The organism is Jeotgalibacillus sp. R-1-5s-1 (assembly GCF_004405105.1).
GTDB lineage: Bacteria > Bacillota > Bacilli > Bacillales > Jeotgalibacillaceae > Jeotgalibacillus.
This window is the reverse complement of the sequence record NZ_SORW01000044.1, coordinates 57,672-113,206: the sequence shown is the minus strand read 5'-3', so window position 1 is coordinate 113,206 and position 55,535 is coordinate 57,672. Positions and strand designations below refer to the sequence as shown.

Genomic DNA, 55,535 nt, shown 5'->3' with positions numbered 1-55,535 from the left:
ACCATTTTCCAAACGATCCGGTTAAAGGGCATGAGTTCGCCCTCCGAAAGCCCTTTGCGCGTCAAGAATTTGTCTTAAGAATGTTTCCCTGTCTCCGCTTCTTTGAATGGTGGAGTGGATGGAGCCATCTTTTAGAAAGACCACTTCCCGGGCATAGCTGGCGGCAAAGACATCGTGTGTCACAAGAATAACTGTCGTCTCCATTTCCCGGACCACCTTTTCAAAACATTCCATAATGGATTCAGAGGACATTGAATCCAGGTTGCCTGTCGGCTCATCAGCCAAAATGATGCCCGGCTCATTCACCATCGCACGGCTCACCGCCGTACGCTGCTGCTGGCCTCCTGAAACTTGATAAGGATAACTGTTTAAAATCGATCCAATACCAAACAGACCGCCAAGCTCCTGAACCTTTTCTTCCATCTCGCCAAGTTCCTTTTTCTCCAGAATCATGGGAAGGATGATATTTTCCTTCACGGTTAAGCTGTCCAGCAGATTAAAATCCTGAAAAACAAATCCAAGCTTTCTTCGGCGAAACAGCGCCAGGTCATCCCCCTTAAGATTTTCAAGTGGTTCACCTGCGATGGTTACTTTGCCGGATGTTGGCTGATCGAGACCTGAAAGTATATTCAGCAATGTCGACTTCCCGCTCCCCGACGGACCCATAATCGCAATAAAATCACCTTTTTCTACTGACAAATTAACCCCATTTAAAGCCGGCGTGGCCGTTTCCTCATTCCCGTATACCTTTGTTAGCTGACTCGCTTCCAGCATCACCATACCAACCTGCCCCCTTTTCAGCCTCTATATGGTTAGAATATCCATAAGGCAGAGAGGAAGCAATTGGAATTGGTAGAATAGTTTGTATTCTTTGTGTACAGTTTCAGACGTTTTTATGTACCTTTAAACGCATAATTTTTTTAAGGTTAAGCCGTATGTGTTGCGACCTAAATGAATCTATTTTTCATCACTGTGACCATTCGTATTGCTTACTTTCAGATAGAAAAAAGCACATTAGCGCTATCCAATGAAAGGATAGCGCTAGTATACATACGTTTTATTTAAAAATTAAAAAAGCCGCAATGATTACAACCACAATAACCCCACCAATTGTCGGTGTGCCGTACAACGCTCTGTTCCAGCCATCATCCGTCTCAATCTTACTTTTCTTCTCCTCGTTCATGAAAACACTTCCTTCCATGAGCTTTCCTGACTTTATTTTACCATTTATTGTTTTAATATGTTTAGTCGAGTTTTCCATTATTTGCATCAGTTATACAAATACGTTACCATTTTGAGAAAGGTTCGGCGTAATCTTAGGAGGGACTTTAAATATGGTGAACCGCTTACTAATGGTTGCGGCTATTTTTTTCGCAATAGTTGCAGCAGGATCAATTTATTATGGTGTTACATCTAATCAAAATGCTAACGAAAAAACAGACCGGATTTTGCAGCGATATGGTGATGAAATTAGTTTTTTAGTGGACCAGGAGGTTACGAATGAACGTGATCGTCTTGTCTTTGAACAAAAAATCAGCACCTATATACGTGCAATGGATGTAGCTTCCAACGAACCAGTGACTGATTTTGCATTAGACGTTCAGGGAAGCGTAGTTGATTTTGAAAATTACCTGATTCAGCCGAATTCGATTTATGATCTGCCGAAAAGCGAAAGAGCTGAAATTGCAGATCTGATTCGTGAACGCTTTATTAAAAAAGACCAGATTGAAACACTGCCAGCTGAAATCAGCAAAATGATGTCAGGTTGAGCAGGAATATGTTTTGCACATCTAAATGGCTCAGAGCTTTTCCGCTCTGAGCCTTATTGTTTTATATAACTGTTACACTTAATCCTCAAGATCCATTTCAAGGATTTCACCTGTTACTGCATCAATTTCAAATTCTGCATCGTCGTCATCGCCGTTACCTGTGTTAATTTCAATCTCGTAGATCATACGGCCGTCATCGTCATCGAATTCAACGCTTTCAAGTGTGCCTGACACTTCTGCCATTGCGATGCTGACTGCTTCTTCCTGAGTGATATATTCTTCGGCCGATGTTCCATTTGAAGCCGTCGCTGAAGCTGTTCCGTTGTCGTCGCCTGACGTGTTATTCGTCTGGTTGTTTTGGCTGTTGTCATCATCACGGTCATCGTCGTCCCCATCATCGTCACGCTCTTCTTTTGCCTTCAGAATTTCTCCCGTTGAAGCGTCCATATCCAAGTCATAATCGATTTCTCCATTATCAATATCAATTTCGTAAATATACCCTCTGAACTGCTTCTCCAGCTCAACACTTTCCACGACACCCTCATACTCTGCCAGCGCTTTTTCCTTCGCCTCATCCACACTGATCAAATCAGACTGCTCTGCCGGCTCCGGATTCACAATCCCCACAGTTCTAAACTGATCCGTCATCGCACCTGCACCTAACGCTCCACCTAAAATGACTGCACTCGCCACTGTTCCGATAATCACTTTCTTATTCATATTTAACGCCTCCTGAAATTTGTTTTTGTTTGTTGTTCTGATTACATCTTACCCAGCCAAGATGAGAAGAAAAGATGAAGAAGATTAGAATTTGATGAGAAAGCAGAGTGTAGAGTTTGGGGTCTGTCCCTGATTCTACAAAACGCAAAAAAACAGGCCCGGTAGCAGGCCTGTTTTTTATGCGTTCATCCGTTTGACAGGGATCCAGATTTCACTTTTAAATGTGGGTGAGGTTGTGTCGCTCTGTTCGTTCCAGAGGATTTCGGGTCCTTCTGTTTGTTCGTACTGGCTGGTCGGGAACCATTCAGCATATATTCTACCCCAGATATTTTGCAGCGTTTGAGGGAATGGACCGACTGCTTCGAACACTGCCCAGGTGGAAGGCGCGACTTCAAGCTGATCAAAACCATCCGGGCTTTCGTGTCCTGAAGCAACGCCAATGTAATGATCAAGTTCTCCCTTCTCTTCCATTCTTCCTTCTGAGAAGTTGGCAGAGGCGCTGATCATCCCTGCAGGCTCCACATTGGATAATGCCTTCAGTCTTGTAATGTGATCTTCAGTTAAGCTCTTCCACATCTTTTCAATCTCAGGATTTACCCCTTCAAAAACGATCGGTACTCTCTTTTTTAGTCCGATTACACGAAAAGCATCTTTCTCTACAATCCGATAGTTCATTTCTGTTCCTCCTCTTACTGTTAACTGAAAGGTCATTGGAGGAAATGCCTTTAGCGTTTTTCCTGTATCTCTCGCATCAGCAGGCGACATGCCATGAAAGCTCTGAAAGGCCCGTGCAAATGAATCTGCAGATTGATACCCGTATTTAACCGCAACATCTACAATTCGCTGATCCTTCAGGTCAAATACAGCAAGCGTAAGTCTTCTGAGCCGGATATACTCCGATAATGGAATACCCGCCAGAAAAGAAAACATCCTTCTAAAATGATATTCCGAACAATACGCCCGCCTCGCCACCTCCTGCATCTCAACCTCATCTGTCAAATGCTCCTCAATATAAGTCACGGCCTCATTAAAACGCTTAAGCATATCCATCTCATAACCTCCTTGCAAACAGCATAACAGGGGAAAACTAAACCGGTCCGACAATCTGTGCACATTACTGTAGACTTCAGGGACAGACCCCAACTCTCCCAAACTTTACTCTCTTAAGACTTTCTCAAGATCTTCTCCATCGCCTTTCCTTTAGCGAGTTCATCTATCATCTTATCCATATAGCGGATTTCCTGCATGACTGGCTCCTCGATGTCTTCAACCCGGACACCACAGACTACTCCCTTGATCAGCTTCCGTGAGGGATTGAGCTCCGGTGCTTGAGCTAAAAAGGTTTCAAAATCTGTCTTTGCTTCGAGCTGTTCAGTCAGCTGCGCCTGACTGTACCCTGTCTGCCACCGGATGATTCCATCAACCTCTTCTTTTGTCCGTCCCTTTCTTTCAGCCTTCGCGACGTAATGAGGGTAGACACTGGAAAAGCTCATTGTGTAGATTTTGTGTTTGGTCATGTGTCATACTCCTTTTTTGAAATGACATCAGATTTATGTCAAAAATGATTTTCTATCTTTCATATACCGCAAACTGATCGTTTTTTCCTTCTCACTTTTCATTTTTGTTTTCCGTCATATGATATAGTTGATTTTAAAATCAGACCATAAGAGGCGGAGTGTTGTTCATGCAGAATCAGCTGGAGATTCACCAGTGCGATACGATCAAAAACGAAATCAATTCACTGTCTGAGCTTTTACTGAGGGTTGTTGAGGATGGCGCGTCTATTGGATTTCTGCCGGGTATCACGTTGGATGAGGCTCATGAATATTGGAAGAGTGTGTTGAACCCCGACGTTTTTCTATTTATAGCAAGGGTCGATCATCATCTGGCTGGAAGCATCCAGCTTCATTTGTGCACAAAACCAAACGGTCTGCACCGGGTTGAAATCGCCAAGCTGATGACGCATCCGGACTACCGGCGGCAGGGAGTTGCAAAGCATTTAATGAAGAAAGCAGAGGAACAGGCGCAAGCGTTGAACAAATCACTGATCGTGCTCGATACACGTGAAGGAGATCCATCAAACCTTCTCTACACATCCATGAATTATCAGCAGGCCGGTAAAATCCCAGGCTATGCCCAATCAGCCTCAGGTGAACTGCACGCAACTGTTTTTTATTACAAAGAATTAAGGTAGACAGAGGCGTCCTCTCCGTCTACCTTAAACACTGAAGGCACATGATTCCTTTTTCAACAGAGGTTTCAATGTAGCCGATAATTTGCTCAAAGGTGAACACGGACAAATCTAGTTCAATGTCCTGTTTATTGATCTCCATATCTTCAAGCATGTAGGGGATAAAATTTAGCAAATCTTTCTTTGTTACTTCTTCCGTTTCAATCATAGAGAAAGATTTTTTCAGATAGCACGTTATTTCCGCTGAAGCATCGTAATGTTCCAGTAATTTGCTGTTCAGCAATCGAAAATCATGATGATAGCGCTGAAATACTTCTTCATCCTTTTCCATCCGGTTGCGCAGCCACGGCAGGTAAAACCCTTTTAACCACAGATCATCTGCAATCAAATGGGTATAATACCCCTGAATAAATGGATCATCCTTTTTCATCGCATACTTCTTCAAAAACTCATCATAGGCAATATTTCTTGAATAATCTTTTAAATCTCCACGATAAAAATGTGACAACTCCTTAGATGAAGCCGCATCAGCTGCAATTCCACCTAAAAGAAAAGCAGACCGATCCTCAATCCGTATTGCTTCCGCTATTTGATTCGCAATGATGATATGCATCACTCTTGAACCCATCAACAAACACTGCCTTTAATTTGTATTTTCATCTGTTGTTCTGCATGCTGCGCCAGAATCGCAACAGCCGATCCTCTACCACAAAGGTTCATCCCTATCACTCAGCTTAATCCGGAAAAATAAAAAAGGAACAACAATCAAACTGATCCAGCCCAGGGTAAAAAGATTCTTAGTTTCTTGTGAAATGTATTGTGTCGTGCCGCAGTTCGAACATTTCTTACCGCTCTTTGAAAAACCTAATGACCACACCTCACTGATTTTCCATTTAGACTGGCAATGCGTACAGCGAGCCATAAATTGACCTCCTTTTCATTATAATATTAGTACGTTGCAGATAAATAAGAGGTTTCACGTTCACATTGACTTAAATGCTATGATTACACTATGACATAGCATTTTCCAGGAGGTCACGATGAATAAGGCAGCACAAAAATATTGGAATAAATACTGGGAATCACAGACCGGTGACAAGCCACAAAAAGTGAGCGCCTGGCAATTTGGAGAATCACCGGATTATTTGGCTCAATTAGTGATCGATGGGATCAAGACAGCCACGTGTTCAGGTCACGTCTTTTACGAGCTTGAAAACGAGCCGCTCCCTGCCGTGAATGATTACAACATTATCCTAAATGGAGCAGACGAACCGGTTGTCATGACGAGAACAGTGAGTGTTCAAATCATGCCAATGAACGAGGTTCCTGAGGAGTTTGCGGTAGCTGAGGGCGAAGGCGATCGGACTTATCAATACTGGTGGGACACGCATGTCAGGTTCTTTAAAGAAGATTTAGGCAGAGTCGGACTTTCCTGGTCAGAGGATATGATGGTGGTGTGCGAGCGGTTTGAAGTGGTGGATGTGATACGGTGAAAAAACGCAGCGGAGATGTCAGATCTCTCCGCTGCGTTTTTAGTTCGATTATTTGGTAGCCTCATAGGTGATCACCTGATTGGCACTGACCGGATAGGTGCCGTATTCGTAATCAGCTGAAATGACAACCTCTTTAAATCCAATCTGCTTCAGAATAAGCACCATTTCCTCTACTCCGTACCATCTCAGAGGAAAAACTTCGAGTTCGGTATCAACTAATTTGTCATTTTTCCATTTTTCATATTTATGATGGCTGTATTTTACCTGATTTACAAAATCCACATTCACCAATGTCCCTTCTATGGTGATGGATTCATTTTCCCCACACTTTATCAGTCTTTTGAAAATGCTGCCTGTCTGAAAGTCACCAGGCAAATCTAAATCTATGATTAGCCTGCCCCCAGCTTCTAAATGACGATAAAAGCATTTTAAAGCGGAGATCGATTGTTCCCTGTCATGCAAAAGCAGGAATGAGCCTGCAGGGAGGATAATTGCCTCAAACTGTTCATCCAGCTCAAAGGTAGACATATCCATTTTAGACACGTCTGCCTTCAACTTTCTTTCTTCTAAATGCGCCCTGCAAAACGCAAGCATGTCATCAGACAAATCAAATCCACTGATATCGATTCCTTTCTCAAGCAAAGGAATCAGCACACGCCCATTCCCAACCGCAGGCTCCAGCACTTTTCCCCTTACATCCTTCAACCTGTTCTCATAATACTCCACATCTCCAAACGACTTCCCGATGTATTTATCAAGATCATAAAACGCTGAAGATAACTTGCCGTAATAACTCAAAATGTTGGCCTCCTTTTATGTAGACAAGGGTCAATATAGAGTTCAGGCATGTCCCTGAGGGCTACAATGAAAAACTCCACACAACCAGTCCCATGCTGATGATCCCCCATAATGCAGCTGCAGCGATCCACTGAATGACCGATTGGGAATGCGCTTTTGCATCAGGATGCTCACTATTTTCCTTAATAAATGCAACCTTCCATTCCATCTTTCTTTTCATTGAAAACAGAAAAACAAAACCGGCTGTAATTATCGTGATGTTTAACAAAATTAGTGCACTCAAATTGATCACTCCGTTTCTTTAAAAGTCGGGCGTGCCTTCAGTTTTTTCTGATGATCACTGAGAGGCACACGGTACCAAATAAAAGGATATGTGCTAATGGACGATCAAGGACTCCATTTGAAGTGTAAACTGCAAACAATAGCTCCTCCCATGAAAGGCGAAGTAAAAAAGAAATTGATATTAATATAATAAAATACCTATTTATAGAAGTAAATGGAATTGTATTGTTTATGGTAGTTTTTAAATCGTTTGGATTATTATTTGTCGCGTTCCAGAAAATATATGTATCGTTTCAGATTTTTATAGTATCGTTACCCTTTCAAACCAACGTTTTTGTATCGATCCACCGCGGAATTGTTATGATTCAAAATAGAAATGTACTGTTCCAACATTTAATTGTATCGTTCCAAAACCACCCACCAAAGGCAGAAAAAAGGCCTGCCCCTGAAGTCTACAATAGACTCTAGGGACAGACCCCCATTCACTACGCTCTGATCGCACGCGTTATTTCGCTGCGGGAGTTGGTGATGCTTAGGATATAAAACGCTAGATAGATCAGAGTAAAGATGCTGATTGAGATGATGACAGGTACTGTGATGTTAGTTCTAAATAGAAAGGCAATGGATTTCAAGGCAAAGTAGGTGTGGCCAAGTCCAATCATAAGCGGAATCGCGAAGAATAGGAGTTGTTTTCGCCCAACACCGCTCATCATGTTGCCAACGGTAAAGCCGAGCTGCCGAAGTGTGCGGTAGCTTCCTTTCTCTTCCTCGACCTCTGTCATCTGCTTAAAATAAAGAATGCTGCCCGTTGCACTTAAGAACACAATACCTAAAAATCCTGCGATAAAAATGAGAACACCAGACATCTCCATTCGCTTCAGCGTTTCATCTACATTGGTGCTATACAGTACGCCTTCTTCAGGATCCGGTGAAATATCATGATACAATTCATTAGCACGTTCCCGTTCAGCCTGATCCTCCAAGTTAAATGTGAAATAATTAGAATTGTAATCAGGTTTTACTGCGCGGTAATCCTCATCATTTAAAGCAAATACATTGAATTGAACGCCATAATTCAATGCTGCTTTATTTTTTATTTCCACTAGTTCAAATGATTTCCCCTCTAATTTCACAGTCGTATCTTCAGGCATTGATGGCACGACCATGCCGCCAAAGTATACGGCTTCTCCTGGTTTGACTGATACCTCAACCCCTGCTTCACTCAAATCGCTCGCCGAAACAATAGTCGGATGATTTGATTCAATAGGAATGCCAAGACCCTGATCAAAGTTCTGATAGGTCACATCATGAGAAAATGTTTCAATCACATGATGATCATACGAGAGATTTTCTTCTTTCATTTTTTGTTCAAAGTCAGCAGGAGCGCCAAGTTCATTTGCCATATCATCAAAAATAAAATCATGCGGATATAAAATATCTGCTTCCTCTTCAGCAGAGTAATATAGAGAATATGCGCCCGTTACCAGCGTAAGTGTAATCGCAGAAAGCGTAGCGATTAACGTCAGCATTCTCGCATTGCTCTTCAGGCGGTGGATCAGTGGAGCCAGCGACAGCGCATGCTTGAACTGTAAGTGACCGTCCATCTGTTTCCGGTAAAGGGTCAGCAGCCAGCCGATCGAGACGCGGAACACAAGATAGGTACCTAATACAGTTGAGAATAACACGACAAGCATATTGATCAATAACATGGCATTGAGCATTCTTCCTGAAAGCCAATAGCCAAAGGCCACAAGCAAAATCCCGGCAAGTCCCATCATCAGCTGACGGACTGGTTTTATTTCACGGATCTGTTCTGTTTCAGCTTTAGACTGAAACAGCTGGACCAGCGTGTGCTTTCGCACGAATTTGATCGTCTGCCAGGATGTCACCACGAGCAACAACAGAAGCAGTACACCAGTTTGCAACAGCGCTGCAGTAGAAAATTGAAAGCCAACGCTCATGTCAAAACGCATGATTTCGAAAAATAATAGCAGGAACAGTCTAGAAAAAAGGAGCCCTAATAGCGTACCCACGAGTGCTGCTAATGTCATCATGATCATGTTTTCAATCAGCAGCATCCGTATAACCGCTCCCCGCGACAGACCAATCAGCTGATACAGCCCAATCTCTCTGCCGCGCCTTTTGAAGAACAGACTTTTCGCATAAGTGACGAAAACAAGCATGATCGCTGCAAGGAAAAAGACACCAGTCCGGAACGACGCACCAATGCCTTGTGCGAATGAAACCGCCTGCGTGATCACCTCACTGTATTGCATCGTACTAAAAATAAAATAAAGCATCACACTGAAAATCAGTGAGAAAAAGTACAGGTAATATTGACGGATGTTGGCGAGCATATTGCGCCGGACGAGCTCACTTAACTTCATGGATCGTCCCTCCAAGCACACCCTGCACGTTTAAAATATCGTTAAAAAATGCCTGGCGGCTGCGACCGCCGCGATGAAGTTCTGTATAAAGCCGGCCATCCTGCAAAAACAGCACACGGCTGCAGTAGCTTGATGCCAGCGGATCGTGCGACACCATCATAATTGTAACGCCATTTTGACGATTCAGCTCTTCCATTTTACCTAACAGGACAGCTGCTGATTTGGAATCCAGCGCGCCGGTCGGCTCATCTGCAAAAAGAATTTTCGGCTCATGAATTAACGCGCGTGCTGCAGACGTCCGCTGTTTTTGACCACCTGACAGCTCGTGTGGATACTGGTTCGCTACGTGGGCAATGTCAAACGCATTGGCCAAACGTGCATAAGTGGCTTCCACATCTTTTTTAGCATGACCGCCCAATGACATTGGTAGCAGAATGTTTTCTTTAGCCGTGAGCGTTTCAAGTAGATTATAGTCCTGAAAAATAAAGCCAAGCTCTTTTCGCCGGAATTCAGACAAACGCTTATCACGCATCGCTGTCACATCCGAGCCATCAATGACGATACTTCCGGAAGTGGCCGTATCAATGGTGGCAAGGACATTCATAAAAGTCGTTTTCCCTGCTCCTGAAGGACCCATAATCCCGACGAATTCTCCCGCCTCTACATTTAGATCAAGCCCTTTTAATACTTCAATGGGCTGTTTTTTCGTTCCGAAGGTTTTTCGTATGTTTCGTGCCGTTAAAAGTGATTTTGATTGAGACATTGTTAACGCTCCTTCCCTGTTCTGTCTCCATCATAAGCAACCCGCAGTTGACAATCGTTCGATTTACATGACAATGCAGGTGACATTTTTGTCACGTTGTGTGATAGGGTTTTTGAAACGCATCAGGTGACGGGAAAATCAGCCGTGCGCATGTTCCCGTTTGATCTGATCGTATATCTATTTTGATGCCAAACGAATCTGCAGCCTGTTTCGCTAAATACAGGCCGAGCCCCGTCGCATTGCTCTGTCGCCTGCCTGCTTCGCCTGTATACCCCTTTTCAAAAATGCGGGGCAGATGCTCTGGTTTAATCCCAGAGCCCTGATCGCGTATCAGAATTTCTTCAAAACGATCATTTTTCTCAGCCGAAATGGTAATTTCGCTCTGGTCCGGACTGTATTTAACAGCATTGGAGAGCAGCTGACGAAAGACAAACCGGCTCCATTTTAAATCAGTCAGTACGATGAGTTCCTCCCCCTCTATATCAAAACCGATTCCCCTCGCCCGGCAGATGGCAGACTGTGCCTTGATTTCAGGAAAGATGATTTGCCCGGCTTCTGCGTGCTCCATGACTGTGTCATGCTCAATCGACGAAAGCCTTGCCTGATAAAGCTGCTGCTCTAAAAGAAAATGCAGGCGGCTCCATTCAAGCTCCACCTTTTGCATCGCGGGATGATCCTTCTCAGCATCAATCTGCAGCTTTAATGAAGTCAGCGGCGCCTTCATTTCATGCACCCACGCTTCAATATCAGCTGCCTTCAGTGATTGGGTTTCTTCACTTCCCTCCGCCTGACTTCGCGCAAGACGCGATGCTTCCGAAATCACGGTTTGTAAACGTTTCTCTGAGTGACTCCTTGCTTCCGGCAGGAGCGTTTCCCAATCCTTGAGGTCATTTTCTAATGTGATTTCTTCCATTTCTTTTAAATACCTCGTTTCCCGTTTATCCCGCCAAACGAGAAAAGGAATAAAGCAGATAATCAGCACACCATTAAAGTACAGGACGCTCATCGTACTTAGCGCAAGACCCTGGTCTAGCCAAAAAAGAAGATTGGCGAAAACGAGTATTAATACAAAGGCCGCGATCCAGCTTTTCTTATCAGCAAGATAATGGATCATCGGCTCACCGCCATATAACCAATCCCTTTTTTCGTAATGATGACATCCTCCATCCCAAGTTCAGCAACCTTTTGACGCAGCCGGCCAATGTTGACCGTCAGCGTGTTGTCATTGACAAAGCGCTCATCATCCCAAAGCTTCCGGATCAGCGTGTCACGCGGCACAATTTCGTTTGGATGCTCAAGTAGAATCGCCAGGATATAGAGCTCATTTTTCGTTAAATCCATCGTCTGATTATGTAAGGAAAGGGTGCCTTTTTTCAAATCAAGTTGAGCTCCGTTCCACGTTTGGACGGGGCTTTCCGCCGGAGTATCCTGATATTCATAGGTGCGGCGGGCAATCGCCTGAATTTTAGCCACGAGCACCTCCATGTTATACGGCTTCTGCACATAATCATCCGCACCAAGCTGCATCGCCATCACCTGATCCATCGGATGATCACGCGAGGAGAGGAAAATAATCGGCACCTTCGACTCGCTCCGGATCTCACGGCACCAGTAAAACCCGTCAAACGCCGGCAGCTGAATATCCATCAGCACAATATGAGGAGCCTCCTCCCGAAAGCTGTTCATCACATCCTGAAAATCTGTTGGGACCGACACCTCGAATCCCCACTGCACAAGGTGCCGCTCCATCTGCTCTACAATCTGTCTGTCATCCTCCACCAGAAAAATATTCATCTTCAAGAACCACCTGTTTTTGTTATGTTATAGGGATAGAATACCATATTTTGAGGGGTGGGGTTCGGCGAGTTGGGATCTGTTCAGCGGGGGGAATGCTGAGTGGAATTGTAACGTTCGTTCGGGTTATTCAATCGATTCGATTTATATTTGTCGCGTTCCAGGAAATATATGTATCGTTTCAGATTTTTATTGTATCGTTAGCCTTTCAAAACAGCGCTTTTGTATCGATTCACCACAAAATTGTTATGCTTCACAGAAGAAATGTACGGTTTCAGCATTTAATTGTATCGTTCCAAAATCACCTGCACTACACTAAAAAAGATGAAGCACCCATGGCGCTTCATCCTTCACATCAGTTATTAAATCGTGCTTGTATCAATCACAAAACGGTATTTGACGTCTGATTTGAGTACGCGGTCGTAGGCTTTGTCGATGTCGTCTGCTGAGATGACTTCGATTTGCGGAGCGATGTCGTGTTCGGCACAGAAGTCCAGCATTTCCTGTGTCTCACGAATGCCTCCAATTAGTGAACCTGCGAATGAGCGTCGGTGCGGAATAAGTGAGAACACGTTGATATCAAGCGGTTCTGCTGGTGCACCTACGTTTACAAGTGTTCCGTTCAGGTCAAGCAGTGACAAATACTGATTCATATCAATCTTTGCGCTGACCGTATTGATGATCAGATCAAATTTACCGGCAAGCTTTTCGAATGTTTCTTTTTCACTCGTTGCATAATACTCACTTGCACCAAATTTCATGCCGTCTTCCTGTTTGTTAAGCGTCTGCGAAAGAACAGTCACTTCAGATCCCATGGCGTGTGCAATTTTAACCGCCATATGACCAAGTCCGCCCATTCCGATGACAGCCACTTTTTTATCAGGGCCTGCATTCCAGTGGTTTAAAGGTGAGTACGTTGTAATACCTGCGCAAAGCAGTGGAGCAGCTTTATCAAGTGGAATGTTGTCAGGAATTTTCAGGACGAAATCCTCTGTGACAACGATGTGCGTAGAGTAGCCACCCTGCGTATAATCACCGTATTTATCAACGCCGGCGTAGGTTGGGATATTGCCTTTTAAGCAATATTGCTCCTCACCTTCCTGGCAGTTCTTGCATTTACCGCACGAATCGACCATACAGCCGACCCCTACACGATCGCCTACCTTGTACTTCTTCACGTCTTTTCCTACCTCAGTGACAATCCCGGCGATTTCATGTCCGGGAACGAGCGGATACTGAACCTCGCCCCATTCACCATGCGCTGTATGAATGTCCGAGTGGCAAATGCCCGCAAACTTAATCTCAATCAATACATCCGTTGCATCCAACGCCCGGCGTTCAATCTCAGCAGCACGAAACGAATCCTTCGGACCATCCACCGCTCTCGCTTTCGCTGTTACCATCATAAAACCTCCTGCTCACTTTTATGTAACGTGAAAAAACACGTCGATAAGTGTTTTCCCTTTGTGCAGGAGGTTAATCATGAGAGAGCGCATTGGGAGTGTGGAGTTGGGGTCTGTTCCTGAAGTCTTCGGTAGAGTTTAGTATATACTCTTTTTACCAAATTAAAAAAAGCGGCTGCTCCCGTAATCAGGAACAACCACTCTTTTATTATATTGCGATATCACTTGCAGCACCGGACTTAGGATTTGGTCCGTATTGATTGTCTGGTACACTATCTAAACATTCGAAAACTAATAGAATAATTGCACCTACAAAAGGTACCAGAGAAATCAAAATCCACCAGCCGCTTTTTCCGATATCATGCAAACGACGAACCGTTACAGCCAAAGATGGTAAAATAATGGCTAACGAGTAGATACCAGATAGGAAAGCCGGAATTTCCAGAACCAATTCAATAACTGAAAGAGCAAGGACAATAAGGAAATTGATTAAATTAAACATCCAAAACTCTTTTCTTCTAGCTCTCCCACTGAAAGTAACATAGTTTTTTAATACTTTTAAATACCACTGCATAAAAACACTCCTCTCTTTTGAATTCTTAGACATAATTAGATAAATAAAATAATGTCGATTTAGTTTAGCACATATTCAACATCATTTATATTATCTCGAAAAAATTTTATTGTGAAAAAATGTTATCTATTCCGCTAACATTTAAATCACTTACCCTTTTATTTTCTATTTAAAACCATTTGTGTAAATATCCTTACAAACCTTTTTATAGATCCTATAAAATAACTTTTTCAACGCGTTTACAATCTTCACTACACATCTTCTATATCCTTTAATGCACCGACACTCAATGATCAAAACACTTTTGCGCATCAATCATCCTGAGTTTTCTTAGTATGAGCCTTTCTGTTTCTATTTTAGGTGTACCTGAATAGTTGATCCTGGATTAATCTCCTAGCCCTGTTTCACTGAACTGCTTTCTGATGTTCATAACAATAGATTTTCCCTTTGAATTTTTGGTTCGTTAAACAAAAGTTCTTAACTTTATCTGAAACTGTCTTATTGCATACATTGCACTTTGAATCAGAGGGAGTATTTTCTTTTTTCAACAGCTCATTGTGTTCTTTTCGTGCATGAGGGTCTGAAATATTTGCTGTTGAAAATGCTTGGTAAATACCTTGAAGGTCTCCAGATGACAATAACGGTTCTTTATGTTGAATTTTAGTTACAGATATTTTCCGATTAATAAATTCGGACAGTTCAATGTCATACATAATCAATTCGTTTGATGCGATTTTACGGTAATCTGCATCCACCTTAAATGTAGAACGTTTCGTAAAAGAAACCATAGACACGAAGGAGTCGTGATATTTATGGTCGAGCAATAATTTCAGTGATTGAATATGTCCATAATTTTGCACAAACGGGTTCATCATCTTAAACTTTCCATTAACCAGCCATGTTTTTCGATCCTTCCCTCCATAGATGGTTCCTTGATAATTTTTAGTCTCGATAACAAAGATGCCATAAGGCGTCAAAACAACATGGTCGATCTGTGAATACCCGGATTTTGATTTCGGATTTTTCAGCATCAGATCACTTAAATATGTACAATCTTTTGGAAGCTGGTCTAATTGAATGTTAATCTTATATTCTCCAATCTCCCCCTTCCTCGCAGCCACTTTTTCATTAGTTTTGCTTTTAGGAACTTCCTTTTGTTTAGTTTGAACAGCTGGTACATCCTTTTTAGTTTTTTTAAACAATGATAGAAATGACAGCATAATGAACCCCTTTCTTTTAGTAGTGTCTCTATTGTATCTTTCGAAGTGGGTATTAACTACTAAAATCGAGTCAGGATTATTTCCAGAGCGTTCGCCTGTTTCTTTTTAGGTGTATCTGGCAGCTGGTCAAATATTTCCCCTACCCATTTTATTTTCCGGCTGTAAATCCATCATCGCGCCAAAATACTGTGAAGCTGTTGAAAATGCGATGAACGCACAAAGCTCACTGATTTCTACATCAGTAAAATGCTTCTTTAAAATGTTAAACTGACCATCTGATATCTTACCTTTTTGTTTAAGAAAAACTTCTGCAAATCCCGCAGCCAGAGATGTTTTTTCATCAAATAAATCAGTTTCTGGCGCTCCCTTTGCTTTGCAGTATTCACAACCATTTCCCTGAGCTAATGTTCTTCTTACCTGTTCTTTTAAACCTGATGATAACTGTTGGTCCTTTTCAAGCATTTCTCCCAATTCCCCCCATCCATTCATCACTTCCTCATTATGTCCCAACAGCCTTTGAAATGGAGTACACCCACATTCTGATTCGCTAATTCTTGCCACATTCATTACCTCCTTTTATATTTATACTATCTAACTTTTCCAAGCGATTACATTAAATGAGAATCGTATTTTGTTAAATTATTTTATTAAATTTACGAGTATGGAGGTTTTTCGTTAAAAATGAAAATTGATTCGATTGATAAAAAAATATTGGACGAACTTTCTAATCATAGTCGTTTGTCTATGAGTGAACTTGGCAGAAGAGTTAACCTGTCTTCCCCCTCTGTCACTGAGCGCGTGAGACAAATGGAGTCTTTTGGCATTATTAAAAAATATACATTAGAAGTGGATTTCAGCAAATTAGGCTACCCTGTCCAATGCATCATCGAGGCCACCGTAAAAAACGGAGATTATCAGGCTTTTAGAAATTACATCGAAACTTTACCCAACGTTGAATTCTGCTATCGAATCGCCGGACAAGCCTGCTACATGCTCAAAATGCAGTTCGAAACCTTTGCCAAAGCCGAAGAATTTATCGAAACCGTAAACCCATATGCACACACCGTCACCCACTTTATTTTTTCTCAAGTAGAAACCGAATTGAGACTAAAGTAATTTCGAACGTAGAGTTGAGGCCTGTCCCTAAGTCTACAATCTACAGGAGGATGTATATGACTACGATTCAAGACATGATTTCTTCAGCTATTAGAAATTACGGGCTGAACACAAGTACGCTGAAAGTACTTGAGATTTTGCCTGAGAATGCTCATGGAGACCTTCATTTTAAGATCGAGGTTGATGGTGTTTGTTATTCCGCACGTTTTGTTGGATCAGATCGTTATGATCATGATGTGTTTGGGTATTTAACGGATGATGTTCTCGTTGAACAAATGAGGTTTTGTGATTATTTGAATGATCATGGAATTCCTTTTATGCTCCGAAAAACTCCTGCTGACGGAAGTACCTTTATTCATTTCACATGGGACAATGTCCATTATCGATTTTTGCTTTTCGAATGGATTGAAGGCGAACATATTACACATTGTACACCAGACATCGCTTATAAATTTGGCGTTCTGGCACGCCGGTATCACGACGTTTCCGGCTCTTTTGACTCTCCGTTACCTCGGATATCACATTTAGTGGGATATCAGAAATTCATCGGCATGATTCAAAGTGACTTGGATTCAGTCGCCTTATCAAACGAAGATAAACAGTTGCTGCAAGCATACATAAATCAATCTGAACATCTTATCAAGTGTTCATTTTCGGACGCTCCAGACTTTATCATGCAATCCGACTTAAACCCGCTTAATATCATTTGGGGTGGACATGATGATGTCATCGGGATCATTGATTTCGAACATATTGGCTATACCGATCGCATTGAATGCCTGGCCTGGCTGATCAAATGGTATTCGCGAACACATGGCATCGGAAGCAGTGAAGTCTCTTCGTTTTCCGCACAAAGCTTATTACGGGGTTATCGGGCAGAAGAATTTCTCACATCAAAAGACATCGTCCGGTTACAATCCCTCGTCTGGTTGTCAGGCTGTCTGAACTGGGGATTTGTTGTCGGCGCACTCGATATATTGAACGAACGAAATGGCAGGAGCCAGTCGGAGTTGAAGGAGCATTTAAAAGCTTATCAGCTAAGAGGCGAGAAGCTATTGGCATTGTTGACTTAAAGCTCGGAAGTATTGGGTCTGCATTCTACTTTAGCAAAAAAAGTCAAAAACAATCTTAAACGTTTTGCTATGATTTGGTTAAGGCAGGTGACATGATGACGAATGATGTGATTATTCGGAGGACGATTGAGTGGATGGAGGGGCATTTGCATGAGGAGGTGACGGCTGAGGATATTGCTGCACAGGCAGGATTTTCGAAGTTTCATTTCCACCGACTATTTCAGAGTGCGGTTGGGATGTCTTTTACAGAGTATTTGCGATTGAGACGGCTGACGAATGCAGCTCTGGCACTGATACATACGGATGAGCGGATTATTGATATTGCTATGCATTACTGTTTCGATTCTCAGGAGGTATTTACAAGGGCTTTTAAAAAGGTATATGGGTTTCCACCCGGGCAATATCGCAGGCAAATGATGAGTTTGATGAAAATGAAGGAGGAAAAGCAAATGGAAGAGACGTTAAAAGGCTGGTTTTTAAGTGGTAGTCATCCATTTAATTATGAAATGGGTGCTGATGTAGAGACCGTTCACCAGGGTAAGCAATCCGGATATCTGAAGTCGAAGACCGTTACGCCTGCAGAGGGTGAATTCGCGACGATGATGCAGCAGTTTAAAGCTGATCGCTACCGTGGGAAAAGAATGAAACTGTCTGCCTTTTTGAAGACAGAAGACGTGCAGCATATGGCTTCATTGTGGATGCGGGTAGATAGTGCCTCTGAGGAAGTGCTGCAGTTTGATAATATGAGTGATCGTCCAATCCAGAGCACTTCAAACTGGAACCATTACACCATCGTGCTGGACATTCCGGAAAACAGTGCGGTCATCTCTTTTGGCATGATCCTCTCCGGGTCCGGCTGCATCTGGGCTGACAGCGTGACATTTGAAGAGGTGGACGAAAAAACCCCGACTACTAATTTACAGACGGAGATCGTGATGCTTGATGAACCGGTGAATCTGGCTTTTGAAGAATCTTAATGCGCGAATCATCATAAATGATTTGCGTAAATGACTGAATGATTAGAGTCAATAAACCTTATCGTGAATTCTTCTCCCAGCTCCTGTTGAACTTCCTCCGACAACAGGAGTCCTTTTTGATTGAATCGGGTCTCAAGTTCAAGCCCTCCAGGTCGTAATTGGTCCACGTCCCAATCAATCCAATTCCCATATTCGGCTGCCCACTGTACTAGTTCCTTTATTAACTTTGCGGAAACAGGCAGATCTTCAATATCCAAGTTACACCCGCAATGATGACACCAAACCGGATCTGCTCCGATGTCCCCTTCTATGTTGATTTCCTGAATATCTCCGCAAATTAAACAATTCATTTTTGATGCACCTCTTTCAGTGTAGTATCGGGGTCTGTCCCTACCCTCTATCTTTTGTAAAATATTCTCAATACCCGTTCTATATGGTAACATAATGACTATCAAAAGGGGCAACCTTCCGGGGGGATAAAAATGGATGAAAAGATGAAAAAAGAAATGCTGTCGTGGGTGAAGTCCATCGTGATAGCAGTGGTCATCGTCTTTGTTTGCAGGCAGTTTATTTTTGAACCGATTGCTGTTCGTGGTGAATCGATGCTGCCGACGCTTGAGCATAATAATCGGGTTGTGATCTCGAAAACGTCTGATATTGAGCGGTTTGATATGATTGTTTTTGATGCCCCAGATGCCAATGCAAAGTACGTGAAAAGAGTCGTTGGCGTACCAGGGGATCATATTGAAATGAAGGACGATGTTTTATACATAAACAGTCAGGCATATGACGAAGATTACGTAAAACAGAGTACGACATTAAGCAGGACAACGCAGGACTTTACACTGGAAGAACTTACTCAAGTCTCCATCATACCGGAAGGCCATTATTTCGTTTTAGGTGACAACCGCAGAAAAAGCAATGACAGCAGAGAATTCGGATTAATTTCCGCAGACACCGTGCTTGGAGAAGTGAAACTGCGGATTTATCCGTTTGATGAAATCGAAATAACAGAATAACGTAGAGAAGGGGTCTGTCCCCAAAGTCTACCGTAGACTTTAGGGACAGACCCCTTCTCTACCGACTCTACCTGTAGGAGTGAGAACATGAAAATTACAGAAATGACTTGGAATATTGATAAAGAAATGAAAGAACTGTTTCGGAAGCAGGTGATTTTGCCGATCCCTGAGTCGGATGATGAATGGAGCATCATGTTAGATGAGGCAGCTGAAGAAGAGATTGATTTATCAGGTCAGATGACAGAGGACTTAAATGAGGCGAAAGAGGAACTGAGCAGTGTTCTCCCTGATCGATTCCTACCTTATCTGGAAAACGGAACACTTAATCAGCCTGATTTGCCGACTGATGTTCGCGAAGATTATTTGCAGTGGATCCGGGAATCAGAAATTGCATTTGAGTCAAAGCTGAATGCTGCATTTGAAAATAAAGAAAAGGCGGCAGTTCATTTATCCAGCGAAGCGCAGAATGTGTTTACTGACAGCCTGCATGACGGTGTTATTCAGCTTGTGGAGCGAAACGGAAACTCCCTTCGGTTGCATGTGAATAACGAAAACGGCTTTTCAACAAAAGCAATGGTGATTCTGGACTTTAAAGGGATTACCTCTGAGGAATCAGATGAACCTATTCAAACTGGCCAATGGTTTATTTATGATGAATTGCAAAAAACAGATGATGGCTTTGCGCTGCGTGTGTTGTTCGATTGTCCTGAAAGTCAGTGGACGATTCATATGAAGGAGCTTGAAGCCGAGGCTCTTTTCCGGCCTAAGCAGTATGTGACATTAAAGGATGAAGATAAGCTGGATGGGCTGCCGGTGACTGAATATCTTACACTCTTAAATCCAGAGCACAGCTACCGATTCATTTCACCAACTGAGGATATCAGTATTTCGCTAAACGATGAGTGGGCACTAGATGATCCTCATGCGATTGATTATATCTACACGAATGTTTTCGAGGATCCGTACGCTCATTTCAACGAGCCAATGCCTTCTGATCAGATTTTGGACGCTGCCTTAAGCGAAAATATTCAGCTGCAGGTACAGGCGTGGAACACCCTTTATCACAATCCCCAAGAACACAGGCAAATCATTAACCAGCTTCTGCGTGGTATCGAACTGACCGGTGAAAATGAAATGGTGATTGGTTTGTATGTTCAGCATTTTTATGATGCAGCCGTGTTGGATGAGGAAAATATACGGAAATTTGATGTGTTGATTGAGCGAAGTTAAGGGTTCTATCCCTGAAGTCTACAGTGAGGAGAAAAAATGATCATTTTAAGGGTACTGTTTTTACTTACAACCGGCAGTGTGATGATGTATTACTACAGTCAGCTTATGCCTAAGGACGGCCTGGTGAACAGTGTATTGTATTTTGTTGTCCTTATTCCTATCGTGATTGTTTACTATGTATTTTATACGAGAGTGATCGTTAAAATCACTACGCGAAACAAAGCGTAGGATCAGGGTCTGTCCCCCAAGTCTACCGTAGACTTGGGGGACAGACCTTTTCTCTACCCTAATGGTCTCGTCATACATTCATTATTTTTGAAATTGAATTTATTGTAAAACCCTTGTGCATCAGAGGTGGCCAGGGCAAAGGCGGTGTGCTTGATGGACGGGTGGTCGAGTATGCATTCCATTAACCATTGTCCGAGTCTATCACCTCTGTAGTCAGGGTCTATGACTACATCCATCACCCAGGAGAAAACGGTTTGGTCCGTAACTACCCTTGCGAAACCGATCAGCTTTTCCTTTTCATACATACCAAAAGCCATAGAATGCGAAACGGTTTTTTCAATCACTTCTAATGACCTTTCTGAAGCCCAATATGTATTTGAAAGAAGCTCATGGACTCTATGAATATCCAAGAGTTCTACATCATCACTAACTCTGTACATGCTTTTTGACCATTCCATTCAGATATCTCCTTTCGTGGAGCGCAGACTTGGGGACAGACCCTACCTCTACACTCATAGGTCAAATGACACAATTCTTGGAACATAGCCTAAAATCTTGCGAACCGCTCCTCTTATTTTGTGAACCATCCCCAGCATTCTACGAATCACCGCCGATATTTTTCGAACAACGATCAAAATCCTGCGAACCTCCATATGTTTAGAGCTGGGTAGAGTTCAGGGGACAGACCCTTTCTTTACACAGCTTCTTCCCTGCGCTTGATCTCATAATCGATATGCAGAAAGTGCAGGCCGAGGATGGTCATGTCGTGGGTGGCGGTGAGTTTTCGGCCGGTTTCTTGCAGGGTAAAGCGTTCGTGCAGGGGCAGCTTTGGCAGGTATGGGCCGATAGCGAGGTAGGTACCTGCGTCGCCTTCTGCTGCACTTGTGAGATGGAGTTTCCCGTTTTTTGCCGTTAGCTGCAGGATGCCGTGCATGGATGAGAACGGCAGCGGCAGCGCGATGTTCATGTAGGTTTGCCCTGCAGTTTGGTGGCTTGAGTAAATCGCTGTAAATACCGTTTCTTCCCCAATCCTTCTATGCCAGACGCGCGGTCTGCTTCTGCTATCAAGCTGTTCATCAACCAGCAAAATATCCCCTGTCATCTCCACTTTTTCAGATGAATAAGGCAGGTTGATCTGCCCGATTTTCCGGCTGATCCCTTTATAAATAAATGCAAACGGCTTGAACCACGGTGCCCATTTCACAGAGGCGGAGAGCTTGAACTGCTCTGTCTGTTCATAAAACCGAACGACTTCAGCAGGCAGCTTCTCTTTATCAACATAATTCCCCATCTCATCCACAAGCCCGCGATGCGGATCACCGGTCTCTTTTAGCTTCCCGCGAATCCGACTCACCGGAAAATGGGGTGATTGGTGTGTTGAGTCAGGCACATTTAGCGCCCAGCCAATCACGGTAAACGAGCCAAACAGCACGCAATTCAGAAGCCCGTGTACGACAAGCATCGTTGGAATCGTCACCACAGCCTGACCGGCGAAATTTCCATAGGCATACAAAAAAGACCAGGCAATCGTGAAACACAGCGTCACGTAAGGAATCCGGACAAAGGCAGCCTGACCACGCGGAAAGGTGATCCGGAAGCTGTGAAACGTCAGGATATAAATCGCAAGCACATAAAGTGATACTGAAATGATTTCGATCGTTGTCGAAAACGTAATCCCCAGCGCCACTGTAATGGGCCCGGTTCCAATGATTAGCGCACATATCTGGTACAACCGTGTCATTTTCAAGCGGCCAAGCAGACCAACTGACACGCAGAGCAAAAATGCCGAATAATGAAAATGAATACCTGTCAGCCAGGTCAGCATTTCGCTAAATCCGGTATCAATTCCGCTCACATGTGCGAAAAACCACATCCCACCGATTGACAGATACATAAAACCAAGATCAATCAGGATTTCAGGCACATTCGTAAAACCACGTTTTAAAAACCGCTCTAGCCCCTTCCAGGCCAACCAAAAAGTATAAAGAAGGTAGACTGCGGCACATGTGACTGCCAAATTGAAAGACACGCCAAAACTGATGAGCGTCACCGCAACCATAGCGATTGTGATGATCACTTTTTCAAATGAACGTAACGGCACGATCAAATGAATCAGCGCAGGCACAAAAACCAGCTGAGCCGCCGTCAGATAATAGCTATACCCTTCCTGATTTTGAACGAGTAAGCTGATACCCAGTAAGAGAATCCCACATAAAATCAGAGGATTAATGAGTGCTTTCTTTAAATTCCCCGGCATACATCATCAACCTCCCCACCAAATCGTTGTAAATAGACACGTGAATCGTGTACACGCCCTTTTCATCATCGTAGCCTTCAAGCACCGTCACACGGCCATTTAGCGGACCAGGAAGTATGAGCCCTTTCCTTCCAAGCACGATTTTTTGCACCCCTGATGTGATCAGTAAGAAGCCGTCCTTTGTTACGTTAAAGTTCAGGTCTGAATAGAAAAACGGCACGTCACCAAGATAATCCTTCACGAGCTTTCTTTCTAAATCCACAGTCATTTTCGCGTTAAATTTACGGACCGCTTTTGGAAAATGGAAGGTTCTTTCCCATGCCACCTCTGCTTCCCCGTCCTGATTGATGGCGCAACGGTTTGCGATGGAAAACGGAACCCCCTCCCCACTTTCCGGAAATAAAAAATTGATCCTGGATGCCACGCGGAAAAACGGAGAAAGCAGCCAGCCTCCATTTTGAATCCGGCTCATCACGCCTTCCGCATAAAACGTTTCATCTAAAGGAAGTGCGTAGCGATGCTGAAGCTTCGGGTGCAGCTTTTGAAAATCATCGCCCAACAAGGTTGAATAAATCGTCACGCCTTCTTCCCCCGCTTTCTTTTACAGCTTTTCGCAGTCGGCAGCTGATGCGCCAGCAGAAGCCCTATGATTGAGAGCACCCCCAGTGTCACATTTAACGTGATGACATTGAATGGCGCTGTTGCAACGGACGGTGCTGATAAGACGGCGCTTAATGTCAGCAGCGGGAAGATGACGACCTGCAGCTTCAACAGTGATTTCTGCAGCCCGGGCACCAGCCAGAAGCATGCAAACAGCATCTCCGCCAGGCCAACCCAGAGCACAGCAGTCTCAGCCTGCGCTTGTGTAAATGGCGACAGTTGCATCAGCATGCTCACCTCTAATGGATGCTGCGTGAGCACCTTTGGCACAAGCCCCTGGTACAGCCACACAAATGAAAACAGCAGGCAGATCGCATAAAACGAAAAGAAGCGGCGATATTGCGTGCCAGGACGCTCACCTGTCTCAATCCATCTTTTAAGAACATCAAAACTCAACGCCGTTCCCCATCCCATCAGCGGACGAAACATGCGGTCGAACAGCTTTCCTGCCGCTCCAAAGCGGACGTCATAATCATACTGCGTCAGAAAAGTCGTTCCCTTTTCGTGAGGGATGTACTTCCAATACCCCTTTCCTTCCGCAATCGGTGAAATGATCTGGTCCGTCCCAAAATGCAGCGCAGACGTCTTTTCACCACTCTCCTTCTCATGCGTCCCCTTACTCTCACCCCAGCCTGAAACCTCAAGCCCAGGCAGCACCTTCGTCGAATAAGTAAACGTCTGAACCTCCTCACCAGGCGGCTTTTCGTTATACGTAATAGAAGAAAAGCGCACATCCCACTGCTCATGCAGCCCAGGATCCTGGCTATACGTCCACACCTTCTCAACCTCATCCTCTATCTCAATCTCCACATAAATCGGCTTACTCTTCATCAAACTCACATCACTTATTATGTATTCACAAATCTGTCTCCATCTTACCATTGATACACCAGGAGAAAAATGGGAGATTCGTAGAGTTGAGGTCAGACCCTTACGCTATAAGATGCAAGAATATGGTATATTTGAATAAGAATACTACATAAGGAGGAAATCATTTGGAGCTATTTTTATTTATGCTATTGAGTGTCTTGTTGGGTTTCCTATTACCTATGACAGGGCTCGTTGTTGAATTTAATATTTTTATAAGTGCTATTTTTGGTTTACTGCTTTATATTGCAGTAATCATGAGGCGGTTAGATATAAGTAGACAACGAGGTAAACAATGAAGCTATCTGAATTAAATATTGACCAGCTTTTGTAGACTTGGGATCTGACCTGACTCTGCAGATGTTTGAGCGGGACGATACAAAGCAATCAACAAGAAACCATTTTCGAAACGCAGGAGCCTTGGATTAGCGTCTGTGAATGGTGATCAAAGAAAGAGGAACTGTTCAATGGACATATGGATCTTAGTAAAAGAACGATTTGGACCTTTAGCTTTTTTTATGCTGCTTATCATTTTACACTTCACCTTACTTATCGTTGTTTGGAAACAAAGTACACATATACCGAAAATGCTTAAAATCATCACAACAACAATTTGTACCCTCGTAATCACTATATCTATCATATTGATGATCTTCACATTATTTATTGGATTTAATGCTTAGCGTAGACTTGGGGTCTGTCCCTGAAATCTACCGTAGATTTCAGGGACAGACCTTTACTCTACGTTCAGGCAGGATTTAACCTTACGTATTCCGAATTTATACAAAGATAGAGAAAGGGGTTTTTTGATGAAGGTACCTGTAGCAAAACGCGAGCCTTTTGTGCATGAGATTCATGGTGATGTGCGGGAGGATGATTATTATTGGATGAGGGATCGTTCGAATCCGGATGTGGTTGAGTATTTGGAGGAGGAGAATGCGTATTATCGTGAGGTGATGACGCCTCTTGAAAAGCAGACGAATGAGATTTATGAGGGTATGGTGGCCCGTGTGCCTGAGGCTGAGGTGAAGGTGCCTGTTCAGAATGGGGCTTATTTTTATTATTCCCGTCATGATAAAGAGCAGCAGTATCCGGTTTATGCGCGTAAAAAAGCGGCGAACCGGTCACTTTTAGCTGAAGCGTCTGAAGAGATCATTCTTGATTTAAATGAGCTTGCAGGAGATGACGATTATTTGAGTGTGTCCCTGCAGCGGTTGAATGAGGAACAGACAAAGCTTGCCTACCTTGAAAATCGTGACGGCTCTGACCGTTATACGATTTACGTCAAGGATCTTCAAAACGGAGAACTGCTGCCTGATAAAATCAATAACGTTTATATCTACAGCAGTGTAGAGTGGAGTCAGTGCGGTACATACCTTTTTTATGTGACGGTTGATGAAATGCAGCGCCCTTGCTATTTGTGGCGCCACGAGGTAGGTAGCACGGAACCTGATACACTTTTATATGAAGAAAAGGATTCAACGTTTGCTTTATTCATTTCAAAAACACAGAGCGGTAAATATATCATGGTGAATTCAGAATCAACAATGACGGATGAGGCGCGCCTGATTGATACTGAAAACCCGCTCGCGCCTGTTCAGCTTGTGGATGAGCGACGCAGAGGGATCAAGTATGATGTGGAGCATTGGGGCGATGATCTGCTGATTTTGACAAATGAAGACGCCCTGAATTTCAAGCTTGTCCGCTGTTCTGCAAACGATTTTTCAAAACGAGAGGAAGTAATACCATACGATGAAAATCGCTACCTTCAGTTTGTGTATCCAACGCTAAGTAAGCTTTTTATTTACGGGCGTGAAAATGGGCTGACACAGATCTGGACAATTGAGAACAACAGTCTCCAGCAGCTTACCTGGGATGAATCACTGTACACCCTTTCAATCACCGGCGGGCAAAGCTATGATTCGCCTGAGCTTTTAGTCGAATACGAATCCCTTCTCACACCGGACACGATTTACAGTTTACAGATCGCTACAGGTGAAAAAGAAACGATTCACACCGCAACGGTAAATGGAGTGTATCACCCTGAAGATTATCATCAGGAGCAACTGTGGGCCACTGCACGTGACGGCGTGAAGGTGCCATTAATGGCGGTTTATAAAAAAGGTGCACTTGATAACGGACCTGCACCTCTTATTCTGACAGGCTACGGATCATACGGGGCCAGCAGTAACCCTTACTTCAACGCCTACCGTCTGCCGATTTTAGATAAAGGCGTGATATTCGTTACGGCACAGGTGCGCGGCGGAAGTGAAATGGGCCGTCACTGGTATGAAAACGGAAAAACACATCAAAAACTCAATTCGTTCAACGACTTTATTGATGCAGCACGCTTTTTAATCAAAGAAGGCTACACCACATCTGATCAAATCGCTGCTCGCGGTGGCAGTGCAGGCGGCTTGCTTGTTGGAGCCGTGTCGAATATGGAAGGCTCAATTTTCAAAGTAATCGTGCCAGAAGTGCCTTTCGTTGACGTCCTGACAACGATGCTTGATGAAACGATTCCATTAACCACGCTGGAGTGGGATGAGTGGGGCAATCCGAAAAATGAAGAGGATTACAACTATATGAAATCCTACAGCCCATACGACAACGTAGAGCAAAAAGACTATCCACACCTGTACATCACAACAGGCCTGAACGACCCGCGCGTCGCCTACTGGGAACCTGCCAAATGGGTAGCCAGACTGCGCACCATGAAAACAGACAACAACACCCTGGTCCTGAAAACCAACATGGGCGCCGGCCACTTCGGCGCATCCGGCCGCTTCGACCAGCTCAAAGAACTAGCCGAATACTACGCATTTGTGTTGGATAAATTAGGCGCGGAGTGAGGCATGGGGACGTATATTCTGAATCATTCGGTTTATGAAGGATTTGGGATTGCGTCCTTTTTTTGATAGGAGGTTTATGATGATGAAACGAGGAATCAGTTTTGAGATCCCCAATCAATTCGGCAGATATCTTGACGAAATACTAAAACCGTTAGATGTCACTGCTTATGATTGAAAAATCGGCGATGGCGAGTCCTACAAAGTGATGAAAGGAAAACTAGCTGACGATCTCTTTCCAGAGAGCCCTAAAATCATGGATGGAGCTACATTTCAAAACATCATTGAATACGATTCATACTATCTTATTTTCAGCGACTTGCAGGCATATCCCCGAGGCCACTCCGCTGACATCAGGACATATGAAGCGTTTCTCGAAAGCCCGTGTGAACTCGTCTTACTCGTTGTCGACTGTACTTATGTCACCATCTATTGCAGAGATAAAGTTCTACTTGAGTTACTACACGAACATTCAGTAAACGCTGGATTTACAAGCATCGAATACATCACAGATAAGAATGACACGAGAACAAGCTTGAAAGCCTGGTAATCAAATACTTATAGGATATTTCCCAAACACAAGAATAATATTCCTAAAATTTGAAACTAATTCCAATCAAGTTCGTAATCCTGATATACACTAATAAAGGAGGTTATCAGGTGAAGCGAACTGTTGAAAAGGTACTCGTGATCGTGGCACTTGTTCTTCAATTACTCGTTCTTATCTCAGGACTGTTTTTAGCTGTATTCATAGGGACATCCTATCCTGAACAATTACCTCAGGTGACTGAATTATGGTACGGGTGGATCGTGTTGGCCGTACACCTGGCAGGATTATTGGCAGGTCTCGCGGCACTCTTTAAAATGAAAAACAACCCTAAAGCAGCCGGCGTCACCTTTTTGATCACTGGGATTATCATGCTTTTGCTTACGTTGGGGGCTACACTGATTCAATCTGTGCTGTTCATGATTGTGGGAATCATGTGTTTAGTTAGACGTCCTGAAGCATCACTTGCAGCGAATTAAACCGTTTTTGAACACCACACAGGTTCATAGGAGGCGTTACGATGATCTATCTCGTACTCATCATTTGTGGTTTTTTCATTTGGCTGTATTTTAAATACGAGGTTCGTTCCATGTCCATGTTTAGCCGATTGATGGCCAAGGGATGGGATGGCGTGAATAATGAAGATTCTTCTCATATTCGCTGTTCTCATTGCCATAACGTCATCAAAAGAGGAGATACAACCCCATACTGTGGCACTTGCAGACGCTTTACATGAAGCACAGGGACGTATGCGTTGAATCATTCAATGACAGAATGATTCAACGCATACGTCCCACTTTTCATTTCAGCATCACATACACAACAAACACTCCAATAAACACAACATCCGCCATCACCACATACAAGCCTATTTTTGATTTCTTCATTTTGGCCAGTGTGTAATTGAACAGGGTGTCATATAAGCTTGCAATAAAAAGAATGAGCGACACAACAAGCACGACAACATTTTCAGTCAACACCACAGCCAAAACATAAACAAGCCACCTGCGAAAAAAATTAAACGCCAGGCCCATCAGCACAATCGAAAAATGATGAGGGTTAAACAGCAACTCATCCTCAGAACCAATCTCAGTAAGACCCTCACGAAGATGAGCAGCCTCCCTCAAATAATCAACATTCACCCACAAAATCAACACACAATAAATAACAATATACATCTCCTCAAAACCAGCAACCCACTCGATCATTAACAACACCTCAGCGTAGAGTTAAGGGACAGACCCTTAACTCTACAGTCCACATCTGTAGTTCCTCACGATCAAATCTGACGAAACTGGCTTTTTTCCAATCTCTCGGGCCCAAATCGACAGCTGTCCAATATGATGAATTTCATGTGAAATCAGGTGTCGAATGATTTTTCCATATGTAAAGGAACGCACATTTCCATTTCTGCCCGTGATGTGAACAACCTGATCTTCAAGCTCACCGTTCCAGCTATCAATCACCGGCTTTGTCACTGTCTTTGTGAAGTCTGAATAAGCCTGGATGTCCTCTAACGTTTGAATCGCATCTCGCTTCTCATAGACCACAGGCTCTTGAATCAAGTGGTTGATCCAAAGCAACTCACAATCCACGACATGCACCAGATTCTGAAACAAACTTTCCATTCCACCAGTTCGTTTCGCAAACAACTCTTCCTCCGTCAAAGACTGACACCACTCAAACCAATCCTCACGCACCTGCCAATTGTACAAAAACAAATCGATCAACTTAATTTCCCCCTTCATCTATACGAATGGTTCTATTTTACGCTAGTTTCGTAAACTTGGGGTCTGTAACTGAAGTCTACATTAATTTTCTAATCTCCTCCCCCAGCACTAACAGCCCCTTTTCAATTTCATCGTAACGGCTATATGCATATGAAATTCTCAGGTGGTGGTAATCGCCCGGATCGTAAATATACCCTGGATTGATCAGGACGTTGCGTTTGATCATTCTTTGAAAGAGCGTTTTTGTTACGACGGGTTTGTTCACTTTCAGCCAGATGTAGAATCCACCTTGTGGTGAGTTCCATGTAGCGATGTCCATGAAGTGCTGAGTCAGAATTTCCTCTGTATATGCAGCTCTTTCTTTTAAAGACCGGCGAAGCTGCACAAGATGCTGATGATATTGATTAGATTCCAGCCACTGAGCAGCGATTTCCTGAGAGATCGCACTGCTACCGTAATCAAGCTGCATTTTCAGATCCGCTAAATGATCAATGACAACTTGAGGACCCGTGATCCAACCAACGCGCAGCCCAGGGCTAAACACTTTAGACATGCTGCCAATATGCAACACTTGTCCGTTGAGATCCAGCGACTTCAGAGATTGTGGCGCTTCTTCAAAGGTCAGTTCCTGATAGACGCCGTCTTCAATAATCGGAAGTCGAAGTGATTTACACCGATCTAAAATACGCTGTCGTTCATCAACGGACAAAACCGTTCCTGTTGGATTATTTAAAGTTGGAATTGTGTAAAAAAACGAATGGTTTTTCGCGTCTGGAGCACTATTTTCTGAATGCCAATGGATATTCTCAGTCGGGATCGAAGGCAGTGAATGTAAGTACGATGGACCACCAACATAGATATTAGCCTGCGAACCAATCAAACCAATCGAAACGAGCTGTAAAGCCTGCAAGCCACCTGATACGATGAGGATGTTTTCCTCCAAAGACTTAATGTTGAACTTCTTCAAGTGCCGCACCAAAACCTGCCTCAGCCTTAAAGATCCTTTAGGTTCAGAATATCCCAGATCCCTGCTTCCGAGATTTATTTCACCTAGCGAATGCTGTATTTGATCAGATGGTATAAGTTCTGGAGACAACTCCCCTGTTCCTAACCGAATAAGGTCTGGATTTTTCTCATGTTCATTTATTAACTGGATCGTTTGAATGTTCGACTGATAATCACTCTGACTGATTCGGGTACGCCAGTCAGGAGAAGTATTTCGCAAAAAATTCTCCCACCCGCTTGAACTTACATACACTCCACTTCCAACTTTTGAGGTTAAAAACCCTTCTGCTTTCAGCTCATCCAGCACCTGAACAATCGTGCTTCGGTTCACCTTTAATTGTTCCGCTAACTTTCTCTGAGTGGGAAGTCTGGTTCCTGAAGGCCAAACCCCCTGCCTGATCTGATCTGTTATCCATCCTTGTATTTGCTTAGAAAGCGGTGTGCCTGATGCACGATCCGGTGTCCATCCCATACGTATACTCCTTTAAATTGGTTGGGTCTAAAATCAACCAATTGGTTGTTCATTTACTGTACATGACCGTTTAAGATGAAACAAGTAAGGAGTGATCAATTATTTTAAGTGCATTTATTCATGGTTTTATTTTATCAGCGGCTTTGATTTTGCCGCTCGGTCCACAGAATATTTTTATCTTCAATCAGGGTGCAGCTCACAGGAAATTTGTGATGGCACTTCCTGTTGTCGTAACGGCCGCGCTGTGTGACACGCTGCTGATTCTCATTTCCGTCTCAGGAGTTTCACTCGTTGTGATCGCTATCCCCCAGCTTCAGGTCATTTTATATAGCCTTGGCTTCATTTTTCTTATGTATATAGGATGGACGATCTGGCATTCAGATGCAGGGGATTCCGATCAGAAACAAGCGGTCCCGGTAAAAAAGCAAATCCTGTTTGCTTTATCCATTTCCCTGCTCAATCCACACGCCATTTTAGACACGGTCGGGGTAATCGGCATTAACGCCGTTCAATATGCAGAACGAACAGAACTCATTGCATTCGCTCTGGCATGTATTCTCGTTTCGTGGATCGCCTTCACACTGCTTGCCATCATAGGCAGAGTCGTCAAAACGATTGATAAAGCCGGGAAAGGGCTGAAAATCATTAACAAAATTTCAGCTGTCTCTATGTGGGGAATTGCAGGGTTTATATTGATTGAGGTTTTTCGAATGCTATGAGATATGCGTAGAGTTGGGTGCTGACTCCAACTCTACGCTATTTCAATCGTCTTAACATAAACAGCTGTTCCGGATATTGATACTTCAATACCATCATTAATTTGTTTCAAATGCACAAAAACTTGTCCGTCTTTGTTGATTTCATGCCCTTGTTCCACTTTTAAGGTAGCCGGCAAAGGTAACGATGGATGAATAAATTGGTGATAGTATGCGCCCATGACTGCAGATGCTGTCCCTGTTACGGCGTCTTCAATGGTTCCTGAAGCCGGTGCAGAAAAGTGGCGTGCGTGCATGTGATTGTCAGCATCTCTCACCTCAAGACAAATGGGATGCACTGAAGCGCTTGGTATTTCATTCAACACATCCGGAAAGCTCTCTGTATCGGGCTCCATGCTCTTAAAGCTTTCTAACTTTTTGATCGGAACGATTAATGTCCAGTTACCTGTATTTCCGTATATAATCGGCAAATCATCGTCCAGTTCTACTTCCTTCAGGCCGATTGCCTTTGCTGCATCAGCTTTTGAGCCGCCAAAAGCATGAAATTTCGGCAGTGCCTGCTGCATTGTGATGAATATCTGACCGTTTTCTTCACGAAGCATTATAGGTAAAATCCCTGCATTGGTTTCTATTGTTATCGTCGGTTGCTCTAGCAGACCCTTCATATGTAAGCAGTAAACAGCACCAAGTGTCGCATGTCCGCATAAATTCATCTCAACCCCAGGCGTAAAATAACGAAGTCTGATATCAGCTCTTTGTGACGGAAGTATAAACGCAGTTTCATTAAACCCTGCTTTTTTCGCGATTTCAAGCATCTGTTCTGATGTATAATCCTCCCCATTCAGCACAACACCCGCTGGATTCCCTTTTTCCGGAATCGAACTGAAGGCATCAATGTGTTCCACTTTCACTTTTCTCAATCGTAACCCTCCTCTTACATCATTTTAGACTTCAGGGACAGACACTAAGTCTACGCTTCAATCTTCTTATGTATCAAACTGACAAGTACATCATACCCCTGCTCACCAAAATGAAGACCGTCATTTCTTATGCCTTTTAGTTTGTCTTTATAATCTTTTTGAGCAAACATATAGGAGAAAAAATCAATGTAATGGCTGCCTGTTTCTTTGGCTACCTGCTCTACAGCTGATACGTATCGGCTGAGGATACCGTTTGTTCTGGCAAATTGGACAGCTTCATCTACCGGTGAAGGTGAAATCAGAATCGTTCGATCAGGTCCAATTTGTTTTACCATTTTAAAAAGGTTAGATTGATAATCACCTAACTCCACCATCTTGTGAATAGCAGCATCGTTCGCTCCAAAGAGAACGGTTACCAAATCCGGCTGTTGACTCATCACATCATGTTCAAGTCTTTTTAATGCATCGAAAGTATTGTCGCCGGCTACACCTGCGTTGACAACTTCATAGCCTTGTAGTTTGTCGCTAAGTTTCGTTGTTAACATTGGTTCTGAAAAACCTTCCTGTCTGGCGGTAATACTATCACCAAAGCAAACGAGTTTTCGCATAGATACGCCCCTCCTCACATCACCCTAAACATCCCCGTCATATTCGGTGCGTAATTCTTAAAATCAAATTTTTCATAGAATGATTCTTTTCCCTGTGAGGCAAACAATCCAATGAATGCTTTCTCCGGTGCATGCTCTTGCAAATACGCGAGTAAAATATTCATAATCTCATTCCCAATCCCTTTACCTTGAACATCCGGATGAATAACAACGTCCTGAATGTAAAAATAGATCGCCCCATCGCCCACGATTCTATCCATGCCGATGATCTGTCCATGATCATAAACCGTGACGCCAAAGACCGAATTCTTCAAAGACTTCTCCGCAACCTCAAAATTCATGAAATCCTTCCATCCCACCGCTTCGCATAAATATTTGTATTCGTCCAACGATGGAACACCCTGCTTACACTCATACTTCACCAATATAGATCTCCTCGATTCTACGCTTTTTCCTATTTGTAATACCCCAACACTTTCCCATACAGCTCAGAAACTTCTTGCGTGTGCTGCACACCTCTGAACCAGTCGTCTCCTGCGAGGTATAGTTCGTTTTCTCCGAGCTGGAATTTATCGATTGATAGGGCGTAGGTGTCTTTCATTGAGTCCAGGTTTTGCTCGGCTCCATTTTCTTTTAAAGCCTCGTTATATTCTTCATTTGAACCAAATCCCAATCTATGAACTTTCCCGTAAAAGGTGTCTAGTTTTTGGTCATTGATGTAGATTTGACCTTCTTTTATTTCGACCGTTTCGCCCGGTAGACCGATCACTCTTGAAACGGTCAGTTGCTTGCCATCAAAAAAGTCATATTCATAAGCCACAACGTCACCTCTTGAAATGTCGTCTACTCCAATAGCCGAAGGGTCAATAATGAGCGGATAGACTGTATAGTCATGGTTCCCTCTATCCATGGAATCACTTCCATAATCCAGTAACTCCAGGGGCTCTTCGTACGTTGAATACGTTTCAATTTCAGGTGAAGTATCATCATCCTTTATGACCGAAGTTTCCTCAGATGAAGAGGTTAGCTCCTGACTATTTTCCGTTACAACCGTGTACAAAAAAGTGGCGGTGAACACTAAAAGTACTGATAAAATAGCCGCATATTTAAAAGTAGCAAGGTTTCTTTTAAAGAAAACAGGCGATGGCTCAGACTTCTTCATGTCAATCAGGATTTGTTGCTTCAGTTCATTTGTAAACCGGGGACGCTTGCCAATATGATGGTCGATCTCGCGCTTCAGTCTATTCATCCAGCAGTCCCTCCCATGTCTCCACATCTAATTTCGTTTGAAGAATCTTTTTCGCTCTCCTCAGCCTAGTTTTAACCGTATTGTCAGAACAGCTCAATACCCCGCTCATTTCTGTGATGGATAGCTCCTGATAATAATAAAGAATGATGACTTCTCTGTATTTAACCGGAAGCGCCAGCACACATAGCGCGAGTTCATTTTCCGTCTCACGATGTTCAAATGATTCCTCCGGCGACTTATCAGCTGATAGAAGATGCTTCATCGAAACTGAAAGCATTGAGCGCTTATTCTTCCAGCTCCGTAAATGGTCGTGACATTTATTGACGGTGATTTTGGCCAGATACGTTTTCAGAGAAGAACGGTTTTCAAACTGACTGGATTTTTGATAATAAGTAATGAACACTTCCTGCACCATATCCTCCGCTGCAGACCAATCCTTCACATAAAGAAAAGCCAAGCGGATCAGATACTCGCCGTAGCCATCCATCACCTCTTCCATATGCGAATCACTCACGTACCCTTTTTCGGCCGAATTCATAAACACAACCCCCATCCCAACCTTCGTACCCTACAGACGCAAGTTTTCGTTAAATAGTTTCAACTTATTTCTATATTTTACAATACACGAAAAAAGAGGATAACTTGAAAAAAACCAGTTCAATTTTGGAGTACAAAAATTTAAATTGCACTTAAAAATGAACTGTTTTTTTAATTGAAATTACACTCTTATTTTCTATAAGAAATGATAATTGGAAATTTTGTGGTATTATATAGATGTGAAAATGTTCCTTATTTCGTTAACGGGCAGGTTAATGGAGTTAAGAGGAACATATAATTGCAAGATTTTGTATAAAAAAATGACTGAGAATAAAGTTGATTTTTAGATATTATTTTGTGATATCTATTTTTTGAGGAGGGATTATTTGAGTTCATCAGTTTTAAATTTAATTTTCTCGTTTATTTTGCCGTTGTCTTTAATAATCGCTTCGGTTTATTGGACAATAAGAATTAGCTACTCAAAAAGATACATACCATCACTTTTGTTAATGTTCTTAGCCATTTTGGTATTTTTCTTACTATTTTCACTTGCGGAGATGGATATAATCGAAAAAGGTTTCGGAACAGCCGTTCAAAGCATCTATTATTCAGGTTTCCTTGGTTTGGGAGTATTGGTTAACGTATTTGTAGTCATATTTATAAAGAAAAATAAGAAGGCTGAACCTCAATTATAGGGGGCCTTAATGACATATCCAAATAAATCCAAAATTGAAATACAGAGCTTGGGAACCTTCCCTAGCTCATTTTTTATTTAAAATAAATTATGTCGTCCCAATCAAACTGTATATCTGCAAGACCCAAACGTTGTGCTTGCGTTGCGTTTTTTCCATAAGGACTCTTATATGTGCCGCAAAATAGTAGTCCCAGGGCCAGACCCTAAAACTCCCATACATGAAAAAAGACGATCGCTTGCGAAAAGCGATCGTCTTTTTTGTAAGTTGGGGGCGGCCCCTGAAGTCTGCAAAAATATTGTAACCAGAACCAATACAATACTTTTCTGAAACAGTACAAATATTTGTTGGAACGATACAAATTCGAGTTGAATCGAGACAAAAAACTAGCTTTGGAGGTCTATCGATACAATAAAAATTCGAATCAGTACAAATATTTTCTGAAACAGTACAATAAAAAACTGAATCGATGCAAAAACCCGGACGATCAATACAATCCCTTTTGGCCCAACTCCCAACTCAGCCACTACCTATTCACAACAGCTCTCTCCATTCCCTCCTCCTTCTCCTCCTCTTCCTTTTCCACTACCGGCTTTTTAGACCAGATGCTGGCAAGAAGTGGGCCTGTGATGTTGTGCCAGATGGCGGCCCAGGCGCTTGGGAGTGCGGCAAGCGGGCTGAAGTGGGCAGTGGCGAGTGCGACGCCGAGGCCGGAGTTTTGCATGCCGACTTCGAGCGAGATCGCACGGCGGTCATCCTCTTTTAGACCAAGGCCCAGTGCAACGAGGTAGCCGAGCAGTAGGCCAAATCCGTTATGCAGAAGGACTGCGACAAAGACGATCCAGCCGGCTGTCACTACATTTGCTCCGTTAGCGCCTGTCACGGCACCAACGATGATCAAGATTGCCGCCACAGAGATCAGCGGAATGACAGAAAGACTGGCTTCCACTGCTTTTGGCGCGACCCGCTGGATGATGAAGCCGAGCACAATTGGGATAATGATCACTTGGAAAATGGACATAAACATCGCAGCTGCATCAACCGGCATCCACTGTCCGACTAGGAGAAGCAGCAGTAGCGGTGTCGCGATGGGTGCGAGCAGTGTTGATAAACTCGTCATCGCAACGGATAGGGCCAGGTTTCCTTTCGCGAGATACACCATGACATTGGAAGCTGTTCCGCCTGGCACGGATCCTAAAAGAACGAGTCCGGCTGCCAGTTCAGGAGGCAAATTCAGGGCAAATGCAATGGCAAAAGCAACAAGTGGCATAACAACAAACTGCGCCAGCACTCCTATGACAACTGGAATCGGACGCTTTGCCACGATTTTAAAATCGACCGGCTTTAACGTGAGCCCCATCCCAAACATGACGATCCCGAGAAGAATCGTGATGTAGCCGCCAAATCCAGTGAAAAGCTCCGGTACAAAAAAGGCAATGAGTGCAACGGATACGACCAGCACAGCAAAGTACTTACCCGCGAATTCACTTACTTTTGATAACAGATTCATGAACAACCTCTCCTTTTGACGGCAACAGCTTACCCGGATTTAAAATGCCTTTTGGATCAAGCGCCGATTTGATTTGCTGCATCACACCAAGCGCTGCACCGAACTCCTGCTCCATATATTTTTGCTTGCCGTAACCGACGCCATGCTCCCCAGTTGAGGTCCCGTTTCGCGCAAGGCCATATGTAACAAGACTTTCATTAAATGTATTGGCGCGTGACACTTCGTCCTGATCTTCCATATCAATCATCAGGATAACGTGAAAGTTCCCGTCTCCCACGTGACCCGTGACGCCCCCGATCAGGTCAAATTCCTTAAGCTTTTCCTGCGCATAACGCACGGCTCCTGCGAGTTCAGAAATCGGCACGCATACGTCTGTGACCATCATTTTGCGGCCAGGAAAGCCGTGGATAAAGGAGTACGCAAGGTTATGACGCGCTTCCCATAAGCGGTTTCGCTCAGCCTGACTTGATACGAATTCAATGGCATCGCAGTTGTACATATCAACGATTTCCTTCATAAACTCAACATCCTGAGCAAGTCCCGCTTCATTGCCGTGAAACTCCATAAACAATGTAGGGATCTCAGGATAGCTTGTTTTCTGATGATGATTGAGCTGCTTGAGCGAGATTTCGTCCAGCAGCTCCACTCTGGCAATCGGAATACCTGACTGAAGTAAGCTGACCACTGCCTGTACTGCATTTTCAACGGACGGGAAGGTCGCACGCCCGGCCATTTCATATTCAGGAATGCCGTACACCTTTAGCGTAAGCTCCGTGATACAGCCGAGAATCCCTTCTGAACCAACAAACAGGCCGTTTAAATGCAGGCCGGCTGAGGATTTAGCTGCCTTCGAACCAGTGTGAATGACCTCACCACTCGCCAGTACGACTTCAAGGTCGCGAACCTGATCCCGCATAATGCCGTAACGCACAGAAGTCGTTCCGCTGGCGTTTGTGGCAGCCATGCCGCCAAGCGTGGCGTCTGCTCCCGGGTCTACGGAGAAAAATAGCCCGTGTTTTTTCAGCTCCCGGTTCAGCTGACTGCGTGTCACCCCGGGCTGGACTGTCACTAAAAGATCATCCGGTGACACATCGAGCACAGCATTCATTTCGCTAAAATCAATCGTGACACACTCACGGACCGGCACCACATGACCCTCCAAGCTTGTTCCGAGACCAAACGGTACAACCGGAATGTCATATTTGGATGCCGACGCTAAAATACGTGAGGTGTCATCAGTCGAACGTGGAAACACGACTACTTGAGTGAGTTGGCCTTTATGGTAAGATTCGTCAACAGAATGCTGCTCGCGCACGGTCTCATTTTCAGAGATCTGGTCTTTTTCTAAAAACTGATGTAAACTCTCTACAAATGCCGAAACTGACATATCATATGTACCTCCTGAAATGAATTGGTCCAACCAATTTAGTCTCATTATACGTAATTATCTGAATTTTTCAAGAACATATTTAGAGGGAGCTTATGACATCGCCATGGAAACTACGCCGAAATATAAACAAGTCGTTGAACGCCTGTCACATGAATATTTAAATGGGGAAAAAGCCATTGGGTACAAGCTCCCACCGGAACGTGAGCTTGCGAAACAGCTTAGCGTCAGCCGCACAGGTGTCCGGGAAGCCTTACATTATTTGAGGGAAATCGGGGTGATTCACTCCAGGCAGGGCGGAGGACACTATTTGCGCGTGGCACGATTGGAGGCTGCTGCAGGGAATCAGGCGATGCTGAATGCGAAAGCAGATCCGGCTCTCACAGCAGAAATGCTTGAGGTTCGAAGAGCACTTGAATGCGAAGCCGCTTATCTGGCCGCCCTGCGCGCAACGCCTGAAGACATTGAGACACTTAACGAATATTTAGAGCAGATGAAGCACGCAAAAACAGAAGAACAAGGAGCCAAAGCAGACACAGGCTTTCACCTGACCGTCCTCCGTAGCGCCAAAAATCGTTTATTGCTTAAGGCTGCAGATGAAATCGTGTCCCAGATGGAAAACAACATTGAAAACACACGCCGCCAACGCTTCAGCTCAGACGCCTCCCGCTACCAAACCACCCACGCAGAACACGAAGACATCTTCAAAGCCATCCGGGAAAAACGCGCAGATGATGCCAAACAGCTGATGCTGGAGCATTTGAACAGAGCTTATGAGGAGATTGAAGAACCGTAGAGTTGGGGGGTCTGTCCCCAGGTCTACGGTCGATGAGAGTGTGGTCGATACAATTATGTTCTCAAACAGTACAAATAATTTTTGAAACAATACAATTCCGTGATGAAACATAACAAAAAATCTGTTTCGGAGGTGTAACAATACAATAAAAATTTGAATCAGTACAAATATTTTTCGAAACAGTACAATAAAAAACTGAATCGATGCAAAAACTCGGACAAACCGTACAATTCCTTTCCGCACCATTTCCAGTCAGAGTGTAGACTTCAGGGACAGCCCCCGACTCTACACTCTATTTTCAATCAAGATACTGCACAAGCATGTTCTCAATGAGTTCCATGTAGTCCCCTTGATAGATGAGGTTTTTCTTGGCAACGAGCAGGGCCATGCCGTGCACCATGCTCCACATGAGGAGTGTTTTTTCTTTATGAACGGCAGGATCAATGGAGGCAGCATGGAAGTAGTTTTTGGCACTTTCGCTAAAAACGTTAAAGGCATCGACCTGGCTATGGATTCCTGTCTTACTCACCTGTATCGGGATGGCGCTGTCAGACATAAAGATAAATGAAAGGTATTCAGGCTTCTCCACTAAAAATTGCACGTATCTCTTGCCCATTTCAATGATTTGAAGCTTTGGGTTCTCCGGATAGGCATTTACAGCGTCAGCAAGCGCTGATGAAAATGACCTCCATACCTCTTGTGCTATTTCATGAATCAGTTCTTCTTTATTTTTAAAGTGTCGATACGGTGCAGTATGACTGACCCCACATAAGGCGGCTACTTTTCGGAGAGAAAAACCGTCAATTCCCTCTTTATTCAGCAGTACCAGTCCATTTTCAATCAGATTTTTTCTTAAATCTCCGTGATGATACGTGTTGCTCGTCATATCGGATCCCTCTTTCCCCTGAATCTCTCACTCATTATAAAGTTAAATGTTGACGATGTAAACATTCGGCAGTATACTGAATTTACAGAAAAGTTTACACTGTCAACATTTAAAAAAAGGAGTGATTGAATATGAACAAGACGGCACTTATTACAGGCGCATCAAGCGGAATTGGACTTGAATTTTCAAAGATTATGGCGAGAGAAGGATTCGATCTTGTGCTGGTAGCTAGACGGCAGGATTTACTGGAAAACCTTAAGCATGAACTCGAGGCAGCCCACCCGATTAAAGCGACAGTCATTGTGATGGATTTATCAATGCACGAAAACGCTGAAAAGCTTTATGATACGGTTGCTTCAAGCGGTACACATATTGATGTTCTCGTTAATAACGCCGGCTTTGGAGATTATGGTGACTTTATTGAAACGGATCCGCAAAAAAATCACGATATGATTCAGGTCAACATTATGGCGTTAACTGCTTTAACTCGCCTTTTCAGCCCGGCTATGGTCGCGAGAAAACAAGGAGGCATTATCAACCTCGCCTCAATCGTTTCATTTCAGCCTGGACCATTAATGGCAGTCTATTACGCTTCAAAAGCATATGTTCTTTCATTTACAGAAGCGCTCGCAACCGAACTGAAGAACAGCGGCGTCAAAGTAACCGCCCTCTGCCCCGGCCCAACCGAAACGGGCTTTTCAGAAGTAACCGGCCTTGAAAAATCCGTCCTGTTCCAACGCTTCCAACCAGTCCCTGCATCAAAAGTTGCCGAATTCGGTTATCAGGCATGGAAAAAAGGAAAAATCGTCGCCATCTACGGCCTACCCAACAAATCACTCGTATTCGGCGAACGATTCCTCCCACGAAACGTCACCAGCAACCTGATGAAATGGATGCAGAAGAAAGCCGTTTAAGTGTAGAGAAAGGGTCTGTCCCTAAAGATTTTGGGGCCAGACCTCAGACTCTACACTCTTCTCATTTCTTTAACTGGTACTTCACGTAATCCCTCACATGCCCAACACCCACATGCTGATATCCGGCTAAACGAATGTCACTTTCAAGGTCCATCCAAAAATAGTTGAATTCCATCCCTTCATCCTGACCGGTTGATTTCACGATATGACGCCAGCGATCCAATCCTTCATCTTCAAGAAGGACTAAAAAGAAATGCCTCTTTTGAAACTCCTGTTTGATCGGATGATAATAATATTCAAATAATATTTTTTCGAGAAGATGAAGGTTTTGATTTAAACCAGTTTCTTCTTCAATTTCTCTCATCATTGTAGATGTTAAGCTTTCATCAGAAGACTCAACCGTTCCACCGGGGATTTGTATACCCGCTTCCGGAGCATCTGTCTGACTAAAAACGAGTAATTGCCAGTTGTTGTTTTTATTTCTCAAGATATAACTCAGTACTTTCTCTGTTGCCATGTTAATCCTCCAGGAACAATTTTAAGACTCAAAATGTAGATGTTATGTCTCCCTGAGTTCTAAGAGAGATGATGGAGATCGTTACAATTCTGTTTTCAAACAGGACAATTATTTGTTTAAACAGGACATTCCCGGGAAAGAACATAACAAATAAACGGCTTCAAAGGTGCAACAATACATTAAAAAGTTGGATCAATACATATATTTTTTCAAACAGTACAATAAAAAACTGAATCGATGCAAAAACGCGGACAAACCGTACAATTCCTTTCCGCACCATTTCCAGTCAGAGTGTAGACTTCAGGGACAGATCTTTACTCAGTCTGACTATCCCTACCTCTCATAAACCTTACCAGGCAATCCCGGACTTTCTACGATTTTGACACTTCCATCCCTCAGATCCACTTCAAGGCCTTCATACTCGAATACTTCAAAAGGCTTATCTGTGATGTAGCTGATGGTAGCCATAGGGATAAAGGTTATTTTTTCAGCTAAAGGATTCAGGTCACTCAGAGTTGCGGTCCACCTGAGATCTTCCCTTGTTATATCATAATAGTAAGAATTTCCTCCATTATAAGGAACGTCGTATCGGTTCCCTCTATCGTCTATCGCAAATAATTCCGCTTCTACAGAAAAGGTCTCTGAATAAACATCAGGATCCACCAGCTGCTGATAGGCAATATCAACCTGATCACCCGACAACGAAACTTCTGTAAAATGAATATCAACATATTGTTCAGTCAGCGTTTCATCTAATGGATAAACGGCTTCTTCAGGTACTTCAGTGACTCCTGCTCCAGCACCATTCAAATATTCCACATTTACAAATGGCAAGTAAGACAATAACTGCTGACCTGTTGGTGTCGTAAACATTAATGTTCCGCTTAGTCCAATAAATAGCAGCGCTGCTGATGTATGTTTTATATACCTTGTTCTCTTCGTTTTTCTTACATTATGATTAAACACAGATTGATTAATGATCTGATTTAGTCGATCCTCCGGCAATGGAGTAGAATTAATGGCAGATTTAATTGAATCTCTTTCCAGGTTCATCTTCATACACTCCCTTCAACTTACTTTTCAAGCTTGTTAACCCTCTGTGAATATTGGTTTTAACCGTACCAATGGGGCAATCTAATACATTTGCGATATCCTGGATCGACAAATCCTGATAAAAACGAAGCATTAGTGCCGTCTTATATTTATCAGGAAGTGCTTCAAGCGCATCCTTTACGTCCATTCCATGCGCAAGCGTACCTGAAAAGTCCTGATGTCCAGGTTGCTTTAAAAGTTCAGTCAGCAAATTCAACCGCTTACCCTTTCTTTTTACCGACAAGGATTCATTAATACAAATCCTCGTAAGCCAGGTTGAAAAGTATTCAGGTTTCTTTAACTGATGGATCGATTCAATGCATTTCAGAACCGTCTGCTGAAAAATCTCCACCGCTTCATCTTCATTCCTCACATAAGCAAAAGCCATCCGGTAAAGCTTTGATTTCTCAGCATGCAACAACTCCTGCAGCGCATATCGATCACCATCGATCGCGCATTTCACTCTATCAAGATCATGCTCCAACAGGCTCAACTCCTTTGACTATTAGAGTAATGTCAGCAGGAAAACGTTTCATAAAATTAAAATATGGAGAGATCTATTCGTTTTCTCATTGAAAATAAGTTTACTACTCTACTCGTCATTATTTTCAACAATGGTAAAATGTAGATATAAAAAATAATTATATATCAGAAATCACAACATATATGAAGATAAATTTGTAGAGGAAGTGACCTGTGCAGGCTTTAGAAAATGGAGAAAAATAGTCAAACTATCTATCAACTAGAAATCTGTGATGGTACCAAATCAATTAAACTTGTCCTCGAAGTAAACGTGAATACAAAATAAAGCGTACACTTTAGCAACAGGCCCCGACACTACAAACGAATAAAATCCCGATGAGTAGCCACGACTCATCGGGATTTTTGATCTGTAGACCTCAGGGACAGACCCCGACTCTACACTGTTCGCTGCCCAGCCCCAACCAAGCTCTTCCTCCGATACACACTTAACACAATCCCCATTACAAAGGCATTTAGAACGGTTGGCATCACGCCATAACTGATGAATGGCAGGGAGATGGATGTGATCGGCAGCATGGCCAAAATCATCGCGATGTTGTAGATGAACGGCACGATAAAGAGTGCCATTCCGCCTGCGAGAAGCAGGGTGCCGAATGAGTGCTGGATGCCGCGCGAAATCGTCAGCATTCTGGCTGCAAAAAGTGCCAGCACGAGTACGATGAAGAACGCAAACACATAGCCAAAATGATACGTCATGCTCACAAACACAAGGTCTGTATGTGCTGCTGGAATAAACACCTGCTCACCAGCACTTCCAAACCATTTAGCTGACGACAATAATTCTTCTAATCTCAAATATATATAACCCGACCCTTCTGAATTCGCCTTAGGGTTCAGAAAGCCCGAGAGTCTGCCCCGCTGGTATTCCGATGCTGCAAACCAGAAGAATGCTCCACCAGTAACCAACAAACTCAAAGGTATCGCCGTTATGGCCAGTACTGACTTCTTCCCTAACTGACTGCACCAGAGCATCACAAACATCATCGCTATATAAATAAAGACAGCCGACAGACCCGGAAGTGAGAAAAATAAATAGAGTGTCAATAAGTACAATACGCTGACATGCCACCACTTCAACTTTTTGTTATTTAAAAAAGATGACCAGGCCAGGAAAAATAAAGGTAAAGCCATCAGACTCTCAATCGCAAGCGGTCCCAGCACGATAAATGGCTGCCCATTGACCATATCAGTTGGACTGTATCTCAACATGAGCAAAATCAATACCCCCGCCGAATAAAACACCAAGCCAAACTTCTCAAGTTTCCGGTAATCAACGAACATCATGCCAACCGCCACGCCAACCCCCAAGAGAACAATCACAAATTTATTAAAGAGAAAGCCGTCTACATTATACGTAAGCGTCAGTATTGGCAAAAAACCAATCCCCATCGCAACCACCAACAAACCAATCAGAACCCAATCCACCTTCGGCTTATGCACCCTGTTCAGCTCCTGGCCCAGTTTGACCGGACTACCCATTTCGTCAACCGCCTTACCTTCTGCCGCTTCCTCACTCATTCCCTTTTGCACCCACATGTTTTTTGCGCTTTTTAAATGGTAGGCCAGTTCCGCTGTGACGAATTCTCTGGCTTCCCTGGATTTTATATGATGTGTCACTTCTTTTAAAAAATGCTCCCCTTTGTTTTTCAAATTCGTCTCACTCCTGTATGAGTTCTTTTAAAACGAAAGATTTCTTCGCAGAAGGTTTTTCAGCCTTACGTAAGATTTTTCTTCCTCTATCATTCAGCTGATAATATTTCGCGCCTTCTTGATCCCAGCCTGATTGAATCAGCTGCTTTTGTTCGAGACGATGAAGCATCGTATATAACGAGCCTTCATTTCCATCAAAACGCTGGACCCCTCTTCCACGCAGGAGCTGTGACAGTTCAAAGCCTGTTTTCTCTGAGCTGAGCAGCTGCAGGACAGCAATCAGAATGTCCTCTTCACTTTCCTTAGACTGACTGATTTTTTGATGAACCTGCTTGCGGTGCTGGTCAGAAAAATTCAAATGCTTAAAGGTCGTTTCGTTCATTGAGTGGCGCAGTTTTTTTAACCGATCCTCCATTTGATCATTCCTCCAATTCTTCTTTCAGAAGTTCCTTGGCTCTTCTGAGTCTCGTTTTAACCGTGTTCTCTTTTACACCGATGATCATTGCGATCTCCTTTATAGCCCGCTCCTCAAAATAAAAGAGATAAATCACTTCCCGATATTTTACCGGCAGCTCCATGACAGCCAACGCCAGCTGTTGATCCTCTTCTTGCTGAATCACAGTCTGCTCAAATCCTTCATACCCCTCACCTGTAAATGCAGTCTCACTCTCTGACACGATCACCTTATTGTTGTACCAGCTTTTTAGATAATCCTTACAATGATTAATCGCAATGCGCCACAGCCACGTTCTCAGCTGCGCGCTCCCTTTATATGTATGAAGTGACTGATAGCATTTCACAAAAATGTCCTGAGTCAAATCCTCCGCAAGCTCTGTGTTACGAACGTACGAATACACAAGCTGCAAAATATCCTGCCCATACCGCTGCATCAGCTCATCCATCAAAACTTCCTTATCCTCTATCTCAAACACCTCAACCATCAACTCATCCACCTCAGAACCCCCCTTCCAAATAATAGACGACGCCAGGGGCTGGAAAGTTTTTGTGATTATAAAAAAGTAGACCAGTGTAGACTTTAGGAACAGACCTCAAGTCTACACTGGCCCACGTTAGATCTCAGGAACAGACCCCAAAACTCTACCTTTTAAATAATTCGTATTTTTCTATGTCAGTTACCATTTGATACTCTCAGCTATTTGAATCATCTCGGCTTCAATTATATCAGGTTCATTCTCTGCACTTTCTCCTCGACCTGTACTCATTACGACTAATGTCCAGCTGTCTTTTTCAATATATAACGCAAAGCTATCTGGTTCACTAGTACCTAAGATTTTACCTTTTATACCATTGATATCAACATCTCTATCAATTGCTGTCCCATCAGCTGTTTCTGCGGAGAAGTTTACCTGTGATTCAGGGTTATTAGTAACGAACAAATCATAATTTCTATCTTGAGTAGACAGGTTGTATGAAAGCCCGGAAAAATGATTAGCTTGGTCTACAAAAACATTATATTTAAAAAGTTCAGTATTGCTTATTGCTTCAACTTCTATAAATTTTTCTGGAAATGGCACTGAAACATCGAATGCCTTTTCTACTTCAGATAACGAGGTAAACACAGCTTCATCATAGATTGAAACATTACTAACTTCGTATCCGAATGACATTTCCTTTACATTCGCCCGCTCTTCAAAAGTTGAAACCTGAAATAACCCGTGAAACGTTGCCTGCCCAGAAGGAGAGAAAATGAACCCCAATCCCAATATAGATAGAATCATAGCGGCAACCCATGGATTTCTAAATTTTAATTTCCGCTTCTCTGATCTGGCCTTTCTCACACCCATTTTTGATCTTTCATGCAGATGATCAGGAATCTTAATTTTTTCTATTTCTTCTTTTATGTTATTCACACAAATCCCCCTCTTTGAAATCATGTCGAAGTTTTCTGATCGCACGATAAAAGATCGTTTTTGCCGTTCCTAATGGTATATCCAGCAAGTCAGCTATTTCTTTAAACGAATAACCTTCGTAATATCTTAAAATCACCATGCTTTTTTCATCTTCATTTAATTGATCAATCATGTACTGCAATGTAATGGAAAGACTAATGTCGTTCACACCAGTATCTTGTAACGTCTCTTCATACTGTGGATTAAGTTGAACTACCCTTTTATTTTTTCTAACGAGATCAATTGAACAGGTAATCGCAATCTTTAATAACCAGGTCTTAAAAAACTCCGGATTCTTCAAAGTATCAATCTTTTTAAAAGAACGGTAAGCTACTTCCTGAACAACATCCAACGCATCATTTTCATTTTTCACATAAATATAAGCGATCCGGTAAATCTCTTTCTCATATTCCTGAAATAACTTTAAGAAGGCTTTATCGTCACCCTTTTTAGCCTTTATAACCAGCTTTATAATCTGAAATCACCCCTTTTTAATTTGCCTTACGCTTATTAGACAATTTAATCCTTATTTTGGCTTTAATTATTGGAAATATTTTAAGATCTCAGGTACAGACCCCAAGTCTACACTGATCTACTGTAGCACCTCTTTATTTTTTTGAAAATATTCCTAAAACCATTTGTGTTTAAAATAGGTAACCTTTACAATATAAATAAGTCAAAATATTCAGTATTTAATTTTACATAATAGCCAATAGCCACCTTGCAGAGAATGATTAATAAACATAGAAGCGTTGCGACCGTTCAGTTTTTGATGTTAGGAATAATAGAAATCTTTCCTGATTTCTATGAAATACATCAAAAGGAGGAACTGACATGGATGATTTATTTGCATTGTTGCTGCTTGTGTCTATGCTGGCGTTAATAGTTGGTCTGGTGAAGCCTGGACTTGTTTTGAAATGGGTGCCAAGTGGTGAGAGGAGCAGAAAAAAAGTCCTTTTTTATTTTGGATCTTCTATGCTCATATTTTTTGTTTTGTTTGGAGTAACCGTTGAACCTGCTGAAGAAGATGTTGCTGGAATTGAAGAAGCTGCCGCTGAAGAAGAAGCACAACGATTAGCTGATGAAGAAGATCAGGAAGCTGAAAAACAGGCTGAGGCTGAAGAAGCCGAACGTATAGCAGAAGAGGAAGCTGAAAAAGCATCAATGGAAGAGGCTGAGCGCGAAGCCGAAGAAGAGGCTGAGAGGTTAGCTGAAGAAGAGGCTGAACGTCTGGCTCAGGAAGAAGCAGAGAGATTAGCCGCCGAAGAAGCGGAACGTGAGGCGGAAGAAGAAGCCGAGAGACTAGCTGCTGAGGAAGCCGAACGCCTGGCAGCTGAAGAAGCTGAAAAACTGGCAGCTGAAAATGCTGCAACAGCTTCTCAACAACAGGCTGTAAGCATGGCAGAAAGCTATCTCGCTTACACCGCTTTTTCAAAAACCGGATTAATTGAACAGTTGGAATTTGAAGGCTTCGATAACGCTGATGCTACATACGCTGTAGAAAACATCAGTGTTGACTGGCCTGGACAGGCAGTTTTAATGGCACAAAGTTACCTCGATTACACTGCTTTCTCTAAAATCGGGCTAATTGACCAGCTCATTTTTGAAGGATTCGATCAGGCTGACGCCACATATGGTGTAGAAAGCATTAGCGTGGATTGGAGAGAACAGGCAGTCGCCATGGCGCAAAACTATCTGGACTACACCGCTTTCTCAAGAGCCGGATTGATTGATCAACTGGTCTTTGAAGGATTCAGTCTGGAAGATGCCACATACGCTGTGGATACGGTAGGGTTGTTTTAACAACCTGGGGACACTGGATCAGTAATGCTGTGTCCCCTCTTTTAATATATTTTAACAAGTATGTTCAGTAGATCAGGAGGGTTTTTATTGTATAGCGAAATGTACGGAAGCATTGGTTCAGCACTTTTAACATTGGTTATTTGGTGGGGAGTATTTTTTGCATTTCAGCGAATTGTTTATTGGTACCCGGGTAAAAACAGCTGGAAAAAGGATATCATTGTGACCTTCTTTCAAAGCCTGGTTGTTTTGCTTGTGTTGCCTGTGCTAGCGCATTTTTTTGGAAGGTAAAAGAAGGACGTATATCCTGAATCATTCGTTAATCGAATGATTCAGGATATACGTCCCCATGATTCAGTCAAGGTGCTAACCGCTTCTTCACCCACTGGCCATTCTGTAAAAAATACTTCAATCTGATGTGCAGCCTTTCTTCGTCTGCCTGCCAGAATTCCACTTCACTGGCTTGCACCCGGTAGACAGTCCAATCCTTAGCGATAATAGCAGAATCTTTTTCAAGGTTTGATAATTGACGATTCAGTTCTCCCTCAAAGGCACTTTGACTATCAATCAACTTACTTTGATTCCCCGTCAGAGCAATGGCACGCGCCATTTTTCCTCTTTTTAAAAAGTCCCGCGCATTGAATTCTTCATTCATCTTTACGGCCTGTCCGCGGATTCTGATTTGCCGGCCAACCTCCGACCAGTAAAAACTTAAGCAGACTGCCGGATTTCCGTCCAACTGCCTCCCTTTTTCACTTCCGGTACCGGTGGCAAAATACCAGCTTTCTTCATCCGTGTCCTTCAGGCTCAGTACTCTCGCATCCGGCCTTCCATCCGCATCGACGGTAGAAAGCGTCATCGCATGAGGCTCATGAACATGATGATCAAGCGCTACCTGAAACCATTCCAAAAACAGATTCATTGGTGACGCCGGACTTTTCTCCACTTTAAATTCAGGAAACGGACCCAGAAGTGTTTTGCTATTTCTAATCTGATCCCTCACATCTTTACCCACTCAACACCCAGCCCCCTCCTCTATGTAGATGAACAATTTTACAAAAAGAAAGCCTTACATTCACATTAAAATTTACTCTGAGCACATAGTCAAACTGGGACAATAAACCCGTTGCCTTCCACCACCTGATTCCTTATAAATAAAGTCTTATCTATCTCTCATCATCCTGCAGCTCAACGTCATATTTTCCTTTAAACAGCAATTACCACCTCGATATGGTAAGCTGGATTTAACCAAAAAATCCTCCAATAACTCATCAACATCCTAAATTAAAGGACTGATCACAAGTCTATTTCCTTACCGGGCAAAATCACTATTGGCGTATTATTGCTCTTTATTTTCCAACTTATTTTATTTGTCACGATGGCTCTTACCAGCAATGGCTTTGGTGCGATCGTGGTTTTTCTTCAGTTTACTCCCATCACAGCGATTCTTGGCCTTATTTTTGGTGTTTGGAGTTTTAAAAAAGAAAGTAATAAACCCAGGATTCTCCCCACCATAGCACTGGCAGTCAGCTCCGTGGATATACTCATTTTTCTCTTCATCTTATTTGGATATGCCGCTTCTTTCGGAGAGTAATTAAACGAACACGCTTATGAGATGCTCTCATTTAGTCATAGTAAAAGATCTATCATTTTTAATTTCCCTGAAACGGAGTGAACTTTAAATGAGAAAAACTGGCGTATTGTTATGCTGCATCCTATTTCTAGCAGCATGTAATCAAACAAACACCCCAGAAAGCTTCGCACAAATTGTGGTCGTGAATGATATTGAATACGGCGGTACCGAAGAAGATATAGCGGATTATGAGGTGCAAAACGCGATTAGAAATGTCGTAAAAAAAGTACCAGCTGATGTATTTCCAAATAATAATGAATCCAACTTTTTTGAAGAAGGGTCTATAATTTATTCCGTTAAAAATGATACGGATTTTATTATTGTGGAGGATAGAGAAGGAGAAAGGCATTTATTGCAGAAAGCGCCGGGGAATGATTGAATAACTGGGGACGATCATCAAATGAAATAAGATTCACGTCCCATTGATCTTAAACAGAAAAATCATACACAGCCTTTTGAGCCGTCGGTAATTGAAACGACTGGAGCCTTGGAAATATAGAAGTGAACTCGTTCCATTTCGTACGCAGTGCTTCCTGATCAGCCTGTATGACGCCAACATGAGCCATGCTTTTCTTTTGTTCATCCCCCATATCGGCCAATGCTTTTTCAAAGGATTCTGCCAGTTTAGATGGATTTGACAGGTCTATATCCTGATAAAACCCTTTCACCTTCTCTTCCTGAGAAATGAATATTGGTAAAGCTGCTGTAAACCTTGCAAACATTCTTTTCCCTAGATCACTTTTGTCGTTCTCGAATTTAGTGATCATTTGTTCATAAGAGCGCTTAGCATGATTGAACTCTTCCTCCTGATAATCCTTGATCGCCTGTTGCATTTGCTCCTGATATTTTTCAGGAATAAGCTTTTCCGCAATCAGCTGTAATTGCATACCTGTCTGGGCACGCTCCATTTGAAAATAATCACCATTCCCTGCACTGGCTTTTTGTGTTGTTTTTTCGATCAGATTCATAATTGTTCTCTTGTCATCAATACTTATTTCATTTATACCTATGATGAAATTAAACTTCTCGCGATTATAAAGCTCGACTACTGTTGCTGTTAAGTTGACAGGCGCTCCTGAGTCAGCTCTTGCAAACTGGTCAACGGGATTATTTTTTATTTGTTCTCTTGCTTTTTCTTCAATCTTTTTTACGTCCTCACGCTGACTGGAAAATGTATTAGTTAATGAAATCGCATGATCAGTGCTAAATCCTGTTTTATTGATATTCAAACGGTTCCCTCCCTTCGTTATTTTACATATCGTCCCATTTATTGATTTATGAAGTAATTTTATGGAATTAAATTCATAATTTAACGGTCATTTATATATTGGTCAATACCTGCATTTACTCTTTATTTTTCAACACAAAATTCTGCAAAAACGAAATGATCCCTACTAAAAAACACGAAAAGGTCAACATGAAAATTTCCAGCCCTGAAAGCTCAATCGCTCGAAACAGGATGACAGCCAGTATTCCGACAATAAAATAGATCGGGATAAACTTTTTTGATAATACTAATTCCCTCACATGTATCAGCTCCTAAAACAAAAAGGGCGGTCGAAGATTCATCAGCTGCCTGATTCATCATGTCACCCATCCCCTTATTATCAAGGTAGACCTCAGGGACAGACCCCTACTCTACACTCTTTCATTCTCCCTCAACCAACTGCTTAATCCGCTTCAATGCTTTCGGAATCCGGTCAGCAAATGTTTCTTCCTGTTCTGTTGGAATGTCCATTGTGATGACTAGAAGTGTTACACCTTTTTCCTCGGAAAGGGAGTAGCTTTCTTTCCCACCGGTCCACTCATTGTCCCGCTCCTGCTGTCCGCTTTCTTTTGTGTCAGCGCGATGCCTGAATAAGACGAACTCATGAGGCTGGAGTTTCTCCACCAGACTTGTGACGCCGTAGCCGTTTACCGAAGAAATGAACTCGATCGTGTTCCCTTCTTTCATATCGCCTTTCTTGTATGTACCCTCATCCACAATACTTGCCCAGTCCTGGAAGGTTTTATCTTCCCAAAGGATGGTCCAGACGTGTTCTTTTGGTGCATTGATCCGGATGGAGAAGCTGGTTTCTTTCATGATCGGCCGTCCTTTCTAAAAGGGGATTTTAAAGTCCATATGCTTTTTCATCAATGATTTGATGCAGGATCTTTTTACTCACTGCATCTTTTTTTCTTGGTAAACGACCAATTTGTTCATAGACTTCTTTTTCCTCTAAAAGCTGATTAGGATGAATCACCTGAGCTGTTATTCCTTCCAAAATAAAAGTTTCAGGAATCAAAGACTCCGGTCTCCAAACCCATTCAGGCAATCCATTCATGATCAGTTTTCCACCCGCTGTTCGAGTGATATAAGTAAATGTAATATCTACATCTTCTTTATGAAAATCAGATTGCCGATCACAAAATTCTTTTTTAACAGGCACTTTCTCATATCCAGCCTTTTCAAGCTCTATCTCTAAACGCTCACGATGATCAATCCACGTTACGATATCAATATCATCGTGCGGCCGAGTAACCCTTCCAAGTAAAAAATCAATGGCCCATCCGCCACGCAACCAAAACGCTATTCCTAATGTTTTTGAGATTGCACCTATGTCGTACAAGGCCTGTAATTGATTCTCAGCGTTATACTGTGTCATTTTGATTCTCCGTTCTACAGGTGTGGGTCATGAGATTACTTAAACCTCAACCATCCGTTCAGCGAGACATCACTTTGCTTTTTCACCAAAAGTAAACAACCACCTAATGATCCCGGCGACCAGAATGAGCAGTCCATTTACAAAGGCTAAGATCGCTAACAGCGCTGCCCCGTATCCTGCACCTTCTCCCGTGCTACCTGAGCCCCAATCATAATATCGAAGTAGCAGTGAGCTACTCGTAAATTGAATCACCGGGGCCATTAACATCATTAAAATGCCTGAAACAATAAGGTTTAACTTGCCTTTGTGAAACAATACGAAGAAAAGAATATTAAGCGCAATGATGATGAAGAGAAATAGGATCAAAATGAAACCAGCCATTTAGATTCCCTCCTAAAGATGGTGACGTAACTCCATTAGTACAGGCCAACGATGCTAAACATTAATATAAACAGGAAAGCAAACGTGATCACTGCACCTATGAACGTTTGATTGTGAACGTCTTGACCCTTTTTCAGGTTCTTTAAAATGGAAATCAGCGTCACAAACCAGAAGACACCCAGTAATGGTATGACTAACAATAATAGAATCAACATAATGATGGCTGCCCCTTTACTATGTTATGTAGAAAACAGGGACGCACAGCTTGTTTCCTTCGCTAGTCGAATGATTCAAGATATACGTCCCTACGAATCCATACTCATTTAGAATTGAATACTAAACCCTTGGAATTTATGTATCCCTGTTCCGAATTTAACCAAGTTATTTTTTCTCAAGTGTGTAATAGCAAGTTTAATTTCTTCTAGAATACTGATTGGCAGACCAAGTGTATGATGAGACCCGAATATACTGTTGACCCCATTAATCATAGTGATTTTTTCCAATGAAGCAATAAGGTCCTCAGGGCTAGTTGAAGGATAAAATGCATAGATCGGCGTTGTGTCATATAGAAGATCTCCAGTAAATAAGTAACCATTTGTTTCATCAAAGAAACAAACATGTCCTGGTGAATGCCCAGGAGTATGTAACACGGTTATGACACGATTTCCTAAAGGGATACGTTGCTGGTCCTCCAGTAACCCTGAGGGCTTTCCTTGAAAAGGCTGATATGTTGAAGGATGAAAAGATTTAGGAGTCGGCTTTGTGATATCTCTACCAATATCTTTTCTAATCTGAGTGATTGGCAATCCTGAAATTCCGTTTTCCAGCCATTCTCTATCTCGTTCATGCACGTATACCTTATCAAATTCTCCGTGACTTCCAATATGATCAACATGAACATGTGTTGTAAAAACCTCTACCGGTAAAGGCGTAAGCTGGTCTGTTATTCTCTTAATGTTATCAATTCCAAGTCCGCTATCAATTAACATCGCTCTTTCCACGCCTAACAATAAAAACGAATGAACCTTCTCCCAATGGCCATACTCACTAATGGCAAATGTGCGTGAATCGATTTGTTGCACTGTAAACCAGGGATCATTAATCATCTCACCACTCCTTTACTAGTATTTGTGTAAGTAAAACTTCTCTCATCCTTTAATAAAATGATCCACCATATACGTCCCTACTAGTCTTTTATCAAACGGTAAACCAATTTATTAATAAAGTAAATGTTTTTTGGAATAATGACACTTTTTTCAAAAAATAGCGTCTAATGATATGCGGAGGTGTCACAATGACTGATCATTCAGATGAAAAAATAACGCAAATTTATCTGCTTCATTCAGATGCTGTATTTAAATATATTTATTACATGGTGTCAGATAAACATTTAGCTGAGGACCTGACACAAGAAACATTTATTAGAGTATACAAAAACCTTAATCAGTTTCGGTCTGATTCAACGATCAGTACATGGATGATTAAAATAGCGAGGAATGTGACGCTTGATCACCTAAAGAAAAAGAGATTCAAGCACCTACTAAATATAGACCTCTTTATGAACACCCTTACGAATAAACAAATATCTTACGGGGACTTGATGATTCAGTCAGAAGACGTTAATAATCTGTATCAATCTTTAAATACATTGAAAAAAGAATATAAAGAAGTCATCATACTTAGAAAGATTAATGAGTGTTCCATAAAAGAGACGGCCATGATTCT

At 42.7% G+C, this 55,535-nt stretch carries 69 protein-coding genes and 1 pseudogene (2 of these 70 cut by a window edge); 19 read left to right on the top strand and 51 right to left on the bottom strand.

Features of this window, described 5'->3' with window-relative positions; genetic code table 11:
- The 3 genes from E2491_RS13325 to E2491_RS17745 all read right to left on the bottom strand — a co-directional run.
- Positions 1-32 carry the 5' portion of an FtsX-like permease family protein gene (locus E2491_RS13325; protein WP_134376111.1) on the bottom strand. Its footprint begins 1,885 nt before the window's first position, so only the first 32 of its 1,917 coding nucleotides appear in the window; its start codon is at positions 30-32; the stop codon falls past the left edge of the window.
- Complete coding sequence (locus tag E2491_RS13320) at positions 22-780, bottom strand: ABC transporter ATP-binding protein (RefSeq protein ID WP_134376110.1); 759 nt, start codon at positions 778-780, stop codon at positions 22-24. The genes E2491_RS13325 and E2491_RS13320 overlap by 11 nt, the downstream gene beginning before the upstream one ends.
- 277 nt (positions 781-1,057) lie before the next feature.
- Positions 1,058-1,183 (bottom strand): hypothetical protein, encoded by a 126-nt coding sequence (locus tag E2491_RS17745; protein ID WP_256369355.1) that lies wholly within the window; start codon positions 1,181-1,183, stop codon positions 1,058-1,060.
- A 151-nt stretch (positions 1,184-1,334) separates the two neighbouring features.
- Here E2491_RS17745 and E2491_RS13315 point away from each other — a divergent pair, with 151 nt between their 5' ends.
- The gene (locus E2491_RS13315) at positions 1,335-1,769 is read left to right on the top strand and encodes a hypothetical protein (protein ID WP_134376109.1); all 435 of its coding nucleotides are present in this window, start codon (positions 1,335-1,337) and stop codon (positions 1,767-1,769) included.
- A 78-nt stretch (positions 1,770-1,847) separates the two neighbouring features.
- On the opposite strand, the gene E2491_RS13310 is transcribed toward E2491_RS13315, so the two are convergent.
- From E2491_RS13310 to E2491_RS13300, 3 genes are all read right to left on the bottom strand, one after another.
- Entirely contained in the window at positions 1,848-2,489 is a 642-nt protein-coding gene (locus E2491_RS13310; RefSeq protein WP_134376108.1) for a PepSY domain-containing protein, read from the bottom strand.
- A 177-nt stretch (positions 2,490-2,666) separates the two neighbouring features.
- A complete protein-coding gene (locus E2491_RS13305; protein WP_134376107.1) occupies positions 2,667-3,539 on the bottom strand; it encodes an AraC family transcriptional regulator in 873 nt (290 codons plus the stop codon).
- A 113-nt stretch (positions 3,540-3,652) separates the two neighbouring features.
- Positions 3,653-4,006, bottom strand: coding sequence for a DUF2200 domain-containing protein (locus tag E2491_RS13300; RefSeq protein WP_134376106.1), 354 nt, complete (start codon positions 4,004-4,006; stop codon positions 3,653-3,655).
- 167 nt (positions 4,007-4,173) lie between these two features.
- Here E2491_RS13300 and E2491_RS13295 point away from each other — a divergent pair, with 167 nt between their 5' ends.
- Positions 4,174-4,683, top strand: coding sequence for a GNAT family N-acetyltransferase (locus E2491_RS13295; RefSeq protein ID WP_134376105.1), 510 nt, complete (start codon positions 4,174-4,176; stop codon positions 4,681-4,683).
- A gap of 19 nt (positions 4,684-4,702) precedes the next feature.
- Here the strand turns inward: E2491_RS13295 and E2491_RS13290 are convergent, their stop codons facing one another.
- Both E2491_RS13290 and E2491_RS13285 read right to left on the bottom strand, forming a co-directional pair.
- Positions 4,703-5,308, bottom strand: a complete 606-nt coding sequence (locus E2491_RS13290) for a hydrolase (protein ID WP_134376104.1) — start codon at positions 5,306-5,308, stop codon at positions 4,703-4,705.
- 75 nt (positions 5,309-5,383) lie between these two features.
- Positions 5,384-5,602: a hypothetical protein gene (locus E2491_RS13285; protein ID WP_134376103.1), complete on the bottom strand. Its 219-nt coding sequence runs from the start codon at positions 5,600-5,602 to the stop codon at positions 5,384-5,386.
- Positions 5,603-5,720: 118 nt separating this feature from the next.
- Here E2491_RS13285 and E2491_RS13280 point away from each other — a divergent pair, with 118 nt between their 5' ends.
- Positions 5,721-6,173: an ASCH domain-containing protein gene (locus tag E2491_RS13280; protein ID WP_134376102.1), complete on the top strand. Its 453-nt coding sequence runs from the start codon at positions 5,721-5,723 to the stop codon at positions 6,171-6,173.
- Positions 6,174-6,221: 48 nt separating this feature from the next.
- On the opposite strand, the gene E2491_RS13275 is transcribed toward E2491_RS13280, so the two are convergent.
- From E2491_RS13275 to E2491_RS13225, 10 genes are all read right to left on the bottom strand, one after another.
- Positions 6,222-6,971 carry a class I SAM-dependent methyltransferase gene (locus E2491_RS13275; protein WP_371414478.1) on the bottom strand — a complete coding sequence of 250 codons (750 nt, stop codon included), beginning with the start codon at positions 6,969-6,971 and terminating at the stop codon, positions 6,222-6,224.
- Between the two features lie 61 nt (positions 6,972-7,032).
- The gene (locus tag E2491_RS13270; RefSeq protein ID WP_134376100.1) at positions 7,033-7,254 is read right to left on the bottom strand and encodes a hypothetical protein; all 222 of its coding nucleotides are present in this window, start codon (positions 7,252-7,254) and stop codon (positions 7,033-7,035) included.
- Positions 7,255-7,738: 484 nt separating this feature from the next.
- Positions 7,739-9,640: an FtsX-like permease family protein gene (locus tag E2491_RS13265; RefSeq protein WP_134376099.1), complete on the bottom strand. Its 1,902-nt coding sequence runs from the start codon at positions 9,638-9,640 to the stop codon at positions 7,739-7,741.
- Positions 9,627-10,403, bottom strand: coding sequence for an ABC transporter ATP-binding protein (locus E2491_RS13260; RefSeq protein ID WP_134376098.1), 777 nt, complete (start codon positions 10,401-10,403; stop codon positions 9,627-9,629). Before E2491_RS13260 ends, E2491_RS13265 begins: the two co-directional genes overlap by 14 nt.
- A gap of 91 nt (positions 10,404-10,494) precedes the next feature.
- Positions 10,495-11,517, bottom strand: a complete 1,023-nt coding sequence (locus E2491_RS13255) for a sensor histidine kinase (protein ID WP_134376097.1) — start codon at positions 11,515-11,517, stop codon at positions 10,495-10,497.
- Positions 11,514-12,197 (bottom strand): response regulator transcription factor, encoded by a 684-nt coding sequence (locus tag E2491_RS13250; protein ID WP_134376096.1) that lies wholly within the window; start codon positions 12,195-12,197, stop codon positions 11,514-11,516. Before E2491_RS13250 ends, E2491_RS13255 begins: the two co-directional genes overlap by 4 nt.
- Positions 12,198-12,559: 362 nt before the next feature.
- Positions 12,560-13,600: an NAD(P)-dependent alcohol dehydrogenase gene (locus tag E2491_RS13245; RefSeq protein WP_134376248.1), complete on the bottom strand. Its 1,041-nt coding sequence runs from the start codon at positions 13,598-13,600 to the stop codon at positions 12,560-12,562.
- 208 nt (positions 13,601-13,808) lie between these two features.
- On the bottom strand, positions 13,809-14,174 hold the full coding sequence (locus E2491_RS13240; protein WP_134376095.1) for a DUF805 domain-containing protein: 366 nt from the start codon (positions 14,172-14,174) through the stop codon (positions 13,809-13,811).
- Between the two features lie 404 nt (positions 14,175-14,578).
- Positions 14,579-15,394 (bottom strand): nuclease-related domain-containing protein, encoded by an 816-nt coding sequence (locus tag E2491_RS13230; protein WP_134376094.1) that lies wholly within the window; start codon positions 15,392-15,394, stop codon positions 14,579-14,581.
- Positions 15,395-15,520: 126 nt separating this feature from the next.
- Positions 15,521-15,955, bottom strand: coding sequence for a carboxymuconolactone decarboxylase family protein (locus E2491_RS13225; RefSeq protein WP_134376093.1), 435 nt, complete (start codon positions 15,953-15,955; stop codon positions 15,521-15,523).
- Between the two features lie 120 nt (positions 15,956-16,075).
- Between E2491_RS13225 and E2491_RS13220 the strand changes: the two genes are divergently transcribed.
- From E2491_RS13220 to E2491_RS13210, 3 genes are all read left to right on the top strand, one after another.
- On the top strand, positions 16,076-16,510 hold the full coding sequence (locus tag E2491_RS13220) for an Lrp/AsnC family transcriptional regulator (RefSeq protein WP_134376092.1): 435 nt from the start codon (positions 16,076-16,078) through the stop codon (positions 16,508-16,510).
- 56 nt (positions 16,511-16,566) lie between these two features.
- Positions 16,567-17,583, top strand: a complete 1,017-nt coding sequence (locus tag E2491_RS13215) for a phosphotransferase enzyme family protein (RefSeq protein ID WP_244093957.1) — start codon at positions 16,567-16,569, stop codon at positions 17,581-17,583.
- Between the two features lie 95 nt (positions 17,584-17,678).
- Positions 17,679-18,560 carry a helix-turn-helix domain-containing protein gene (locus tag E2491_RS13210; RefSeq protein ID WP_134376246.1) on the top strand — a complete coding sequence of 294 codons (882 nt, stop codon included), beginning with the start codon at positions 17,679-17,681 and terminating at the stop codon, positions 18,558-18,560.
- 11 nt (positions 18,561-18,571) lie between these two features.
- On the opposite strand, the gene E2491_RS13205 is transcribed toward E2491_RS13210, so the two are convergent.
- Positions 18,572-18,910: a hypothetical protein gene (locus E2491_RS13205; protein WP_134376091.1), complete on the bottom strand. Its 339-nt coding sequence runs from the start codon at positions 18,908-18,910 to the stop codon at positions 18,572-18,574.
- A 132-nt stretch (positions 18,911-19,042) separates the two neighbouring features.
- Here E2491_RS13205 and lepB point away from each other — a divergent pair, with 132 nt between their 5' ends.
- The 3 genes from lepB (at position 19,043) to E2491_RS13190 (ending at position 21,037) form a co-directional block, all read left to right on the top strand.
- On the top strand, positions 19,043-19,579 hold the full coding sequence (lepB, locus tag E2491_RS13200; RefSeq protein ID WP_134376090.1) for a signal peptidase I: 537 nt from the start codon (positions 19,043-19,045) through the stop codon (positions 19,577-19,579).
- Between the two features lie 87 nt (positions 19,580-19,666).
- Entirely contained in the window at positions 19,667-20,809 is a 1,143-nt protein-coding gene (locus E2491_RS13195; RefSeq protein ID WP_134376089.1) for a DUF4085 family protein, read from the top strand.
- A 36-nt stretch (positions 20,810-20,845) separates the two neighbouring features.
- A complete protein-coding gene (locus E2491_RS13190) occupies positions 20,846-21,037 on the top strand; it encodes a hypothetical protein (protein ID WP_134376088.1) in 192 nt (63 codons plus the stop codon).
- 53 nt (positions 21,038-21,090) lie between these two features.
- Here E2491_RS13190 and E2491_RS13185 read toward each other — a convergent pair whose 3' ends face one another.
- From E2491_RS13185 to E2491_RS13170, 4 genes are all read right to left on the bottom strand, one after another.
- Positions 21,091-21,495: a GNAT family N-acetyltransferase gene (locus E2491_RS13185; protein ID WP_134376087.1), complete on the bottom strand. Its 405-nt coding sequence runs from the start codon at positions 21,493-21,495 to the stop codon at positions 21,091-21,093.
- Between the two features lie 236 nt (positions 21,496-21,731).
- The gene (locus E2491_RS13180; protein ID WP_134376086.1) at positions 21,732-23,294 is read right to left on the bottom strand and encodes a YndJ family protein; all 1,563 of its coding nucleotides are present in this window, start codon (positions 23,292-23,294) and stop codon (positions 21,732-21,734) included.
- Complete coding sequence (locus E2491_RS13175) at positions 23,263-23,874, bottom strand: DUF4166 domain-containing protein (RefSeq protein WP_134376085.1); 612 nt, start codon at positions 23,872-23,874, stop codon at positions 23,263-23,265. Before E2491_RS13175 ends, E2491_RS13180 begins: the two co-directional genes overlap by 32 nt.
- Complete coding sequence (locus E2491_RS13170; protein WP_134376084.1) at positions 23,871-24,785, bottom strand: DoxX-like family protein; 915 nt, start codon at positions 24,783-24,785, stop codon at positions 23,871-23,873. The genes E2491_RS13175 and E2491_RS13170 overlap by 4 nt, the downstream gene beginning before the upstream one ends.
- An 845-nt stretch (positions 24,786-25,630) precedes the next feature.
- On the opposite strand from E2491_RS13170, the gene E2491_RS13165 reads away from it, so the two are divergent.
- From E2491_RS13165 to E2491_RS13155, 3 genes and pseudogenes are all read left to right on the top strand, one after another.
- Positions 25,631-27,673, top strand: coding sequence for a S9 family peptidase (locus E2491_RS13165; RefSeq protein ID WP_134376083.1), 2,043 nt, complete (start codon positions 25,631-25,633; stop codon positions 27,671-27,673).
- A 34-nt stretch (positions 27,674-27,707) separates the two neighbouring features.
- A pseudogene (locus E2491_RS13160) lies at positions 27,708-28,220 on the top strand (DUF2691 family protein).
- A gap of 110 nt (positions 28,221-28,330) precedes the next feature.
- Complete coding sequence (locus tag E2491_RS13155) at positions 28,331-28,696, top strand: DUF4064 domain-containing protein (protein ID WP_166805885.1); 366 nt, start codon at positions 28,331-28,333, stop codon at positions 28,694-28,696.
- Here the strand turns inward: E2491_RS13155 and E2491_RS13150 are convergent.
- The 4 genes from E2491_RS13150 to E2491_RS13135 all read right to left on the bottom strand — a co-directional run bounded on the left by E2491_RS13150 (position 28,693) and on the right by E2491_RS13135 (position 31,424).
- Entirely contained in the window at positions 28,693-28,887 is a 195-nt protein-coding gene (locus E2491_RS13150; protein WP_134376081.1) for a hypothetical protein, read from the bottom strand. The two genes, E2491_RS13155 and E2491_RS13150, sit on opposite strands and share 4 nt — an antisense overlap.
- A gap of 130 nt (positions 28,888-29,017) precedes the next feature.
- The gene (locus E2491_RS13145; RefSeq protein WP_134376080.1) at positions 29,018-29,425 is read right to left on the bottom strand and encodes a hypothetical protein; all 408 of its coding nucleotides are present in this window, start codon (positions 29,423-29,425) and stop codon (positions 29,018-29,020) included.
- A gap of 42 nt (positions 29,426-29,467) precedes the next feature.
- Positions 29,468-29,947 (bottom strand): DinB family protein, encoded by a 480-nt coding sequence (locus tag E2491_RS13140; RefSeq protein ID WP_134376079.1) that lies wholly within the window; start codon positions 29,945-29,947, stop codon positions 29,468-29,470.
- A 76-nt stretch (positions 29,948-30,023) separates the two neighbouring features.
- Positions 30,024-31,424: an aminotransferase-like domain-containing protein gene (locus E2491_RS13135; protein WP_134376078.1), complete on the bottom strand. Its 1,401-nt coding sequence runs from the start codon at positions 31,422-31,424 to the stop codon at positions 30,024-30,026.
- 143 nt (positions 31,425-31,567) lie between these two features.
- Between E2491_RS13135 and E2491_RS13130 the strand changes: the two genes are divergently transcribed.
- A complete protein-coding gene (locus E2491_RS13130; protein WP_371414477.1) occupies positions 31,568-32,143 on the top strand; it encodes a LysE/ArgO family amino acid transporter in 576 nt (191 codons plus the stop codon).
- Between the two features lie 32 nt (positions 32,144-32,175).
- On the opposite strand, the gene E2491_RS13125 is transcribed toward E2491_RS13130, so the two are convergent.
- The 5 genes from E2491_RS13125 to E2491_RS13105 are packed head-to-tail and all read right to left on the bottom strand — an operon-like array spanning position 32,176 to position 35,455.
- Positions 32,176-33,060 (bottom strand): PhzF family phenazine biosynthesis protein, encoded by an 885-nt coding sequence (locus tag E2491_RS13125; protein ID WP_134376076.1) that lies wholly within the window; start codon positions 33,058-33,060, stop codon positions 32,176-32,178.
- A gap of 50 nt (positions 33,061-33,110) precedes the next feature.
- The gene (locus E2491_RS13120; RefSeq protein WP_134376075.1) at positions 33,111-33,668 is read right to left on the bottom strand and encodes an SGNH/GDSL hydrolase family protein; all 558 of its coding nucleotides are present in this window, start codon (positions 33,666-33,668) and stop codon (positions 33,111-33,113) included.
- 14 nt (positions 33,669-33,682) lie between these two features.
- A complete protein-coding gene (locus tag E2491_RS13115; protein ID WP_134376074.1) occupies positions 33,683-34,093 on the bottom strand; it encodes a GNAT family N-acetyltransferase in 411 nt (136 codons plus the stop codon).
- 29 nt (positions 34,094-34,122) lie between these two features.
- The gene (locus tag E2491_RS13110; RefSeq protein ID WP_166805884.1) at positions 34,123-34,917 is read right to left on the bottom strand and encodes a S26 family signal peptidase; all 795 of its coding nucleotides are present in this window, start codon (positions 34,915-34,917) and stop codon (positions 34,123-34,125) included.
- Positions 34,910-35,455, bottom strand: coding sequence for a sigma-70 family RNA polymerase sigma factor (locus E2491_RS13105; RefSeq protein ID WP_134376072.1), 546 nt, complete (start codon positions 35,453-35,455; stop codon positions 34,910-34,912). The genes E2491_RS13110 and E2491_RS13105 overlap by 8 nt, the downstream gene beginning before the upstream one ends.
- A gap of 385 nt (positions 35,456-35,840) precedes the next feature.
- Between E2491_RS13105 and E2491_RS13100 the strand changes: the two genes are divergently transcribed.
- Positions 35,841-36,149 carry a hypothetical protein gene (locus E2491_RS13100; protein ID WP_134376071.1) on the top strand — a complete coding sequence of 103 codons (309 nt, stop codon included), beginning with the start codon at positions 35,841-35,843 and terminating at the stop codon, positions 36,147-36,149.
- 523 nt (positions 36,150-36,672) lie between these two features.
- On the opposite strand, the gene E2491_RS13095 is transcribed toward E2491_RS13100, so the two are convergent.
- Together E2491_RS13095 and E2491_RS13090 are read right to left on the bottom strand one after the other, a co-directional pair.
- Positions 36,673-37,656 (bottom strand): bile acid:sodium symporter family protein, encoded by a 984-nt coding sequence (locus tag E2491_RS13095; protein ID WP_134376070.1) that lies wholly within the window; start codon positions 37,654-37,656, stop codon positions 36,673-36,675.
- Positions 37,631-39,043: an FAD-binding oxidoreductase gene (locus E2491_RS13090; protein ID WP_134376069.1), complete on the bottom strand. Its 1,413-nt coding sequence runs from the start codon at positions 39,041-39,043 to the stop codon at positions 37,631-37,633. The genes E2491_RS13095 and E2491_RS13090 overlap by 26 nt, the downstream gene beginning before the upstream one ends.
- Positions 39,044-39,149: 106 nt before the next feature.
- Here E2491_RS13090 and E2491_RS13085 point away from each other — a divergent pair, with 106 nt between their 5' ends.
- Positions 39,150-39,839 carry a FadR/GntR family transcriptional regulator gene (locus tag E2491_RS13085; protein ID WP_166805883.1) on the top strand — a complete coding sequence of 230 codons (690 nt, stop codon included), beginning with the start codon at positions 39,150-39,152 and terminating at the stop codon, positions 39,837-39,839.
- A 298-nt stretch (positions 39,840-40,137) separates the two neighbouring features.
- On the opposite strand, the gene E2491_RS13080 is transcribed toward E2491_RS13085, so the two are convergent.
- A complete protein-coding gene (locus E2491_RS13080; protein ID WP_134376067.1) occupies positions 40,138-40,725 on the bottom strand; it encodes a TetR/AcrR family transcriptional regulator in 588 nt (195 codons plus the stop codon).
- A 131-nt stretch (positions 40,726-40,856) separates the two neighbouring features.
- Between E2491_RS13080 and E2491_RS13075 the strand changes: the two genes are divergently transcribed.
- Entirely contained in the window at positions 40,857-41,639 is a 783-nt protein-coding gene (locus tag E2491_RS13075) for an SDR family NAD(P)-dependent oxidoreductase (RefSeq protein WP_134376066.1), read from the top strand.
- A gap of 61 nt (positions 41,640-41,700) precedes the next feature.
- Here E2491_RS13075 and E2491_RS13070 read toward each other — a convergent pair whose 3' ends face one another.
- The 8 genes from E2491_RS13070 to E2491_RS13035 all read right to left on the bottom strand — a co-directional run bounded on the left by E2491_RS13070 (position 41,701) and on the right by E2491_RS13035 (position 47,811).
- Complete coding sequence (locus E2491_RS13070; protein ID WP_134376065.1) at positions 41,701-42,156, bottom strand: NUDIX hydrolase; 456 nt, start codon at positions 42,154-42,156, stop codon at positions 41,701-41,703.
- 333 nt (positions 42,157-42,489) lie between these two features.
- Entirely contained in the window at positions 42,490-43,209 is a 720-nt protein-coding gene (locus E2491_RS13065) for a DUF5643 domain-containing protein (RefSeq protein ID WP_134376064.1), read from the bottom strand.
- Positions 43,184-43,732: a sigma-70 family RNA polymerase sigma factor gene (locus E2491_RS13060; protein WP_244093956.1), complete on the bottom strand. Its 549-nt coding sequence runs from the start codon at positions 43,730-43,732 to the stop codon at positions 43,184-43,186. The genes E2491_RS13065 and E2491_RS13060 overlap by 26 nt, the downstream gene beginning before the upstream one ends.
- Before the next feature lie 434 nt (positions 43,733-44,166).
- On the bottom strand, positions 44,167-45,441 hold the full coding sequence (locus E2491_RS13055) for an FtsW/RodA/SpoVE family cell cycle protein (RefSeq protein WP_134376063.1): 1,275 nt from the start codon (positions 45,439-45,441) through the stop codon (positions 44,167-44,169).
- A gap of 7 nt (positions 45,442-45,448) precedes the next feature.
- Positions 45,449-45,856 carry a PadR family transcriptional regulator gene (locus E2491_RS13050; protein WP_134376062.1) on the bottom strand — a complete coding sequence of 136 codons (408 nt, stop codon included), beginning with the start codon at positions 45,854-45,856 and terminating at the stop codon, positions 45,449-45,451.
- 4 nt (positions 45,857-45,860) lie between these two features.
- Entirely contained in the window at positions 45,861-46,394 is a 534-nt protein-coding gene (locus tag E2491_RS13045) for a sigma-70 family RNA polymerase sigma factor (protein WP_134376061.1), read from the bottom strand.
- 180 nt (positions 46,395-46,574) lie between these two features.
- Positions 46,575-47,312, bottom strand: a complete 738-nt coding sequence (locus E2491_RS13040; RefSeq protein ID WP_134376060.1) for a hypothetical protein — start codon at positions 47,310-47,312, stop codon at positions 46,575-46,577.
- Positions 47,305-47,811 carry an RNA polymerase sigma factor gene (locus E2491_RS13035; protein WP_319799500.1) on the bottom strand — a complete coding sequence of 169 codons (507 nt, stop codon included), beginning with the start codon at positions 47,809-47,811 and terminating at the stop codon, positions 47,305-47,307. Before E2491_RS13035 ends, E2491_RS13040 begins: the two co-directional genes overlap by 8 nt.
- 374 nt (positions 47,812-48,185) lie before the next feature.
- Here E2491_RS13035 and E2491_RS13030 point away from each other — a divergent pair, with 374 nt between their 5' ends.
- A complete protein-coding gene (locus E2491_RS13030) occupies positions 48,186-49,154 on the top strand; it encodes an Ltp family lipoprotein (protein ID WP_134376058.1) in 969 nt (322 codons plus the stop codon).
- Positions 49,155-49,509: 355 nt separating this feature from the next.
- Here the strand turns inward: E2491_RS13030 and E2491_RS13025 are convergent, their stop codons facing one another.
- Positions 49,510-50,166, bottom strand: a complete 657-nt coding sequence (locus tag E2491_RS13025) for a pyridoxine/pyridoxamine 5'-phosphate oxidase (protein ID WP_134376057.1) — start codon at positions 50,164-50,166, stop codon at positions 49,510-49,512.
- 667 nt (positions 50,167-50,833) lie between these two features.
- Between E2491_RS13025 and E2491_RS13020 the strand changes: the two genes are divergently transcribed.
- The gene (locus tag E2491_RS13020; RefSeq protein WP_134376056.1) at positions 50,834-51,163 is read left to right on the top strand and encodes a hypothetical protein; all 330 of its coding nucleotides are present in this window, start codon (positions 50,834-50,836) and stop codon (positions 51,161-51,163) included.
- A gap of 49 nt (positions 51,164-51,212) precedes the next feature.
- Here E2491_RS13020 and E2491_RS13015 read toward each other — a convergent pair whose 3' ends face one another.
- From E2491_RS13015 to E2491_RS12990, 7 genes are all read right to left on the bottom strand, one after another.
- Positions 51,213-52,013, bottom strand: coding sequence for a hypothetical protein (locus tag E2491_RS13015; protein ID WP_134376055.1), 801 nt, complete (start codon positions 52,011-52,013; stop codon positions 51,213-51,215).
- Between the two features lie 212 nt (positions 52,014-52,225).
- On the bottom strand, positions 52,226-52,372 hold the full coding sequence (locus tag E2491_RS17535) for a hypothetical protein (RefSeq protein WP_166805882.1): 147 nt from the start codon (positions 52,370-52,372) through the stop codon (positions 52,226-52,228).
- Positions 52,373-52,432: 60 nt separating this feature from the next.
- The gene (locus tag E2491_RS13010) at positions 52,433-52,867 is read right to left on the bottom strand and encodes an SRPBCC domain-containing protein (RefSeq protein WP_134376054.1); all 435 of its coding nucleotides are present in this window, start codon (positions 52,865-52,867) and stop codon (positions 52,433-52,435) included.
- A 28-nt stretch (positions 52,868-52,895) separates the two neighbouring features.
- Positions 52,896-53,429: a nucleotidyltransferase domain-containing protein gene (locus tag E2491_RS13005; protein WP_134376053.1), complete on the bottom strand. Its 534-nt coding sequence runs from the start codon at positions 53,427-53,429 to the stop codon at positions 52,896-52,898.
- Between the two features lie 69 nt (positions 53,430-53,498).
- Positions 53,499-53,810, bottom strand: coding sequence for an inner-membrane translocator (locus E2491_RS13000; protein WP_134376052.1), 312 nt, complete (start codon positions 53,808-53,810; stop codon positions 53,499-53,501).
- A 35-nt stretch (positions 53,811-53,845) separates the two neighbouring features.
- Complete coding sequence (locus tag E2491_RS12995) at positions 53,846-54,025, bottom strand: hypothetical protein (protein WP_134376051.1); 180 nt, start codon at positions 54,023-54,025, stop codon at positions 53,846-53,848.
- A gap of 108 nt (positions 54,026-54,133) precedes the next feature.
- Positions 54,134-54,916, bottom strand: a complete 783-nt coding sequence (locus tag E2491_RS12990; RefSeq protein WP_134376050.1) for an MBL fold metallo-hydrolase — start codon at positions 54,914-54,916, stop codon at positions 54,134-54,136.
- A gap of 188 nt (positions 54,917-55,104) precedes the next feature.
- On the opposite strand from E2491_RS12990, the gene E2491_RS12985 reads away from it, so the two are divergent.
- Positions 55,105-55,535, top strand: partial view of an RNA polymerase sigma factor gene (locus E2491_RS12985; protein ID WP_134376049.1) — the 5' portion only. The gene runs 106 nt beyond the window's last position; only the first 431 of its 537 coding nucleotides appear in the window; its start codon is at positions 55,105-55,107; the stop codon falls past the right edge of the window.

Excerpts from the sequence above, each read along its gene's own strand:
- E2491_RS13320 (WP_134376110.1), bottom strand. The coding sequence starts at position 780 with ATGGTGATGCTGGAAGCGAGTCAGCTAACAAAGGTATACGGGAATGAG.
- E2491_RS17745 (WP_256369355.1), bottom strand. The coding sequence starts at position 1,183 with ATGAACGAGGAGAAGAAAAGTAAGATTGAGACGGATGATGGCTGGAAC.
- E2491_RS13315 (WP_134376109.1), top strand. The coding sequence starts at position 1,335 with ATGGTGAACCGCTTACTAATGGTTGCGGCTATTTTTTTCGCAATAGTT.
- E2491_RS13310 (WP_134376108.1), bottom strand. The coding sequence starts at position 2,489 with ATGAATAAGAAAGTGATTATCGGAACAGTGGCGAGTGCAGTCATTTTA.
- E2491_RS13305 (WP_134376107.1), bottom strand. The coding sequence starts at position 3,539 with ATGGATATGCTTAAGCGTTTTAATGAGGCCGTGACTTATATTGAGGAG.
- E2491_RS13300 (WP_134376106.1), bottom strand. The coding sequence starts at position 4,006 with ATGACCAAACACAAAATCTACACAATGAGCTTTTCCAGTGTCTACCCT.
- E2491_RS13295 (WP_134376105.1), top strand. The coding sequence starts at position 4,174 with ATGCAGAATCAGCTGGAGATTCACCAGTGCGATACGATCAAAAACGAA.
- E2491_RS13290 (WP_134376104.1), bottom strand. The coding sequence starts at position 5,308 with ATGGGTTCAAGAGTGATGCATATCATCATTGCGAATCAAATAGCGGAA.
- E2491_RS13285 (WP_134376103.1), bottom strand. The coding sequence starts at position 5,602 with ATGGCTCGCTGTACGCATTGCCAGTCTAAATGGAAAATCAGTGAGGTG.
- E2491_RS13280 (WP_134376102.1), top strand. The coding sequence starts at position 5,721 with ATGAATAAGGCAGCACAAAAATATTGGAATAAATACTGGGAATCACAG.
- E2491_RS13265 (WP_134376099.1), bottom strand. The coding sequence starts at position 9,640 with ATGAAGTTAAGTGAGCTCGTCCGGCGCAATATGCTCGCCAACATCCGT.
- E2491_RS13260 (WP_134376098.1), bottom strand. The coding sequence starts at position 10,403 with ATGTCTCAATCAAAATCACTTTTAACGGCACGAAACATACGAAAAACC.
- E2491_RS13255 (WP_134376097.1), bottom strand. The coding sequence starts at position 11,517 with ATGATCCATTATCTTGCTGATAAGAAAAGCTGGATCGCGGCCTTTGTA.
- E2491_RS13250 (WP_134376096.1), bottom strand. The coding sequence starts at position 12,197 with ATGAATATTTTTCTGGTGGAGGATGACAGACAGATTGTAGAGCAGATG.
- E2491_RS13245 (WP_134376248.1), bottom strand. The coding sequence starts at position 13,600 with ATGGTAACAGCGAAAGCGAGAGCGGTGGATGGTCCGAAGGATTCGTTT.
- E2491_RS13240 (WP_134376095.1), bottom strand. The coding sequence starts at position 14,174 with ATGCAGTGGTATTTAAAAGTATTAAAAAACTATGTTACTTTCAGTGGG.
- E2491_RS13230 (WP_134376094.1), bottom strand. The coding sequence starts at position 15,394 with ATGCTGTCATTTCTATCATTGTTTAAAAAAACTAAAAAGGATGTACCA.
- E2491_RS13220 (WP_134376092.1), top strand. The coding sequence starts at position 16,076 with ATGAAAATTGATTCGATTGATAAAAAAATATTGGACGAACTTTCTAAT.
- E2491_RS13215 (WP_244093957.1), top strand. The coding sequence starts at position 16,567 with ATGACTACGATTCAAGACATGATTTCTTCAGCTATTAGAAATTACGGG.
- E2491_RS13210 (WP_134376246.1), top strand. The coding sequence starts at position 17,679 with ATGACGAATGATGTGATTATTCGGAGGACGATTGAGTGGATGGAGGGG.
- E2491_RS13205 (WP_134376091.1), bottom strand. The coding sequence starts at position 18,910 with ATGAATTGTTTAATTTGCGGAGATATTCAGGAAATCAACATAGAAGGG.
- lepB (WP_134376090.1), top strand. The coding sequence starts at position 19,043 with ATGGATGAAAAGATGAAAAAAGAAATGCTGTCGTGGGTGAAGTCCATC.
- E2491_RS13195 (WP_134376089.1), top strand. The coding sequence starts at position 19,667 with ATGAAAATTACAGAAATGACTTGGAATATTGATAAAGAAATGAAAGAA.
- E2491_RS13190 (WP_134376088.1), top strand. The coding sequence starts at position 20,846 with ATGATCATTTTAAGGGTACTGTTTTTACTTACAACCGGCAGTGTGATG.
- E2491_RS13185 (WP_134376087.1), bottom strand. The coding sequence starts at position 21,495 with ATGGAATGGTCAAAAAGCATGTACAGAGTTAGTGATGATGTAGAACTC.
- E2491_RS13180 (WP_134376086.1), bottom strand. The coding sequence starts at position 23,294 with ATGCCGGGGAATTTAAAGAAAGCACTCATTAATCCTCTGATTTTATGT.
- E2491_RS13170 (WP_134376084.1), bottom strand. The coding sequence starts at position 24,785 with ATGAAGAGTAAGCCGATTTATGTGGAGATTGAGATAGAGGATGAGGTT.
- E2491_RS13165 (WP_134376083.1), top strand. The coding sequence starts at position 25,631 with ATGAAGGTACCTGTAGCAAAACGCGAGCCTTTTGTGCATGAGATTCAT.
- E2491_RS13150 (WP_134376081.1), bottom strand. The coding sequence starts at position 28,887 with ATGAGAACAGCGAATATGAGAAGAATCTTCATTATTCACGCCATCCCA.
- E2491_RS13145 (WP_134376080.1), bottom strand. The coding sequence starts at position 29,425 with ATGATCGAGTGGGTTGCTGGTTTTGAGGAGATGTATATTGTTATTTAT.
- E2491_RS13135 (WP_134376078.1), bottom strand. The coding sequence starts at position 31,424 with ATGGGATGGACACCGGATCGTGCATCAGGCACACCGCTTTCTAAGCAA.
- E2491_RS13120 (WP_134376075.1), bottom strand. The coding sequence starts at position 33,668 with ATGCGAAAACTCGTTTGCTTTGGTGATAGTATTACCGCCAGACAGGAA.
- E2491_RS13110 (WP_166805884.1), bottom strand. The coding sequence starts at position 34,917 with ATGAATAGACTGAAGCGCGAGATCGACCATCATATTGGCAAGCGTCCC.
- E2491_RS13105 (WP_134376072.1), bottom strand. The coding sequence starts at position 35,455 with ATGAATTCGGCCGAAAAAGGGTACGTGAGTGATTCGCATATGGAAGAG.
- E2491_RS13095 (WP_134376070.1), bottom strand. The coding sequence starts at position 37,656 with ATGAATCTGTTATCAAAAGTAAGTGAATTCGCGGGTAAGTACTTTGCT.
- E2491_RS13090 (WP_134376069.1), bottom strand. The coding sequence starts at position 39,043 with ATGTCAGTTTCGGCATTTGTAGAGAGTTTACATCAGTTTTTAGAAAAA.
- E2491_RS13085 (WP_166805883.1), top strand. The coding sequence starts at position 39,150 with ATGGAAACTACGCCGAAATATAAACAAGTCGTTGAACGCCTGTCACAT.
- E2491_RS13080 (WP_134376067.1), bottom strand. The coding sequence starts at position 40,725 with ATGACGAGCAACACGTATCATCACGGAGATTTAAGAAAAAATCTGATT.
- E2491_RS13075 (WP_134376066.1), top strand. The coding sequence starts at position 40,857 with ATGAACAAGACGGCACTTATTACAGGCGCATCAAGCGGAATTGGACTT.
- E2491_RS13070 (WP_134376065.1), bottom strand. The coding sequence starts at position 42,156 with ATGGCAACAGAGAAAGTACTGAGTTATATCTTGAGAAATAAAAACAAC.
- E2491_RS13065 (WP_134376064.1), bottom strand. The coding sequence starts at position 43,209 with ATGAACCTGGAAAGAGATTCAATTAAATCTGCCATTAATTCTACTCCA.
- E2491_RS13050 (WP_134376062.1), bottom strand. The coding sequence starts at position 45,856 with ATGGAGGATCGGTTAAAAAAACTGCGCCACTCAATGAACGAAACGACC.
- E2491_RS13030 (WP_134376058.1), top strand. The coding sequence starts at position 48,186 with ATGGATGATTTATTTGCATTGTTGCTGCTTGTGTCTATGCTGGCGTTA.
- E2491_RS13020 (WP_134376056.1), top strand. The coding sequence starts at position 50,834 with ATGAGAAAAACTGGCGTATTGTTATGCTGCATCCTATTTCTAGCAGCA.
- E2491_RS17535 (WP_166805882.1), bottom strand. The coding sequence starts at position 52,372 with ATGATGAATCAGGCAGCTGATGAATCTTCGACCGCCCTTTTTGTTTTA.
- E2491_RS13010 (WP_134376054.1), bottom strand. The coding sequence starts at position 52,867 with ATGAAAGAAACCAGCTTCTCCATCCGGATCAATGCACCAAAAGAACAC.
- E2491_RS13005 (WP_134376053.1), bottom strand. The coding sequence starts at position 53,429 with ATGACACAGTATAACGCTGAGAATCAATTACAGGCCTTGTACGACATA.
- E2491_RS13000 (WP_134376052.1), bottom strand. The coding sequence starts at position 53,810 with ATGGCTGGTTTCATTTTGATCCTATTTCTCTTCATCATCATTGCGCTT.
- E2491_RS12995 (WP_134376051.1), bottom strand. The coding sequence starts at position 54,025 with ATGTTGATTCTATTATTGTTAGTCATACCATTACTGGGTGTCTTCTGG.
- E2491_RS12990 (WP_134376050.1), bottom strand. The coding sequence starts at position 54,916 with ATGATTAATGATCCCTGGTTTACAGTGCAACAAATCGATTCACGCACA.